Source organism: Ruminiclostridium papyrosolvens C7 (assembly GCF_000421965.1).
GTDB lineage: Bacteria > Bacillota > Clostridia > Acetivibrionales > DSM-1351 > Ruminiclostridium > Ruminiclostridium papyrosolvens_A.
Genome location: NZ_ATAY01000020.1, coordinates 57,672 through 115,342 on the forward strand (window position 1 = coordinate 57,672; position 57,671 = coordinate 115,342).

The 57,671-nt window shown below is 36.5% G+C and carries 53 protein-coding genes, 1 tRNA gene and 4 riboswitches (2 of these 58 cut by a window edge); of the genes, 48 read left to right on the forward strand and 6 right to left on the reverse strand.

Annotated features, from left to right (window positions below; translation table 11 throughout):
• The 12 genes from L323_RS25285 to L323_RS25345 form a co-directional block, all read left to right on the forward strand.
• Positions 1-398, forward strand: the 3' portion of a protein-coding gene (locus tag L323_RS25285; protein ID WP_020814431.1) for a FliA/WhiG family RNA polymerase sigma factor. The gene continues 367 nt to the left of window position 1, outside the view; the window shows 398 of its 765 coding nt (coding positions 368-765); the start codon falls outside the window, past its left edge; the stop codon is at positions 396-398.
• Positions 399-408: 10 nt separating this feature from the next.
• A complete protein-coding gene (locus L323_RS25290; protein WP_020814432.1) occupies positions 409-1,800 on the forward strand; it encodes a DUF342 domain-containing protein in 1,392 nt (463 codons plus the stop codon).
• A gap of 91 nt (positions 1,801-1,891) precedes the next feature.
• A complete protein-coding gene (locus tag L323_RS25295; RefSeq protein ID WP_020814433.1) occupies positions 1,892-2,176 on the forward strand; it encodes a hypothetical protein in 285 nt (94 codons plus the stop codon).
• A gap of 31 nt (positions 2,177-2,207) precedes the next feature.
• Entirely contained in the window at positions 2,208-2,840 is a 633-nt protein-coding gene (locus tag L323_RS25300) for a DUF6115 domain-containing protein (protein ID WP_020814434.1), read from the forward strand.
• A gap of 45 nt (positions 2,841-2,885) precedes the next feature.
• Positions 2,886-3,416: an ABC transporter substrate-binding protein gene (locus L323_RS25305; protein WP_020814435.1), complete on the forward strand. Its 531-nt coding sequence runs from the start codon at positions 2,886-2,888 to the stop codon at positions 3,414-3,416.
• A gap of 89 nt (positions 3,417-3,505) precedes the next feature.
• Positions 3,506-3,592 (forward strand) — tRNA-Leu (locus L323_RS25310).
• Positions 3,593-4,022: 430 nt separating this feature from the next.
• Entirely contained in the window at positions 4,023-4,715 is a 693-nt protein-coding gene (locus tag L323_RS25320) for a DUF3885 domain-containing protein (protein WP_020814437.1), read from the forward strand.
• 247 nt (positions 4,716-4,962) lie between these two features.
• A complete protein-coding gene (locus tag L323_RS25325) occupies positions 4,963-5,874 on the forward strand; it encodes a dockerin type I domain-containing protein (protein WP_020814438.1) in 912 nt (303 codons plus the stop codon).
• Between the two features lie 170 nt (positions 5,875-6,044).
• Complete coding sequence (locus tag L323_RS25330; protein WP_020814439.1) at positions 6,045-6,881, forward strand: helix-turn-helix domain-containing protein; 837 nt, start codon at positions 6,045-6,047, stop codon at positions 6,879-6,881.
• 125 nt (positions 6,882-7,006) lie between these two features.
• Entirely contained in the window at positions 7,007-7,393 is a 387-nt protein-coding gene (locus L323_RS25335; protein ID WP_020814440.1) for a VOC family protein, read from the forward strand.
• A 51-nt stretch (positions 7,394-7,444) separates the two neighbouring features.
• Entirely contained in the window at positions 7,445-8,395 is a 951-nt protein-coding gene (locus tag L323_RS25340) for a hypothetical protein (RefSeq protein ID WP_020814441.1), read from the forward strand.
• Between the two features lie 226 nt (positions 8,396-8,621).
• Positions 8,622-10,007: a S41 family peptidase gene (locus L323_RS25345; protein WP_020814442.1), complete on the forward strand. Its 1,386-nt coding sequence runs from the start codon at positions 8,622-8,624 to the stop codon at positions 10,005-10,007.
• Here L323_RS25345 and L323_RS25350 read toward each other — a convergent pair.
• Positions 9,964-10,584, reverse strand: coding sequence for an SOS response-associated peptidase (locus tag L323_RS25350; protein WP_020814443.1), 621 nt, complete (start codon positions 10,582-10,584; stop codon positions 9,964-9,966). The two genes, L323_RS25345 and L323_RS25350, sit on opposite strands and share 44 nt — an antisense overlap.
• A 185-nt stretch (positions 10,585-10,769) precedes the next feature.
• On the opposite strand from L323_RS25350, the gene L323_RS25355 reads away from it, so the two are divergent.
• The gene (locus L323_RS25355; protein ID WP_020814444.1) at positions 10,770-12,386 is read left to right on the forward strand and encodes a right-handed parallel beta-helix repeat-containing protein; all 1,617 of its coding nucleotides are present in this window, start codon (positions 10,770-10,772) and stop codon (positions 12,384-12,386) included.
• Positions 12,387-12,389: 3 nt separating this feature from the next.
• Here L323_RS25355 and L323_RS25360 read toward each other — a convergent pair whose 3' ends face one another.
• Both L323_RS25360 and L323_RS25365 read right to left on the reverse strand, forming a co-directional pair.
• Positions 12,390-12,623, reverse strand: a complete 234-nt coding sequence (locus tag L323_RS25360) for a hypothetical protein (protein WP_020814445.1) — start codon at positions 12,621-12,623, stop codon at positions 12,390-12,392.
• Between the two features lie 9 nt (positions 12,624-12,632).
• Complete coding sequence (locus L323_RS25365; RefSeq protein ID WP_020814446.1) at positions 12,633-13,874, reverse strand: DNA polymerase Y family protein; 1,242 nt, start codon at positions 13,872-13,874, stop codon at positions 12,633-12,635.
• A 249-nt stretch (positions 13,875-14,123) separates the two neighbouring features.
• Positions 14,124-14,249: riboswitch (FMN riboswitch) on the forward strand.
• Between the two features lie 82 nt (positions 14,250-14,331).
• Here L323_RS25365 and ribD point away from each other — a divergent pair.
• The 5 genes from ribD (at position 14,332) to L323_RS25390 (ending at position 19,262) form a co-directional block, all read left to right on the forward strand.
• A complete protein-coding gene (gene ribD / locus L323_RS25370) occupies positions 14,332-15,435 on the forward strand; it encodes a bifunctional diaminohydroxyphosphoribosylaminopyrimidine deaminase/5-amino-6-(5-phosphoribosylamino)uracil reductase RibD (RefSeq protein WP_020814447.1) in 1,104 nt (367 codons plus the stop codon).
• A gap of 20 nt (positions 15,436-15,455) precedes the next feature.
• Entirely contained in the window at positions 15,456-16,112 is a 657-nt protein-coding gene (locus L323_RS25375) for a riboflavin synthase (protein ID WP_020814448.1), read from the forward strand.
• A gap of 26 nt (positions 16,113-16,138) precedes the next feature.
• Complete coding sequence (locus L323_RS25380) at positions 16,139-17,410, forward strand: bifunctional 3,4-dihydroxy-2-butanone-4-phosphate synthase/GTP cyclohydrolase II (protein WP_020814449.1); 1,272 nt, start codon at positions 16,139-16,141, stop codon at positions 17,408-17,410.
• The gene (gene ribH, locus L323_RS25385) at positions 17,391-17,858 is read left to right on the forward strand and encodes a 6,7-dimethyl-8-ribityllumazine synthase (RefSeq protein ID WP_020814450.1); all 468 of its coding nucleotides are present in this window, start codon (positions 17,391-17,393) and stop codon (positions 17,856-17,858) included. Before L323_RS25380 ends, ribH begins: the two co-directional genes overlap by 20 nt.
• 83 nt (positions 17,859-17,941) lie before the next feature.
• A riboswitch (M-box (ykoK) riboswitch) is annotated at positions 17,942-18,110 on the forward strand.
• Between the two features lie 222 nt (positions 18,111-18,332).
• Positions 18,333-19,262: a magnesium transporter CorA family protein gene (locus tag L323_RS25390; protein WP_020814451.1), complete on the forward strand. Its 930-nt coding sequence runs from the start codon at positions 18,333-18,335 to the stop codon at positions 19,260-19,262.
• A gap of 38 nt (positions 19,263-19,300) precedes the next feature.
• Here L323_RS25390 and L323_RS25395 read toward each other — a convergent pair whose 3' ends face one another.
• The gene (locus L323_RS25395; protein WP_020814452.1) at positions 19,301-19,525 is read right to left on the reverse strand and encodes a hypothetical protein; all 225 of its coding nucleotides are present in this window, start codon (positions 19,523-19,525) and stop codon (positions 19,301-19,303) included.
• 315 nt (positions 19,526-19,840) lie between these two features.
• Between L323_RS25395 and L323_RS41885 the strand changes: the two genes are divergently transcribed.
• The 21 genes from L323_RS41885 (at position 19,841) to L323_RS25500 (ending at position 43,134) form a co-directional block, all read left to right on the forward strand.
• Complete coding sequence (locus tag L323_RS41885; RefSeq protein ID WP_278244944.1) at positions 19,841-20,350, forward strand: NAD(P)/FAD-dependent oxidoreductase; 510 nt, start codon at positions 19,841-19,843, stop codon at positions 20,348-20,350.
• Positions 20,268-21,308 (forward strand): NAD(P)/FAD-dependent oxidoreductase, encoded by a 1,041-nt coding sequence (locus L323_RS41890; protein WP_278244945.1) that lies wholly within the window; start codon positions 20,268-20,270, stop codon positions 21,306-21,308. Before L323_RS41885 ends, L323_RS41890 begins: the two co-directional genes overlap by 83 nt.
• 19 nt (positions 21,309-21,327) lie before the next feature.
• A complete protein-coding gene (locus L323_RS25405; protein ID WP_020814453.1) occupies positions 21,328-22,566 on the forward strand; it encodes an NAD(P)/FAD-dependent oxidoreductase in 1,239 nt (412 codons plus the stop codon).
• Positions 22,559-22,939, forward strand: a complete 381-nt coding sequence (locus L323_RS25410) for a DUF1667 domain-containing protein (RefSeq protein ID WP_020814454.1) — start codon at positions 22,559-22,561, stop codon at positions 22,937-22,939. The genes L323_RS25405 and L323_RS25410 overlap by 8 nt, the downstream gene beginning before the upstream one ends.
• A gap of 13 nt (positions 22,940-22,952) precedes the next feature.
• Complete coding sequence (locus L323_RS25415; RefSeq protein WP_020814455.1) at positions 22,953-23,138, forward strand: hypothetical protein; 186 nt, start codon at positions 22,953-22,955, stop codon at positions 23,136-23,138.
• Positions 23,139-23,255: 117 nt separating this feature from the next.
• Positions 23,256-23,477, forward strand: coding sequence for a FeoA family protein (locus L323_RS25420; RefSeq protein ID WP_020814456.1), 222 nt, complete (start codon positions 23,256-23,258; stop codon positions 23,475-23,477).
• Between the two features lie 35 nt (positions 23,478-23,512).
• A complete protein-coding gene (gene feoB, locus L323_RS25425) occupies positions 23,513-25,336 on the forward strand; it encodes a ferrous iron transport protein B (RefSeq protein WP_020814457.1) in 1,824 nt (607 codons plus the stop codon).
• Between the two features lie 189 nt (positions 25,337-25,525).
• A complete protein-coding gene (locus tag L323_RS25430; protein ID WP_020814459.1) occupies positions 25,526-25,966 on the forward strand; it encodes a Fur family transcriptional regulator in 441 nt (146 codons plus the stop codon).
• 150 nt (positions 25,967-26,116) lie between these two features.
• On the forward strand, positions 26,117-27,706 hold the full coding sequence (locus L323_RS25435; RefSeq protein ID WP_020814460.1) for an alpha/beta hydrolase family protein: 1,590 nt from the start codon (positions 26,117-26,119) through the stop codon (positions 27,704-27,706).
• Positions 27,707-27,771: 65 nt separating this feature from the next.
• Positions 27,772-28,749: a tocopherol cyclase family protein gene (locus tag L323_RS25440; RefSeq protein WP_020814461.1), complete on the forward strand. Its 978-nt coding sequence runs from the start codon at positions 27,772-27,774 to the stop codon at positions 28,747-28,749.
• A 39-nt stretch (positions 28,750-28,788) separates the two neighbouring features.
• A riboswitch (TPP riboswitch) is annotated at positions 28,789-28,887 on the forward strand.
• 72 nt (positions 28,888-28,959) lie between these two features.
• Positions 28,960-29,059, forward strand: a riboswitch (TPP riboswitch).
• A 105-nt stretch (positions 29,060-29,164) separates the two neighbouring features.
• Positions 29,165-29,977, forward strand: coding sequence for a bifunctional hydroxymethylpyrimidine kinase/phosphomethylpyrimidine kinase (thiD, locus tag L323_RS25450; protein WP_020814463.1), 813 nt, complete (start codon positions 29,165-29,167; stop codon positions 29,975-29,977).
• On the forward strand, positions 29,974-31,284 hold the full coding sequence (thiC, locus tag L323_RS25455) for a phosphomethylpyrimidine synthase ThiC (protein ID WP_020814464.1): 1,311 nt from the start codon (positions 29,974-29,976) through the stop codon (positions 31,282-31,284). Before thiD ends, thiC begins: the two co-directional genes overlap by 4 nt.
• A 15-nt stretch (positions 31,285-31,299) precedes the next feature.
• Positions 31,300-32,121, forward strand: coding sequence for a hydroxyethylthiazole kinase (gene thiM, locus L323_RS25460; RefSeq protein ID WP_020814465.1), 822 nt, complete (start codon positions 31,300-31,302; stop codon positions 32,119-32,121).
• A complete protein-coding gene (gene thiE / locus L323_RS25465; protein WP_020814466.1) occupies positions 32,111-32,749 on the forward strand; it encodes a thiamine phosphate synthase in 639 nt (212 codons plus the stop codon). Before thiM ends, thiE begins: the two co-directional genes overlap by 11 nt.
• A gap of 188 nt (positions 32,750-32,937) precedes the next feature.
• Positions 32,938-34,275 carry a glycosyltransferase family 2 protein gene (locus L323_RS25470; protein WP_020814467.1) on the forward strand — a complete coding sequence of 446 codons (1,338 nt, stop codon included), beginning with the start codon at positions 32,938-32,940 and terminating at the stop codon, positions 34,273-34,275.
• Between the two features lie 231 nt (positions 34,276-34,506).
• Entirely contained in the window at positions 34,507-35,643 is a 1,137-nt protein-coding gene (gene chvE / locus L323_RS25475) for a multiple monosaccharide ABC transporter substrate-binding protein (protein ID WP_020814469.1), read from the forward strand.
• Between the two features lie 145 nt (positions 35,644-35,788).
• The gene (mmsA, locus tag L323_RS25480) at positions 35,789-37,324 is read left to right on the forward strand and encodes a multiple monosaccharide ABC transporter ATP-binding protein (RefSeq protein ID WP_031341799.1); all 1,536 of its coding nucleotides are present in this window, start codon (positions 35,789-35,791) and stop codon (positions 37,322-37,324) included.
• Positions 37,324-38,496, forward strand: coding sequence for a multiple monosaccharide ABC transporter permease (gene mmsB, locus L323_RS25485; protein ID WP_020814471.1), 1,173 nt, complete (start codon positions 37,324-37,326; stop codon positions 38,494-38,496). Before mmsA ends, mmsB begins: the two co-directional genes overlap by 1 nt.
• A 156-nt stretch (positions 38,497-38,652) precedes the next feature.
• Positions 38,653-39,714, forward strand: coding sequence for a substrate-binding domain-containing protein (locus L323_RS25490; protein ID WP_020814472.1), 1,062 nt, complete (start codon positions 38,653-38,655; stop codon positions 39,712-39,714).
• 2 nt (positions 39,715-39,716) lie between these two features.
• Positions 39,717-41,492 (forward strand): sensor histidine kinase, encoded by a 1,776-nt coding sequence (locus tag L323_RS25495; RefSeq protein ID WP_242835241.1) that lies wholly within the window; start codon positions 39,717-39,719, stop codon positions 41,490-41,492.
• A 4-nt stretch (positions 41,493-41,496) separates the two neighbouring features.
• Positions 41,497-43,134, forward strand: coding sequence for a response regulator (locus L323_RS25500; RefSeq protein ID WP_020814474.1), 1,638 nt, complete (start codon positions 41,497-41,499; stop codon positions 43,132-43,134).
• A gap of 86 nt (positions 43,135-43,220) precedes the next feature.
• On the opposite strand, the gene L323_RS25505 is transcribed toward L323_RS25500, so the two are convergent.
• Complete coding sequence (locus tag L323_RS25505) at positions 43,221-44,585, reverse strand: MATE family efflux transporter (protein ID WP_020814475.1); 1,365 nt, start codon at positions 44,583-44,585, stop codon at positions 43,221-43,223.
• A gap of 104 nt (positions 44,586-44,689) precedes the next feature.
• On the opposite strand from L323_RS25505, the gene hemW reads away from it, so the two are divergent.
• The gene (gene hemW / locus L323_RS25510) at positions 44,690-45,832 is read left to right on the forward strand and encodes a radical SAM family heme chaperone HemW (protein ID WP_020814476.1); all 1,143 of its coding nucleotides are present in this window, start codon (positions 44,690-44,692) and stop codon (positions 45,830-45,832) included.
• Between the two features lie 48 nt (positions 45,833-45,880).
• Here hemW and rpsT read toward each other — a convergent pair whose 3' ends face one another.
• On the reverse strand, positions 45,881-46,138 hold the full coding sequence (gene rpsT, locus L323_RS25515; RefSeq protein ID WP_004617529.1) for a 30S ribosomal protein S20: 258 nt from the start codon (positions 46,136-46,138) through the stop codon (positions 45,881-45,883).
• Between the two features lie 253 nt (positions 46,139-46,391).
• On the opposite strand from rpsT, the gene gpr reads away from it, so the two are divergent.
• From gpr to L323_RS25560, 8 genes are all read left to right on the forward strand, one after another.
• Positions 46,392-47,399, forward strand: a complete 1,008-nt coding sequence (gene gpr, locus L323_RS25520; RefSeq protein ID WP_020814477.1) for a GPR endopeptidase — start codon at positions 46,392-46,394, stop codon at positions 47,397-47,399.
• An 88-nt stretch (positions 47,400-47,487) separates the two neighbouring features.
• Entirely contained in the window at positions 47,488-48,192 is a 705-nt protein-coding gene (locus L323_RS25525) for a M50 family metallopeptidase (RefSeq protein ID WP_020814478.1), read from the forward strand.
• Positions 48,193-48,261: 69 nt separating this feature from the next.
• On the forward strand, positions 48,262-50,235 hold the full coding sequence (ligA, locus tag L323_RS25530) for an NAD-dependent DNA ligase LigA (RefSeq protein WP_020814479.1): 1,974 nt from the start codon (positions 48,262-48,264) through the stop codon (positions 50,233-50,235).
• A 362-nt stretch (positions 50,236-50,597) separates the two neighbouring features.
• Complete coding sequence (locus tag L323_RS25535) at positions 50,598-52,121, forward strand: WG repeat-containing protein (RefSeq protein ID WP_020814481.1); 1,524 nt, start codon at positions 50,598-50,600, stop codon at positions 52,119-52,121.
• A 263-nt stretch (positions 52,122-52,384) separates the two neighbouring features.
• A complete protein-coding gene (locus tag L323_RS40545) occupies positions 52,385-54,727 on the forward strand; it encodes a hypothetical protein (protein WP_431602527.1) in 2,343 nt (780 codons plus the stop codon).
• Between the two features lie 89 nt (positions 54,728-54,816).
• The gene (locus tag L323_RS25550; RefSeq protein ID WP_242835250.1) at positions 54,817-56,157 is read left to right on the forward strand and encodes a patatin-like phospholipase family protein; all 1,341 of its coding nucleotides are present in this window, start codon (positions 54,817-54,819) and stop codon (positions 56,155-56,157) included.
• Positions 56,158-56,427: 270 nt separating this feature from the next.
• Positions 56,428-56,973 carry a GNAT family N-acetyltransferase gene (locus tag L323_RS25555; RefSeq protein ID WP_020814484.1) on the forward strand — a complete coding sequence of 182 codons (546 nt, stop codon included), beginning with the start codon at positions 56,428-56,430 and terminating at the stop codon, positions 56,971-56,973.
• A gap of 515 nt (positions 56,974-57,488) precedes the next feature.
• Positions 57,489-57,671 carry the start of a DEAD/DEAH box helicase gene (locus L323_RS25560; RefSeq protein WP_020814485.1) on the forward strand. It continues 1,263 nt past the right edge of the window, so the window shows 183 of its 1,446 coding nt (coding positions 1-183); the start codon lies at positions 57,489-57,491; the stop codon falls past the right edge of the window.

Genomic DNA, 57,671 nt, shown 5'->3' on the forward strand with positions numbered 1-57,671 from the left:
CTGCATCCGATAAGGAAGTGGCTGAGAAAATGGGTTTGGGTATGGACGATTTTTATAAATTATTAAACGACGTAAATGTGTCCTCAATGATGTCTCTTGATGAGTTCATGGAACAAAATTACGAGAGAGGGCTTGAAATATTCAGTGAAAGTACTGAGGACAAACCGGAGGCTTCTCTGGAATTTAATGAAATGAAGCAACTTCTTGCAGATTCTATAGATAAGTTGCCTGAGAAAGAAAAAGCAGTAATTACATTCTATTATTTTGAAGAACTGACTTTAAAGGAAATAAGTGCTATAATGAATGTAACCGAATCAAGAATTTCTCAGTTGCATACAAAGGCACTACTTAGAATGAAGGGAAAGCTGTTTAGGCATAGGATAATGCTTGAATCGTAAAGGAGAAAATATGGTAGAACAAAAAGATTTGAAAATTTTGGTAACAGTTTCACCAGACGAGCTAAAAGCTTTTGTAACACTTTACAACACCGGAGACAATTTAGCAATTAAAAAAGATGAGATTATCGGTGCTCTTGACAGTCAGAGAGTAGTTTTTGGAATCAAGGAAGATATAATAGAATTTCTTGTTGAAAGCCCTATGTATAACGAAGCGTTTTGTGTAGCAGAAGGCATTGCACCCCAAAACGGTAAAAATGGGATGGTTACATATCATTTTAACACTGATGTTAACAAAACTCCAACTCTAATGGAGGATGGCAGGATAAATTACAGAGAGTTAAATCTGATTCAGTCGGTCCAGGAGGGTCAGGTACTTTGCTCATTGGTTCCTCCTGTAAAAGGAGTGGAAGGAAAAACCGTTAAAGGGAGAGTTATTGCTGCTGTAAACGGTAAACCTGCGGTACTCCCAAGAGGTAAGAATGTTACGATATCTGAGGATGGACAAAATCTTGTTGCAACTACTGCAGGAGAGGTTGAATATCTGGATGCTACGAAAGTAAGTGTATATACAAACCATGAAGTTCCTGCTGATGTAGATAATTCAACAGGAAATGTAAGTTTCGTAGGGAGCGTTATTATTAAGGGAAATGTTTTATCAGGTTTCTCAGTAGAAGCTGGTGGAAATGTTGAAGTATTTGGGGTAGTTGAAGGTGCAACAATTAAAGCCGGTGGGAATATTATATTACGACGGGGAATGCAGGGTATGGGTAAAGGCACACTCATTGCCGGCGGTGATATAGTAGCAAGATACATAGAATACAGCAGCATAGAAGCAAATAATAATATTCAGGCAGAAGCCGTAATGCACAGTAATGTAAAATGCGGAAACAAGCTTGAGCTAACCGGAAACAAGGGACTTCTGGTGGGAGGTACCTGTAAAGTCGGCAACATTGTAGTTGCTAAGGTTATCGGATCACATATGGCTACAATTACAGACATTGAAGTAGGTTCGGATCCTTCTGTAAGAGAAAGATACAAAAATGCAAGAGAAGAAATGATTTCAATGGAAAGTGATATAAAAAAGGCAGATCAGGCAATCACAATATTACGCAAGATGGAAAGTGCGGGTGCATTGACTCCGGATAAGCAGGAGATTTTAACAAAGAGTGTTCGGACAAAAGTTTATCTATCAACAAAGATTCAGGAAGTAAAGCATGAAGTTGCAGCTTTGGATGAGAAGTTGCAACAGGAAGGCAATGGCAAGATTCGTGCACTAAGTTATATTTATCCCGGAGTAAAGGTTTCCATCGGAACATGTATGATGTATGTAAAGGAACCTCTTCAATACTGTACCTTGTACAGAGACGGAGCAGATGTACGTGTTGGACCTATTGACAAGTAATAAGAGATCGGCTAATGCTCTTTCCATATGCTTATTACAAGTATTTCTAAGGATTGTTTATTAAATAAATCCGGCATGGGGGGCGGTTTTTTTGTCAATAAAACCTATAGATTTTCAGATGGTAATTCCAAAAACATCGGAAGTATCAAAGATGTATAACGATGACGTTAATAAAAATCAGGCAATTCAGCAGCAGCAGCAAACAGCCAGTCAGATGAAAATAGACAATAATCTGAAACAGGTTGTTAATAGAGAAAATGTACAAAACGGTCGTGTTAAAGAAAAACAGGAAAAAGACAATTCAAGGCAGAATGAAAAGAAAAAGAAACGGCAGAATAAGGATGATGACAGACCCACAATAGACATCAGGGTCTGATAAAAACAAAGGATAAGTTCTAGAGGTGGATATGGGAGCATTTTACGTTACTATAATATTCTTGGGAGTTATTTTGGTAGCAGTATCCCTCTTCCTGATTATAATGGATAGGGCTAACGGTAAAGACTTTTTTAAAGAATTTGATCGCAAAAAAGACGAGATGTTCGGTTTAATTCAGGATTCAGAAGAAATGATACATGAACTTAACAGAATGTCTGATTACGTTGTAACAGTAATTTCTGAAAAAAATCAGGAATTTTTCAAAAAAGTTAAAGATATGGATAACCAAGATAAAGTTGAAGAAAAACCTGTTAACAAAAATCAACAACAGACACAAATAGAGGCACCGGTTATTTCAGTTCCGGAGATTTCAACTGAAGTGGATAAGATTAATCAGCAAATAAATCAGGATATTCAAAAGCTTACAAATATACAGAGTTACAAGAATATGCAAAGCGGCAAAAAGCAGCAAAACGAGCCAACCAATGAAACAATCGAAGCCAGCGAAGACGATGAGAAGCCTTCAAAATTAGTACTTAACAGCAGAAGAAAGCAAGTACTGCAATTAATCGAACAGGGCTTGAGCAATGACGAAATTGCAGAGAAAATGAAAATGGGAAAAGGTGAAATCGGACTTATACGTGGTTTAAGCAGCAGTAAATAGTGCAAATCTACAATTTAGAAGTGATATTCGCATAGGAGTATACAGATGAGAAAAGTGCACGAGAAAAGTATTTTGTTGGGAATCGGTATCGGAATGATTATAACCGCAATAGCCGGGATGATTTATTCCGGGGGGACACAAAAGGAACTAACCAAGGATGAGATAATCAGCCGTGCCAAGAGTTATGGTTTGATAGAACCGGTCAAATTATTAAACGAAGATAATTCGGAAGCATCAGACAGTACAGTTGCTCATACAACAAGTGAAAAGTCACCGGGAGCAAGTACAGTTTCTCAGGCTTCAACAGAGGTTGCGGATAAAACAAGCAACGCAAACAAAGAGAAAACAAGTACTGATACTAACGAACGAAATATTGTAATTAAAATAGAAGACGGTCATATTTCAAACGAGGTAATGAAACAACTTCTTAACAAAGGAATTATAACAAGTGAAAAAGATTTTACCAATGTTATTCATTCTTACAAGGCTTCCAGAAAGATTATTTCGGGAACATATAAGTTTAAGAAAAATGAGGATTTAGACTACCTCGTAAAGAAAATATGTGGTATTAAATAGCTTGTTAAAAATTATTAGTTTTTTGTAATTTTAGTATTGCGTTATCTTATTTTCTGTGTTAATATATACAAGCAGCAGATGTTATGTATGCCGAAGTGGTGAAACTGGCAGACGCACTGGACTCAAAATCCAGCGGTAGCGATACCGTACCGGTTCGATTCCGGTCTTCGGCACCAAATAGAAAACCTTGTAACTTAAACAGTTACAGGGTTTTTATTTTTATATTTTTGACCTCTGGACTTATCTGGTGACAGCAAATGTAATGTTCAGAGAGATAAATTATGCCGCTATTGGAAAGCTGAGTACCAAAAATATTCTTATATGTTAATTTGGTGATTTATAAGTACCTTGTTTATTTAACAAAGTTCAGTTTAAATGAATGAAGGAAGGTGTTTAATATGGGATATTTATCCATATTAGAAGTAAAGAATCAAACAATTGAGCTTTACAAAAAATTACATCAGAGTCACGATTTACACAGTTTCATTTGCTTTGGTTCAACCTATGAAGATTGCATGCCATACGTAGATATTGACAATAAAGGTTACCATATAAAATGTTATGAGAGAGGAAAACTAATACAGGATAATGTAACAAGCAGCATTGATGAACTTCTCTGCTAATGGTAGAGAATGTTTTAAACATAAAATTATAGCTTATGTAGGTAAAGCTAAAGACGGGAATGATTATATGGATAAATTATTGAAAGATTTTTTAAATAAAAATTACCCAGATATCAACCATGATATACATGTAAGATTTGAACTCGGAGACCCTTTCCCGAACGGGTCAGATGAAAGAATTAGACAAGTAATATATAGGGCTACATCAATATTCGAAAATATTTTTTCTGAGGAAGATTATATCTACTTGGTTATTAAAGATTGGGAGAATGAAGACCCAATGTTTGGTAATACTACACCCCAGTATCTTTATACCGTATTCAATACTGCTGGTGCGGATACGGACGTTGTAGAAGTAGAGGATGAAGATGTGGATGGGGAAAAGATTTATCAAACACATAAAGAGTATTCTATTAAAATTAAAGTAGAAAACATCGACTATAAAAATATATTAACTGGGATTGGAAATTATGAACAAGGGCGTGAACCTTCAATTGGCCAAAGTATTTACTTTATCAGTGTAGAAAAGAATGTAATATTTTATATGTACGATGATAGGGGATGTTTAGTATCGTCTAATTCGCCTGCTAACATTAAATTTTTATATAATAAGTTTAACGATTGGCTAGTTGAGTATTATAGAAAATACTTTGATAGTATATTTGAAAAGAAATAAGGTTATTTATCCTGTACGATTGGACTCAAAACCCAACAGTAGCAATACCGCTTACAATTTGTATCTTTTTACAATATTTTCTTTATATAATCATCAATATGTAATATAATGTAATATGAAATGAAATTCACCGAATGCATTCAATGAAATTATATCAACAGATTGTCTCTCCGCTATAAACTCATAACAAAAATTTTAGAATTAAAGTGAATTCATATATAAAATTAATCTTTTGGAGGTAAGAAACATGAAAAAACTACTCTTATTTTCTATCATCCTGGCTGTTATTCTGGCAAGCTTTGCACCCTCAACTATTTTTGCAGCTACCACTCAAATCAATGGCAGTGACGTTATGGTTATTGGCGATTCGTATTTCGCGTTGTCTGGTGAAATTGTCAGAGCCTTAGAAAATGAAGCTAGAAATGCTGGTGTTTTAGGTGCAAATGATAGATTTAGAAACAATCCAGTATCTGGAGCTACGTTAGCGAATAATGGCATTCCTTCTCAGTACAAAAATGGTATTAGTTCTGGTAAAGTTAAGTATGTAATAATGGATGGTGGTGGGAACGATTGTCTACAAGGTTATTCTGCTCCACCATATACTGCAAGCACACCTTTTATTAAAAATGCAACAGATGCAGTTACTAATCTATTGAAACAAATGAAAGCTGATGGCGTTGTTAAAGTATTTTATTTGTTCTATCCTGATCCAAACGGAGATTTAAATGGTTTAAAGGCAAAATTGGATGCATTAAGACCGATAATGCAATCTACAGTGGCTAATGCAACAGAAAAGCCAGAAACATATTTCTTTGATATAAGACCAACATGGAGTGGGAATTTATCACAGTATACATTACCTGATGGTATACATCCTACTACAGCTGGAAGCGTAGCAACAGCAAAAGCTATGTGGTCAGAAATGCAAAAAGTTAACTTTTTCGGTACTAGTACTCCTACAATAAAATATGGAGATTATAACAATGATGGAAGTATTGATGCCTTAGATTTCTCCTCTTTTAAGATGTATTTGATGAGTCCTGTACGTACATACACTGAAGTTTTTGATCTTAATGTTGATAACACTGTAGATGCAATCGATTTTGCTATCATGAAGCAGTACCTTTTGGGTATCGTAAAAAATTTACCTTACAATTGAAATTCTGTTTACCAGAAAACCAAGGGTTTCAGCGAATAGCTGAAACCCTTGGTTTTTGTCCTTGTTGACTTTTGGTATTATCCAAGTAATAATATGATTAACATCTTGGAGAAATTTACTTAACTTAAAACTAATAACTTATCTATAAAAAGACATATAAGGATTAGTAAATGTTTAAATTAAATAATATTTATCAACCAATTACTGCCCAGCCGTTTTTAAATGACGAAGCTTATACTGAAATTCAACCATGTGAAGCACTCAAACCCTACATATGCTGTTTTTGGGGTACCCGGAAGCCTTATTCGAGTTTTACTTCAACTCAAATAAAAGATAAGCTTGTAATACCTGACACATGCATGGATATAATATTTAACATTAATACGGATAAAAACGAGCTTGATGGCTTTTTTGCAGGTGTAAGTGATACTACATTTATAGATAAGACAAATGTTAAATCTTCAATGTCTTGCTTTGCCATTAGATTCTATTGCTGGGCTGTACTATTATTTTCCGATGAATCCATGAAAAATGTTCTTAATTCATTCGTTGGAGTTGAAGATTACTTTAAAAACTTTAAGCGTGACTTGTATGATATACTGATTAGCAATCAGTTATTTCTTGATAGAGTAGATAAGGTTCAACAATATCTCATTAAAAAGATGAACCATGACAGACAGAACGATAATATAATGAATTCTGTTTATAAAATTTTAAAGTCTAAAGGTACAGCCAATATTTCTGAACTTTCCGGTTTTACGGCAGTGAGCCAAAGACAGCTTGAAAGGTTGTTTTTAGAGTACGTCGGGGTTTCGCCCAAAAAACTCTCAGGTCTTGTTCGCTACCAGTATCTTTGGCAGGATATTTTATATAATACAAATTTAAATATTCACGATAGTGTTTGCAAATATGGATATACAGACCAATCGCATTTACTTAATGATTTCAAAAAATATCACACTTTATCTACTGCAGATGCAAGAATATTTGCTTATAAAACTAGATGATGTCGGATTTTTACAATACAATAAAAATTGAAAATGGTATTATATAAAAAACTTGATACTTGATTATATTTGGAAAGTAGTTGAGCATCAGATAAAAAGTGTTAAATAACTGAGGAGGGTTACATATGTTTAGAACAATACTTCAAATTTATGTCAAGGGAAGTGATGAGGCTTTCGAGTTATATAAGAGGGCGTTTGACGCAAATATAGGTTTTCAGGATGTAGACGAAAATGGTACGGTCATCCATAGGGAACTGGACGTCTGTGGACAAGCCATTGCAGTTGGTGAGGCTCATGACACCACCCGTGCCGGCGGAGATAAAAGGATTACGGGCAATACTATGCAATTTTGCATTCAATTTGGAGCAGGTCAAGAGAGCAGGGTACGTAAGGCGTATGAAACTCTGCTTGATGGTAGTGAAATTATTACTCCTTTTGGTGAATTGTTTTTTAGCCCATGTGGCGTGGAATTAATAGATAAATACGGCGTATGGTGGTGCCTATTTATATAATGCCCGATTTTCAATAAAGATTCTAATATTTTAATATTTAAAGGTGATATTTTGAAGAAACTTACATTAAAAGACTACAAAGAGATTAAATCATGGATGTATCGTAATGCAAGACCGATGGAGCTGGCAATTTGGCAGTATTACTTTGAAAATGGCAGTAAGGATGCAGTGCTTTCTGCTTTAGAGGTTTATCAGAATGACGATGGTGGGTTTGGTCATGCCCTTGAAGCAGATAGTTGGAATCCCAATTCATCGCCATATACAACATTAAAGGCAATAAATATTTTAAAAGAAATTGGTTTTAATGATAAGTATCATCCCATAATACAGGGAATATTTAAGTTTCTGGAAAGTAATTCTTATTGTTCTGAAAACGGATGGTATTTCAATATTCCGTCTAATGATAACTATGCTCATGCACCTTGGTGGACATACAATATGGAAGCCAACGCTTTTGAAGGGATTGGATTAACCGCAGAAATTGTTAGTTTCATATTTCTGAATGCTGATAAAGACTCTGAAATATTCAATAAGGCTCTAATGATTTCTGACCGTATAATCGATAAACTCAGCACAGCGGACAATCATGGAGAAATGGGAATAGGCGGTTATTGTGTGTTACTTGACACTTTGGAAAAAACAGGGTTGGCGTTACAATTTGACCATAAATTACTTACAGAAAAAGTAAAAAAACTTGTGTATAATTCTATAGAAAGAGATACATCTAAATGGATTTATTATTTTCGTAGACCTTCCGATTATATAGATTCTCCTGAAAGTATCTTTTATAAGGATAATCAGTATATTGTAGCAAAAGAGCTTGATTACCTAATTGATACAAGGCCTCGGGATAGTGTTTGGAATATTACATGGAGTTGGTTTGAAAACAATGAGAGATTTGCAAAGGAATTCGCTATAAGTGAAAATTGGTGGAAAGCCAGAGTTGCCATTGATAAAATTATTTTTTTAAAAAACTTTTGCAGGCTGGATGAAAGTATATGAAGCTTTTTGTAAATCCAGTTTTCTATGATAAAATCAAAAATCATAGAAAACTGGATTTTTCTATTTAAACACACTGAACAGAAGAAATGTCCATACTTGCGGAGTATGACCAAAGCCATACTATCTAGAATAAATAATATTTATTGTAACATTATTACAAATAAATGTATAATTATAATAACTTTAGAGCAGGGAATTTTGATTAAATTGTAGGGGTTGAATTATCTTGAAAAGAATATTATTGATTATTACTTTAATTGCAGCTATATCAATTACCATTACCGGATGCAAAGTAGATTCTAAATTAACAAATCAATTATCACAGAAAGAAAAACTAGCAGATTTTGAATACATGTATAATATACTTGAAGAAAATTATCCTTTTTTCGAAGTTAATAAACGAATTAATGGTGTAGACTGGTTAGCAAAGAGAGATACATATGTAAATATGGTGAAGTCAACAAAAAATGATGAGGAATTTTTTAATACAATGTCAAAAATACTTAATGAACTTCATAATGGACATACACACATGTTTACCCAAAACGCTTATTCTTATTGGAAAAATTTTGTTTTAGATTGGAAAAGCGGTAATGAACCTTGGTTAAAAGAATTAAATAATGATAAAGTTTTATTACGCTATAACCAAAAAGATAGTAAACAATCAGCTTCAAAAACATCAGAGATATTTCAGGGAAACAACGTAGCCAGAGGTAAATTCGGTGTTTTGGGTTTTTTACCACTTAAAAATACTGATACAAAAATAATTAAAAAAGGGAAAGTTGCATACCTGGCTGTTAGGGGATTTGATTATTATAACATCGAGAAAGATAAAAAAATAATAAAGCCTTTTCTCAATAGCATTAAAGATTACAGCAAATTGATTATTGATATTAGAGGGAATGGTGGAGGGAATGACAGATATTGGACGGAAAACATTGTTCAGCCTCTTATTAGCAATCCACTAAGTAATAAAATATATTGGGTTTTTAGGGGTGCAACCTTTGAGGAGTCATTTATTAGTAACATGGTCGGGAATGGCTATGAAGGGCTAGACCTAGTCAGTGAAATTGACAAGGAAGGTTTGACTAATACACCACCTGAGTTGAAAAAAAATTTTAAGTATTTTAAAAAGATTGTAACTACAATTCATCCGGTTAATTCTATAAATTTTAAGGGCAAAATATATTTGCTTGTTGATAAAAACGTTTTTTCTTCAGCGGAAGGCTTTGCTATATTCTGTAAAAATACCGGTTTTGCTACTATAGTAGGGGAAAAAACAGGCGGTGATGGTATTGTAGGAAGCCCTTTACTTTGTGCATTACCTAATAGCGGGTATGTATTTAGTCTCTCAATGACAATGGGATTAACTGATAATGGAAGTTGTAATGAAGAATTCAAAACTAAGCCTGATGTAGAAATTACACAAAAGTGGTATAACAACCTTTTTCAGGACAAATCTATTAGTTTTATAGAATACTACTTTTGGATTTCAAGCATGGCAAAATTAATTTTAATCGCTTTACTATTTATTGGAATTTTAAGTTTTAAGATTTGGTTTCGTAAAATCACCCATTTTGACTTAACAAAATATCCCCGCCATAAGGTTTAAAAAGCTCTGCAACCTTTAAATAATTACTATTGCAATCAAGCCAGACAAAAGAATCCTCTGGGCTTAAAATTACAGGCATCCTCCCGTGTACATATGACATTTGCTCGTTTGCATCTGTAGTCAGGATAACAAATCTATTATTTACAGCTCCCATGTTATCAATAAACCTATTGTACAGTCCGGCCATGTATATTACATTACTTGTTGCTGAGCGAATAAAATACTTTTCTTTTTTGCCGTCAGCTTTTTTCCATTCATAAAAACCGCTTGCCGGGATAATACATCTTCCTGATTGCAGAAGCTTTCTGAAGGTGGGTTTTTCATGAACGGTTTCACTTCGGGCATTTATAATAACCCCGCTGTACTGTTTGAAATTGGGGAACCCCCACTTAAACAAATCAGATGTGTTTTTACCATCAGAAGAAATATCAGTTATAACCGGAACGGTATCGGTGGGGAAAATCTCACCTGTTTTCATTGCTGTAGCTTTTTCCTTAAGCTTTTCATTAATATCATTAACTATATTTCTGAGTTCCTGATTCTCTTCTTCTGTAAAAATAGCGTATCTTCCACACATAAATATTTGCTCCTCAAAGTTACTTGGTGGTCTACATTATCTACTATATATTTTACTCCATCTTCCCAAACAAAAAAACAGGTAGCAGTTCACATTAGAAGAAAATATGCATTTATTTGGTAAAAAGAAGGAATATTGCACAATAATGTAAAATATAACTATAACAAATAAAAAGAGGTAAAAAAATGAAAAGATTGAATAAACTATTTTTTTTAATACTAATAGTTCTAACGGTAACAGGGTTAATTCCTGTAGATAGTAAAAAAAATATTGTATATGCAGAAACATATAATTCGGCAGATACCTCAGCAGAAGCAGATACTATTCATGTTAGTGGAATTATTTCTGAAGATACTACATGGACTAACAACTATACTTATGTAGTTGATGGAACTATAATTGTTCAACAGGGTGTAATACTTCAGATTAATCAAGGAGTAATTGTGAAGTTTAATAAGGGAACAGAAATTGTTGTAAATGGTACACTGAGAGCTTCAGGGACTGAATTGGATAAAGTTGTATTTACAAGCAATAATGATATGGCATATGGAGGAAACGGAGTAACCGGATACTATGATTACTGGCTTGGAATAACTGTAGCTGGTACAGGAGAATTCAATGGCGATAATATAAAGATAAGATACGCAGGAGCGGATTACTCTCGTTATGGTCCACATTGCTCAATTAATGTTGAAGGAAAGCTTAACCTGACAAATTCAGAAGTAAGTAATTCTAAAAATTATGGTATATACCTGAATACTAGTGTTGATGCAGCAATAAAAAACAATAGCATAATCGGTAATCAAGCAATTGGAATATATATTAACAACACAAGTGCAGATGCCACAAATACGATGGACATTGAGAATAATACCATATCTGGCAATAGTGGATGTGGAGTTTATTTATCTCAGGCTGGGACGGGAAATGCTTTGATAGAAGGAAATATGATAGCGGGCAATGGAGGATCCGGCATCTATATAGATATATTTGGGACAGGAAACTTAAGTGTACGAAATAACAATCTATTAAATAATACAGATAGCGGAATATTAGTTTATCTGGGAGGATTAAGTTCATCAATATTCACAAGGATAGCGGACAATACCTATGAAGGAAATACCATAAAAGGAGCATCATGTAATGGAGTAGGTATTGGCGGGAGCGTAATAGTGGATATAACACTAACTAGCGCTGTGTACTATTTAGCTGATTTTGTACTGGTGCCAAACGATAAAACATTGACGGTACAGCCGGGAACAATAATAAAAAGCAGTTCAAAAGGAAGTAGTATCAACGTATACGGGAAACTCAATGCGATTGGAACGGAAGGCAGTCCGATTGTATTTACAAGCCATAAGGATGCGACATATGGAGGAAGCGGGGTAACCGGATACTATGATTGTTGGTCTGGAGTAATCGTATATAGCACAGGAGAATTCAATGGCGATAACATAAAGATAAGGTACGCAGGATCGGATTACTCTCGCTATAGTCCACATTGCGCAATTAATGTTGAAGGAAAGCTTAACCTGACAAATTCAGAAATAAGTAATTCATGCGCATACAGTATTTTTTTCAATACAGACATTCAACCCGTATTATTTAACAACACTTTTGTAGCGAATGCCAGTGGAATGTATAATAATAAGGCATCAATAATGACCATTATTGCCCAAAATAACTACTGGAATTCGAACTCTGGGCCTTCGGCCTATGACAATATAAAAGGTGAATGGGTTGGCGAAGGCGATATGGTCAATGAGGGAATTAATTATTTTCCGTGGATGACGGGGCTATAAGAGCTACTTGCCCTCTACAAACCAACGTCCTTCCTCAAAAAAAATAAATACTTCTTTTCCCATAACCTTACAACGGTAGCGGATACCTTGGCCTCCTACCTTTAAGCTTGCTGCTTTTTTATGGTCGTATACTTTGTCTATTATATATTTTGACCCATCTTCCCAAACAAAGGAAACGGGTATCAGCTCACCATTGGGAGAAAAAGTTGCATTTAATTGTACAAAAACCTTCTTCATAATATCACCTTACCTAAAAAATGAAACAGGATGAATAATATTGTCTTCAATGGGGTTTGCATTAAGAGCACTATCTTTAAGCAAAATTGCCCTTTGAACAGAGTAATGGCCAAACCTTTTACGAATGGCATCAATACTGAATTCCAGAGTTTCCAATTGTGGACGTTTATTATAATCTTCAAAAAAGGAAAGCTGGGTATGAGTGTCTGCCGTAACCAAATCAGTTGAACGTATACCAAGAGAACGTATAGGTTTATGCCACCCCCAATTTGCATTAAAAATATCCATAGCTTTACGTGAAATTTCACCGGATATATAGCTGGGAACCGGTAGCTTTGCTTGCCGCTCAATTGATGCAAGCTCGTTATCACGAATAGAAATCTGTATTGTAGAACCCTTTAAATTATGTTTTCTAAGCCTTTCCGCAACACTTTCGGCCAATACAGTAAAAGTAAGCTTGACATCATCTGTGTTTACAAGATCTCTTGCGGTTGTCATGCTATTTCCTATGCCTTTTATAGTTTCTTGGTAATCTGTTGCAATTACTTCAGAATAGTCCATGCCATTAGCAAAATTCCAAAGAGTTTCTCCCCATTTTCCAAGGTACCTTTTAATGAAAGAGAGAGGCGTTCCTGCAAGGTCTCCGATAGTCATTATACCGACTTGGTTAAGTTTTCTACGGGTTGACCTGCCTACATAAAGCAATTCGCCAACGTTTAAATTCCAAACCATTTCCTTAAAATTATTTTCAGTAATAACAGTAGTAGCATCAGGCTTTTTTAAATCAGACCCAAGCTTTGCAAATATTCTATTAAAGCTAACTCCTACTGAAGCAGTAACACCAAGCTCTGTTTTAATAAGTTCACGTATTTCATTTGCAATCTTTTCTCCATCTCCAAACAGCTTGGTGCTTTCAGAAACGTCAATCCAGCACTCATCTATGCCGAAACTCTCAACAAGGCTGGAATACCTCGAATAAATTTCTCTGGCTTCTTTTGAAAATCTCAGGTATAAAGCATAATTGGGATTAACAACAACGAGGTTGGGACACTTTTGTTTTGCTTGCCAGATAGCCTCGCCTGTTTTTATTCCAAACTTTTTCGCAATATAATTTTTAGCCAGAACAATTCCGTGACGCAAATCCTGGCTTCCGCAAACTGCTAAAGGATAATCCCTAAACTGTGGATTATACAGACATTCAACAGAAGCGTAAAAATTATTCAGGTCACAGTGTAAAATTACTCTATTCATAAAGTCACTCCAGTCAGAACATTTGTTCGTATAATCATTATAAATCCGAACAAATGTTCTTGTAAAGAGGTAAAATTGTGTAGTATAATAATTTACCTAAAACAAAGCATTATAAATACTTCTTTAACTCATTTTTATTTTATGTAGACTAATATTTGTGTTCTATGTTTTGGTAATGAATATTATACCTTGACTAAAACATCCAATACTGTTATAGTTTACTTTAATAAAATATGTTAATAATAATAATGACACTTCAGGGATAGGTGAAAATCCTTACCGGCGGTAGATAGCACAAGCTATAAGCCCGCGAGCGAAAGCAGATCCGGTCAAACTCCGGAGCCGACAGTACAGTCTGGATGAAAGATAGTGTATTTAATTTTGCTATTTTGTCCCCGGGGGTTGTCTACCTCTGGGGATTTTTGCATTCTAAGGAAATAAAAGCAAGGAGAACAAAATGAACATACATGAGTTTTATATGAAAAGGGCATTGGAAATTGCAAAAGGGGGGTGGGGGAGAACAAACCCGAATCCATTGGTTGGAGCTGTTATAGTAAAGGATGGCGAAATAATCTCGGAAGGTTTCCATGAAGCTTTAGGGTGTGCTCATGCCGAGGTTTGTGCTTTTAAAAATGCTACCACTGATATTTCAGGGGCTACTATTTATGTAAATCTTGAGCCGTGCTCACATTACGGAAGGACTCCTCCGTGTGCAAAAGCAATTGTGGAGTCCGGAATAAAGGAAGTAGTTGTCTCAATGGTGGACCCAAACCCCAAGGTAGCAGGAAAGGGCATACAAATACTAAAAGATGCCAATATTAATGTGATAGTGGGAGTCCTTGAGGAAGAGGCAAGAAGACTAAATGAAATATTTATACACTATATAACTAAAAGGCTTCCCTTTATAATTATGAAAACCGCAATGACATTAGACGGTAAAATTGCATCGGTTACAGGGGACTCCAAATGGATAAGTGGTGAATCCTCAAGAGAGTATGTCCATAAAATACGTAATAGGGTATCGTCAATCATGGTAGGCGTAAACACAATAATAAATGATAATCCCTCATTGACTGCAAGGCCGTCCTCTGGAGATGGCATTGACCCTGTCCGTATCGTAGTTGACAGTGGCGGAAGGATTCCGATGGACAGCAGGGTTATTGAGTGTGATTCAAAGGAAGGACTTATACTTGCAACTACAGATAAAATCAATAAAGACAAGGAAACTCAGCTTTTATCCCGTGGGGTAAAGATAATAAAAACAGCACAAAAAAATGGAAAAGTAAATCTCAGGGAGCTTATGGAGGAATTGTACAGGCTTGAAATTGACAGTGTCCTTTTGGAAGGAGGAGGTACCCTTAACTTTTCAGCACTCGAGACAGGCATAGTAAACAAGGTTATGACCTTTATTTCACCAAAAATAATAGGCGGATGTTCGGCTGTAACGTCTGTAGGGGGGGATGGAATAGAAAAAATGAAGGATGCCATAGCTCTTTCGGATATCAGAGTTGAAAGGTTTGACAGAGATGTACTTATTGAGGGATATATTGCAGACAAATAGCGATTTGGGAGGTGACAGGCGTGTTTACGGGAATTGTTGAAGAAATGGGAAGTGTGAAAAAGATTATATACGGCAGCAGCTCGATTAAGCTTTCCATAGAATGTAAAACTGTAATTGAAGGCACTGTTAAAGGGGACAGCATAGCTGTAAACGGCATATGCCTTACAGTTACTGAATTAGGAGAAAACTGGTTCACGGCTGATGTAATGCCGGAAACCATGAGGAAAACAGGACTTGAAAAGTTGAAGCCCAGCGGAAAGGTAAATCTGGAGAGGGCATTAAGACTTGCTGACAGACTGGGAGGCCATATAGTCAGCGGTCATATTGATGGAACGGGGACTATTACCGGATTAAAGAAAGAGGATAATGCAGTTCTTATTACAATTACTGCACCTGAACAGATTATGAAATATATTGTTCAAAAAGGTTCGGTGGCTCTGGACGGTACAAGTCTTACCATAGCGGAGCTTACTTCAAATACCTTCATGGTTTCCCTTATACCGTTGACACGAGGATTCACCATACTTGGATCTAAAAGTATTGGCGACAGAGTAAATATAGAATGTGACATTATAGGGAAATACGTAGAAAAGATGTTAAAAGGCGAAATCCTAGAGTCAGAACCTTCCAAAAGTGATTTATCGGCTGAATTTCTTAGAGAGCACGGGTTTGTGTAATATAAAATAAAAAAGGAGTGAGTTTCTTGAATTTTAGTTCAATAGAAGAAGCAATAGAGGATATCCGTCAAGGTAAAATTGTTGTAGTGGTAGACGATGAAGACAGGGAAAACGAGGGTGACCTCCTTATGGCTGCGGAAAAGGCTACCCCTGAAAGTATAAATTTCATGGCTACCTATGGTAAAGGTATGATATGTGTTCCGCTGACATCAGACAGAGCAGAAGAACTGGAGCTTTTCCCCATGGTAAGTCACAATGAAGAACGTCTCGGTACGGCATTTACGATAACTGTGGACCACAAGGATTCCACAACAGGTATTTCGGCCTTTGAAAGAGCACATACAATAGTTGAACTTACAAATAAGAATGCACGTCCGGGAGACTTCAAAAAGCCGGGGCATGTATTTCCGCTTACGGCAAGAGACGGAGGAGTTCTCAAACGAGCCGGACATACCGAAGCTGCGGTTGATCTGGCCCGAATGGCTGGACTGCATCCGGCGGGAGTAATATGTGAAATAATGAATGATGACGGAAGGATGGCAAGGGTTCCTCAATTACTGGAATTCTCCCGAAAGCACGGTTTAAAGATAATAACTGTAGCAGGACTAATTGAGTATCGCAGAAAAAATGAAAAGTTGATTAAAAGAGCTGCCGAAGCAAAAATGCCCACTGCCTATGGAGAATTTAAAATAATCGGTTATGAGAATACTACTAATGGAGAACACCATGTAGCACTTGTTAAGGGGGATGTGGCAGGCTCAACAGACCCCGTTCTGGTCAGAGTACATTCGGAATGTCTTACAGGCGATGCTTTTCATTCCAAAAGGTGCGACTGCGGGGAACAGCTGGAGGCCGCATTGAGTAGAATCAACCATGAAGGAAAAGGTGTTTTGCTTTATATGCGTCAAGAGGGCAGGGGCATCGGTCTGATAAATAAAATACGTGCATACGAGCTTCAGGACCAGGGAATGGATACTGTTGAAGCAAATATAAAACTGGGCTTTCCGGCAGATTTAAGAGAGTACGGCATAGGTGCCCAAATCCTGTACGATTTAGGAATAAAAAAAATAAAACTTCTGACCAACAACCCCAAAAAACTGGTTGGGCTGAATGGTTATGGTTTGGAGGTAGTTGGACGGGAGCCTATACAAATAAAAGAAAATGATAAAAACGAATTTTACCTTAGAACTAAAAAAGAAAAAATGGGCCATTTATTTGAAGGCTTAAACAATAATACAAGTCATAAAAATACAACAGCGCATCAGGAGGAAAATAAAAATGTCGATAAAAACAAATGAAGGTAATCTTATTGCAAGTGGTTTAAAGTTTGGGATTGTTGTAGGGCGATTTAATGAGTTTATAAGCAGCAAGCTTTTGGCAGGGGCTATAGACGGATTGGTAAGGCATGGGGCTAACGAATCGGATATTACTGTTTCATGGGTTCCGGGTGCTTTTGAAATACCCATAGCCGCACAAAAAATGGCAAATTCAAGTAAGTATTCTGCGGTAATTTGCGTAGGTGCAGTAATCAGAGGCTCTACACCGCACTTTGACTATGTGGCGGGTGAGGTGTCAAAAGGGATAGCCCGAATATCACTTGATACAGGTGTACCGGTTATTTTCGGGGTGCTTACTACCGATACAATTGAGCAGGCCATTGAACGCGCAGGTACAAAAGCAGGGAACAAAGGATATGATGCAGCGGTAACGGCAATAGAAATGGCAAACCTGCTTAACCAACTGTAGAAATTCGAGAAAAAATTCTAAAAAATTTAATTATCCATAGATATTGAAAAAAGAACAATAGAGGTATATAATTACTTTGTTAATTAAATATTCGTTAGGTGAGGTTCCTATACAGATATATGCTGCTGCCCGGAAACATCGAGAGATGCCAATGGGTCAACAGGTACTACCGAAATAAGGTTTTACTTAATGTAGCTGGAGAGAAGTGGTCCAAAGCTGTATAGTGCTAAAACTCAACGAGTGAAGGTTATTTCTATGACATAAACCCGTCACTCGTTTTGCGACGGTTTTTTTATTTCTTTTAATTTCTTTAGGAGGTGAACGGTATGGATTGCGACCCTGATAGTAATTATCACATACGTAATTCAATAAGTTATGTGGGCTTGTTTGCTGTGCCGTTTACTTTGTCGACAAAGTAATGTATGCAAGCAAATAATCCCTTAATGTAAGACTATATAGAGAAGAGGGATATCTATGATTGAAATTTATAAAACAGTAAATAATGAAATAGCGCATGCAGATACATTTGAGGACGGAGTATGGGTGAATCTCATTAATCCTACCGAGGAAGAAATTGTAAAGGTACACAATACACTGGGTGTGGAAATGGACTTTTTGAAGGCTGCATTGGATGAAGAGGAAAGAGCCCGTATTGAAAGTGACAATGGACAGACTCTTATAATCGTTGACGTACCCATTGTAGAAAAAGAGGGTAAGCTCAATGTATATACAACCATACCTCTTGCAATTATACTTATAAAGCACATAATTATTACGGTATGTCTGAAAGAAGACACAATACTTAATGATTTTGCAAACAACAGAGTTAAATCCTTTTTAACTCAATTTAAGACAAGGTTTGTGCTCCAGATTCTATACAGAAATGCAACAAGGTACTTACAATACCTCAAGCATATAGACAAAACAAGCAGCAGAGTGGAACAGGAAGTTTACAAGTCCATGAAGAACAAGGAAGTAATTCAGATGCTAAAACTTGAAAAGAGTCTTGTATACTTTTCAACAGCATTAAAATCAAATGAAGTTGTTCTGGAAAAATTAATGAAATTTGAGTATATAAAAAATTATCCGGATGACCAAGAACTTCTTGAGGATGTTATTATAGAAAATAAGCAGGCCATAGAGATGGCTAATATATACAGCAGTATTCTGTCGGGAACGATGGATGCTTTTGCTTCCGTTATTTCAAACAACCTCAATATAGTAATGAAGTTTTTGACATCAGTAACGATTGTTATGGCTATACCTACAATGATTTCCAGCTTCTTTGGTATGAATGTTGATTTGCCGTTAAGAGGAGGACATTCATTCTGGTTTATAGTAATTATTGCGGTGGTAATGTGCATGGTTACGGGTTACACACTTTACAAGAAAAAATTATTTTAAATACAAAAAGGGATGCCTCAATAAGAGACATCCTTTATTTATCTTTCACACATATTTCCTGCACCGTCATAAAAACTATCATCGCAATTCCTTAAGAGGCCCTGACTATCATAAAAGTTTTCATCAGCTTTTCTTAATATACTGAAATAGTCAAAATAATCTTCACCCGGGTCGCGTAGTATTCCTTCTTTATCGAAGAAACTGTCTCCGGGATTTCTTAAAATTCCCCGGCCGTCATAATATTTTTCCTTACGGGAATACAAAACTCATCACTCTTTCTTTTAATAATCAAAAAAATTATATCATATTGCTTGAAAATAGCCAAAGTCGGTTATCCTTGAAACTGACATATTTATGTTCATGTACAAGGGAGTTGTTATGAAAAAATGGCAAGTTTGTATTATAGCTTCAAATTCCTTGCTTATATTAGTTATATGTAAAGAATTTGATAATGTACATTTTTTCTCAGAAATAATCCTCACATAAAGTGTAAACATTTTTTTAGGAATGGAATTGTGCTATAATTCAAATATATTTTTGTAAGAAAATAGGTATTGATGTCTCTTGGAGGGTAATAAATGGAAATAAATACTCAAAATCAATTTGATATTGTAATAGTTGGGGCAGGTGCAGTAGGTTGCGCAATAGCAAGAGAGCTTTCCAGATACCAATTAAAAGTTGCGGTTTTTGAAAAGGAAAGCGATGTGGCAGCCGGAACCAGCGGCAGAAACAGTGCCGTAGTACACGCAGGCTTTAACAATAAGCCCGGCAGCCTTATGGCAAAGTTTTGCGTGGAAGGAAATGAGGGTTTTGAAAGCCTGTGCAGAGAGCTGGATGTCCCATATAAAAAAACAGGAAAGCTGATAGTTGCTTTTGATGAAAGCGACTTTGCGGGAATAGACAAGTTAATTGAAAACGGCAAAAAGAATGGCGTAAAAGGCCTTGAATTTATAAGTGAGGGAGTTGTTAAAAAACTTAGAACCCCATGTTGGGGGAATTGGAGCAATGCTGTCCCCCAATACGGCAATAACAAACCCCTTTTTGTATACGGTGGCTCTTGCCGAAAATGCTGTACAAAATGGAGTTAAGTTCTTTCTGGAAACCGAGGTAAAGGGCATTTCAAAAAGAAATGATCTCTTCCGTATAAAGGCAGGAGAATCTTATTACTACAGCAGATACGTCATTAACAGTGCAGGACTCTATTCAGACAGGATAGCTTCAATGGCGGGAGAAACAGGCTACAAGATATATCCCTGCCGCGGAGAATACTTTATATTGGACAAACGTACAAGCCAATATCTGAATATGCCTGTTTACCCTGTTCCAAGGTCCGGAATAGGAGGACTTGGCGTTCACCTGACACCTACAATGGAAGGAAATATACTTATCGGCCCAAGTGCAGAGTATATTAAAACAAAAAATGACTACAGTGCTACAAAGACTGTAATGGACAAGCTTTTTAAAGAGGCAAAGGAACTTCTTCCTCCCCTGAGCATGAAACATATTATACGAAGCTATACCGGTATACGGTCGAAAATTGTAGGGCCTAAAACAGGGGGCTTCGGAGATTTTATTATAGAAGAATCGAAAGTAGTACCAGGCCTTATAAACCTTATAGGTATTGAATCTCCGGGACTTACATCATCAGCTCCAATCAGCCGTATGGTAAGGGACATTATTTCAAATAAAGAGGATTTGACACCTAAAAAGGACTTTATCCCAGAAAGAAAGGGAATTGTTCAGTTCAGGGAATTACCGGTGGAGCAAAAACAGGCATTGATAAAAGAATGTCCTGAGTATGGAGAGATAGTCTGCAGATGCGAGGGGATAACCAAAAAGGAAATACTCGACGCAGTCAATAATCCACTTGGAGTTACAACTCTTGCAGGAATAAAATACAGGGCAAGAGCAATGATGGGAAGATGTCAGGGAGGTTACTGTCTTACCAGAATTGTGGATATACTGAAAAATGAAAAAGGGTTAAATCCTGAAGAAATAACTCTACGAGGTAAAAATTCAATACTGTTTACCGGACAGGTAAAGTAAAAAAGTATAGGTGAGGCGTATGATAATAAATAAAGATTTAGTTATAGTTGGTGCAGGCCCGGCAGGTCTGGCTGCGGCTATAGAGGCTAAAAAGAACGGAATAGAAGATATTCTGGTGGTTGAAAGAGAACCTGTCGCAGGGGGGATACTAAACCAATGTATTCATGATGGGTTTGGTATTGTAAAGTTCAATGAAGCCCTGACCGGCCCGGAATATGCAAGAAAATATATAGACGAGGCTGAAAAGCTTCAGATAGATATAGTAACAAATACTATGGTTCAGGATATTAGCAGCAACCGAGAGGTTACAACCATAAGCCCAAACGGAATAAAAACCTACAAGGCAGGAGCTGTGATACTGGCAATGGGGTGCAGGGAGAGGACAAGGGGAGCAATATGTATACCGGGAACCCGTCCTGCAGGTGTCTTTACAGCAGGGGTAGCTCAGAATCTGGTTAATATCAGGAATATAATGGTAGGTAAAAAAGTAGTGATACTTGGTTCAGGCGATATTGGACTTATAATGGCAAGAAGGTTGACATTGGAAGGTGCTGAGGTTTTGGCCGTTGTAGAAAAACTTCCTTATTCCAGTGGGCTTCAGAGAAATATAACCCAGTGTCTTGAGGATTTTAATATACCGCTTTTGTTAAGTCATACCGTGACAAATATAGAGGGCCATGAGCGGGTTAAAAGTGTAACTGTAGCAAAAGTCAATGAAAAGGGAGCCCCTATACGTGGGACATCCATAAGATTTGACTGTGATACATTAATTTTATCAGTTGGATTGATACCTGAAAACGAGGTTGCTCTGAACGCCGGAATAATTCTGGATAACGTTACAGGCGGTGCGTCTGTGGATGAAAACCTTCAAACTAATATACCGGGAATCTTTGCCTGTGGCAACGTTTTACAGGTACATGATCTGGTTGATTACGTTTCTGCGGAAGGCGAACTTGCTGCTAAAAGTGCGGTTTCCTATATAAGAAATAGCAAGCCAATAGAATCAGAGGTTATGGTTAAAGCCGGCAAGGGTATCAGGTATGTACTCCCCCAGACCATTTCCGCAGACAAGGATATTACCTTTTCAATGAGGGTTAATAATCCTTCAAAAAGAAAAACAATAGTTTTTAAAGACGGGGAAAAACGATTGAAGAAAAAATTCTTTATGGCTTTAAATCCTGCCGAAATGGTAAGGATTGAACTGAAATCCCATGAACTCAAGGATATAAGCGGTCTGGAGGTATGTATAGATGAATAAAAGCCGTGAAATAGTTTGTATAGTTTGTCCGAACGGCTGCAGAATGAATGTTGCCTACGAAGGTAATAACAAAGTAACACTGGTAGAAAATGCTTCATGTAAAAAGGGTGAGGAATATGCTGTAAACGAAATCCAATTCCCAAAAAGAAGTATTACATCAACTGTGGGTGTAATAAACGGCGTTTTGCCTTTGGTAAGTGTCAGAACTGACAAACCCATTCCAAAAGAAAAGATAGCCGCGGCTTTGGATGAAATAAAAAAAATCCGGCTTGAAGCCCCGGTGACATTTCATCAGGTGATTATAAATGACCTTTTAGGAACGGGAGCAAAGCTCATATCAACCAAGGAGGTTGCGGAATTAGAAAAATTGTAAACTGGAGGTTTTAATGGAGCAGGAAAAAGTCAATTGTCTTAAATGTAATTATTACTTTATTACTTATGATGCCAGAATGCCTTACGGTTGTAAACTTTTTGGATTTAAAGGCAGACAAATGCCTTCTGTTTCCGTTCGCCAGTCATCGGGAAACAATTGTCAGGGCTATGTTGTAAAGGACAAACAAAATAAGCCTTGAAAAAAGAGTAAAATTTGTGAAAAAGTTTAGTACAAATTACCTTTATCTTATTGACAATGATTATCATTTTAAGTTAATATATTATTGAGAATAGTTATCAAAAAGGTGGCGGTTAATTTGACATTAGACAAAGTTAGCAGAGGAGATATCATTGAAATTGTAAGTATAGAAGATAAGGATATCCGTGCCCAAGCAATCCGCCTTTGTATATACGAAGGCTCCAAACTGAAGTGTTCCGAAAAACTGCCGGCGGGACCGATAATATTGCAGAACAGACTTCAGGAAGTTGCTATCAGCAGAAAACTTGCAGAACACATAATTATTGAAAAAGTGAGCTGAACTAACCGAATTTATTGGTATGCCTGGGGGATATTATGGAAAACACTATTACTAAAAAAGATTTAAAGCATCTGGTTCTTGTGGGAAACCCGAACGTAGGGAAATCGGTATTTTTCAATTCACTTACAGGAATGTATGTTGATGTATCGAACTTTCCCGGTACTACGGTAGATATAAGCACTGGGCGTTACGGAGATTATATAGTAGAGGATACACCCGGAATATATGGTGTATCCTCATTTAATGATGAGGAAAGAGTTGCCAGGGACGTAATAATTAACGGAGACCTGGTATTGAATGTAATTGATGCGGTTCATATGCAAAGGGATATTTTTTTGACACAGCAGCTTATTGACATGGGCAAAAAAGTAATTGTTGCAGTTAACCTTATTGATGAAGCTACTAAAAAAGGCATTAAGGTAGATACTGAAGCGCTGTCCGGACAATTAGGGGTGGAAGTTGTGGCTACTTCCGCACTCAAAGGTATTGGCATGAATGAAATTAAGCAAAAAATAGCCAATGCCGGAGTCGGCATAAAAACTGAAGGTGTTCAGGAGCTTTTGAATAATTATGATCTGAACGAAATAACCGAAGCCGAAGCTTTGATGCTTTTGGAAGACGATGAGGTTCTTTCGGAAAGAAAGGGTTTGCCGACTGCGGGTAAGCGGGAAGAGATTTATAAAAATAGGCGTCAAAGAGTAGACAGAATTCTGGAAAGCGTTCTTTCTGATTCATATAATGGAACAAGTTTGGGAACTACCATTGGAAGACTACTGTTAAAGCCTATCACAGGCATACCAATGCTGCTTGCAATAATGGCAGGTATGTTCTGGTTCATAGGAGTTTTTGTAGCACAGACAGTTGTTGATTTTACAGAAGGAACAGTAATGGAGGGCTATTATAAACCTTTTATTGAATCAATTTTAGGTTTCATCCCTAAAAACTCATTTATCGGAAGTTTATTGATAGGCGATTACGGATTGTTAACAATGACAGTAATTTATATATTAGGACTGTTGCTGCCTTTGACTATAGGATTTTATATGCTTATGTCAATTCTTGAAGACTCCGGCTTCCTGCCCAGAATTGCAGTACTTTCAGACAAAACCCTTTCAAAGGTTGGCCTTAACGGAAGGGCAATAATACCTCTTATATTGGGATTCGGCTGTATAACCATGGCTACAATGACAACCCGTCTTTTAGGGTCAAGAAGAGAGCGTGTAATTGCTACGTTTTTATTGGGACTGACGATTCCATGCTCAGCACAGTTTGGTGTAATTATAGGATTACTGACACCTTTGGGAATGAAATATATAATAGCTTATACCGCATTATTGATTTTAATATTCGGCATTTCAGGAGTTCTAATGAACAAAATCCTGCCGGGAGAATCTACGCAGTTATTTATAGATTTACCGCAAATAAGGATGCCTCAGTTCAAGAATGTTATGAAAAAGACATTTGTAAAGGCAAAAGCCTTCCTTATTGAGGCTACACCAATATTTGCTCTTGGTGCGGTTTTAATAACGGTATTACAGTACACAGGTCTCCTTGGGACAATCGAAAATGCCATATCACCTTTGACGGTTCAGTGGCTAAAACTGCCTGAACAGGCATCTGTAGTTTTCATAATGGGAATTATCAGAAGAGACTTCGGCGCGGCAGGACTAAGTCACATGGTACTGACAAGTCCGCAAATGCTGGTGGCGCTTATTACTATTACATTGTTCGTACCATGTGTTGCTTCAATTATTATGATATTTAAGGAAAGATCAAAGGCAGAGGCAACCGCAATCTGGCTTGGAAGCTTTGCTATAGCATTTTTGGTAGGAGGAGTTCTGGCTCAGTTGATAGTCTGACAAGGAGGCATGAATTATGTTAGTTGTGTGCGGCCAGTGTAAGTACCAGTTTGAATATAATTCAGAGAAAAAAGAAAGTACAAAATGCCCAAGATGTGGTAAAATATTTATAGAAAAGCGGGGATGTGAAAATTGTAAAGGATGTTCATTGTGGAAAACCTGCAAAAATAGTTGAAGGAGGACTACCTTTTGAATACTGGCGACAGCGGCTTTTTAAAAGAAAAATTAAAGGAATGCGGATATAAATTTACAGGGCAAAGAGCGGCAATCCTTGATACATTGGTTCAGTGTTCAGGACAACATGTAAGTACTGAGGAGCTGTTCAATATGGTTAAAGCTAAGCATCCTGAAATTGGCCTTGCAACAGTGTACAGAACTATGGTTTTGTTGGATAAGCTCAATCTTGTTCATAAACTTGATTTTGATGACGGTTTTAGCAGGTATGAGCTGGTCAAACCCAATGAGGATCACAGACATCATCATCTTATTTGCAGTTCCTGCGGGTGTGTTTCGGAAGTTGAAGAAGACTTGCTGGATAATCTGGAGGAAGAAATTCTTAAAAAGAACGGCTTTCTTGTAAAAGACCACAGAGTACAGTTCTATGGATTATGTAAAAAGTGCAGGGAATAAATTATATAACTATATTTAAAGAAGGCATAGTGGAAAAATAAACAAAAATGTTTATCTGCTGTGCCTTTAATTTTATTCAAATTAATATAGTTTATATTATAAGTCAGTGTATAATTAAGTTTAAATATTTACAATAAATGGAGGAAAATAATGAAAAAAATTACAAGACTAATCAGCTTAATGCTGATAATTATGATTCTGGGCGGAACAGCTGCGTATGCTGCCCAAGGAAACAACCAGTCGGTTTCAGGGGATATATACGTCCCTGTCAAGTTTGCTTGTGAGACCTTGGGTGGACAGGTTTCCTGGGACGCTAAAAAGCAAATTACCACAGTCAAGTTGGGTAGTAATGAGTTGAAACTTTTTATCAACCGTTGTGATATTATATTAAACGGAAAAGCGAAGGTTTTAAAAGAAAAAGTTAAGGTTGAAGCGGGAAGGACAATTTTACCATTAAGTGTCTTGAATTCCGAGCTTGGACTTAAGCTTACATGCGATGACTATATTAAACTTATTTCTATAAAGTTCATAGACATGGTTAAAGCCGGAAAGACTGCAGATAGTTCAATATTACTTAGCAAAAGTTTTTCAAAGTATGTTACTACAGAATTTTTAAATTCTACACTGGCTGCTACATTTTCTGTTGTTGAGCCTGATGTTAAAAACATGACCATATCTAAAAACACTGTACACCAGAATGTTTTTATACCATTCACGGTTCAGCAGGCCAAATACAATTTTATACTAAGATTTGACTATAACGGAAAAATAGATGAATTTAATCAGGCAGCTGATTCGTCACAATTTACATATTCAAAACCTTCTTACGATAATTCTGTAAACTATACGGAAAAGGAGGTAACAATCGGGGGAGGAGAATGGAAGCTTCCCGGTACGCTGACAATGCCAAAGGGAAAAGGTCCGTTTCCGGCAGTTATACTGGTACACGGTTCAGGTCCGAATGACAGGGATGAAACCTTGGGCCCCGTAAAGCCTTTCAGGGATTTGGCCGTGGGTCTTGCAAGTCAGGGAGTAGCAGTTTTGAGATACGAGAAAAGAACTTTGGAGTATGGCTTTAGAATACAGTTATTACCTAAACTGACCATGACTGAGGAATTTGAAGAGGACGCTTTTGCTGCTGCAAAGTATCTCAAAACAATGGATAATATAGATGCTTCAAATATTACCGTATTGGGACACAGTGAGGGTGGATATGATTTGCCGAGGATACTTGACAGCGACAAAACAGGTACATTCAAAGCCGGAATCATAATGAGCGGTTGTTCCAGACCTTTATACGAGCTTCTGCCGGAGCAATATAAATATCTTGCAGGATTGGGTATGGCAACTGAGGAGCAGGCTGAGGCTATAAAGGCACAGGTTGCACTGATACAGGACAAGAGCTTTGATCCGGCAAATCCGCCCAAAGGCTATAGTCTTGGAATGCCATATTACTTCTATGATATGAAAAACTATGATGTTATTGGAACAGCTAAGCAAATTGAAAAACCAATTCTTGTATTGCAAGGTGAAAGAGATTATCAGGTCAGTCCGAAAATGGACTATGAGGGATGGAAAAAAGCTTTTGAAGGTAAATCAAATGCAGAATTCAAGCTTTATCCCAAACTGAATCATATGTATCTGGAGGGAGAAGGACAACCGACTCCTGCTGAATATTATGTTAATGGAAATATTCCTCAGTATGTTATAAATGATATTGCCGGATTTATAAAGAAATAATACTTAGCTTAAGAATTCAAAAAATGGGAACACTTCGTTATATATAACTAACGGAGTGTTTCTTTATGTATTTAATCAACAGAATTTTCAACCCGGAAATATATCAGGGAAGGTATAGGCATAGAGGTTATTTTGAGGGATGGTATTTCAAAATAATTGATAAACATGCTAAAAATATTTATGCGGTTATTCCCGGTGTGTCAAAAACCAAAAGTGACAAGCATGCTTTTATACAGGTAATTGATGCGGTTTCGGGAAAAACACTTTATAAAAGGTTCCCAATCAGCGACTTTTCATATTCTGTAAAAGAATTTGATATTTCAATAAAAGACAATTATTTTAACAGGGATGGTTTTTCCATTAATATACAGGATGAGGACTTCAATTTAAAAGGTAAAATTGGTTATACAGAAGTGGTTCCGTTTCCCAAAACTACATTTAATCCGGGCATTATGGGGCCTTTTTCTTTTATACCCTTTATGGAATGTTACCACGGAATTGTAAACATACATTGCGGAATTGAAGGAGTTTTAAATATTAACGGCAGGGATACGGATTTTTCAGGAGGCTACGGATATCTTGAAAAGGATTGGGGAACCTCTTTTCCAAAGTCATGGATTTGGCTTCAATGCAACCATTTTAAATCAGAAAACACTTGCCTTATGTTTTCAATTGCATCCATACCCTGGCTGACATCAAGCTTTGACGGGCTTATTTCTTTTTTGAAGCTTGGAGACAGATTTTTCAGGTTTGCCACTTATACCGGAGCTAAAATAAAAAAGTTATCTTATGAAAATAACGTTCTTGAAATTGTTGTGGAAGATTCCAAGAATACACTTTCACTAAAAGCTTCCGTATCAAGAGGGGGAGTTCTAAAAGCGCCGAAAAACGGCATGATGGACATAGATATAACTGAAAGCATAACTTCTCAGGTAGAAGTTGTTTTAAAGGATAGAACGGGGAATATAATTTTTTCAGATACCGGAAATAATACCGGATTGGAGCTGGCAGGGGACTTCAGACAATTTGAAACGAAAAATTAGTTCTTTACCCATTTACTATATTATGATAAAATTCAATAGTAACAGTTGCGGGGGAACCAATTTTGGTTGAGAAGGTAAAACCTGACCCTTGGAACCTGTCGGTTAACACCGGTGTAGGGAAGCAAAATATTATCAGAAATTTTAGAAGAGATTTTGATAAATGCCGCTCACCTTGCAAAGGTGGGCGTTTTTTGTTTAAAAATTTAATAGTAGGACTTGTGGGGGGACCAATTTTTGGTTGAGAAGGTAAAACCTGACCCTTGGAACCTGTCGGTTAATACCGGTGTAGGGAAGCAAAGATGATTACTTATTGTATAGGTTAAAGGTGCTTTCCTGGTGGAGGGCATCTTTTTTTACTTTGCCAAAGGTCAAGAGGAACAAATACCCCTGTTACATTAAGGAGGTGTAGCATTTAATGAAAAAAGTACTAACAGTTGCAGGGTCTGATTGCAGCGGAGGAGCAGGAGTTCAGGCAGATTTGAAAACCTTTGCTGCTCACGGTGTTTATGGAATGAGTGTTATTGTATCGGTGGTAGCAGAGAATACGTGCAGGGTTATTGATATCCAGGATATAACGCCTGATATGATTAAGAAGCAGATGGATGCGGTTTTTGAAGACATAACACCTGATGCAGTAAAAATAGGTATGCTGTCAGGCAGGGAGTGCATGGAAGCCGTTGCTGAGAAATTGGAACAGTATAAGCCGATAAATGTGGTTATTGACCCTGTAATGATTGCAAAAGGTGGTCATGCCCTGATGAAAGAAGAAGCCCTGGGATTTTTTACAAAAAGATTGATACCTCTGGCGGGTATGCTAACCCCCAATATTCCGGAGACAGAAGCAATAACCGGGATGGAAATAACTACCCCGGAGGATATGAAAAAGGCAGCTGTTAGCATACACCAGATGGGGGCAGGAAGTGTTCTGATAAAAGGTGGACATTTGGATGGCGATGCGGAAGACATACTTTTTGACGGAAGAGAATTTTACATATATTCAACTAGTAGAATCCAGACAAAAAATACCCACGGAACAGGGTGTACATTTTCTTCTGCCATAGCCTCAAATCTTGCCTTGAGATTACCTTTTCCAACAGCGGTCGAAAAAGCAAAAGAATACGTCACAATGGCAATTGAACATTCACTTGAAATCGGAAAGGGGCATGGCCCCACACATCATTTATATGGAGTCTATAAAGACGGATTGGATAATTGGAGGTTGCTATGAATTATAAAACACAGATGGAAGCGGCAAAAAAAGGTATTATTACAAATGAAATGATGATAGTTGCTCAAAAGGAGTCAATAGACGAAAACAAGCTGCGGGAGCTTGTTGGTGAGGGGAAAATAGCCATTCCGGCAAATATAAACCACAGGTCCCTAAGCCCGGAGGGGATAGGCCAGGGACTGAGAACAAAAATCAACGTAAACCTGGGAATATCGGGAGATTGTCCTGACTACACAAAAGAAATGAAAAAGGTTGATATGTCAATTAAATTTGGCGTTGAAGCCATAATGGACCTTAGTAATTACGGAAAGACAAACACCTTTCGCAAAGAGCTTATTAAACGTTCTCCTGCCATGATAGGAACAGTTCCCATGTATGATGCCATAGGCTACCTTGAAAAGGACTTGATGGATATTAAGGCTTCGGATTTTTTTAAGGTTGTTGAGGCTCACGCTATTGAAGGTGTGGACTTTATGACAATTCATGCAGGAATAAATAAACGTGCAGTTGAGTGTTTCAAACGCTCAAAAAGACTTACTAATATTGTTTCAAGAGGAGGTTCCCTTCTTTTTGCATGGATGGAGATGACCGGCAATGAAAATCCTTTTTATGAGTATTATGATGATTTCCTTGAAATTCTCAGGGAATATGATGTCACAATAAGTCTCGGAGATGCACTGAGGCCCGGCAGTATCAACGACAGTTCAGATGCAGGACAGTTAAGTGAACTTATAGAACTGGGCAACCTGACCAAGCGTGCATGGGAAAAAGATGTACAGGTAATGGTTGAAGGGCCGGGCCATATGGCTATGAATGAAATAGCCGCCAATATGACTATTCAGAAGAGACTGTGTCATGGAGCACCATTCTATGTACTGGGGCCTCTGGTAACTGACATTGCACCTGGCTATGACCATATCACTTCGGCAATAGGCGGAGCAATTGCTGCGGCAAACGGTGCAGATTTCTTGTGTTATGTAACTCCTGCGGAGCATTTGAGACTGCCTGACCTTTCGGATGTAAAAGAAGGAATAGTTGCTTCAAAAATTGCTGCTCATGCTGCCGATATTGCAAAGGGGATACCCAATGCACGTGAAATTGATAACAAAATGAGCGATGCCAGATGCAGAATTGACTGGGAAGAAATGTTCTCATATGCTATTGACGAAGATAAGGCAAGAGCATATTTTGAAAGCACACCTCCCACGGACAAACATACCTGCTCAATGTGCGGAAAAATGTGTGCTATGAGGACTACTAATAAGATTTTAGCCGGTGAAAAGGTTGAGTTTGTGACAGAGAAATAGTAAAGGAGACCAGCTATGAGTGAGTATACAAAGCAAATAGCAAGTTTAATTGCTGAAGTCAGAAGTAAAAAGCCACTTATTCACAATATTACAAATTATGTAACCGTAAATGATTGTGCAAATGTAATTCTGGCAATAGGGGCCTCCCCAATTATGGCAGATGATATTAATGAGGCTGCGGATATCACGTCCATTTCTTCCGCACTTGTAATAAATATAGGGACATTAAACAAAAGGACTGTGGAATCAATGATTCTATCAGGTAAAAAAGCAAATGAGAAGGGTATGCCCGTAATATTTGATCCTGTCGGTGCAGGGGCCTCAACCTTCAGAAATGAAGTCACAAGAGCGATTCTGGATAAAGTGAAAATAAGTGTTTTGCGTGGAAATTTGTCTGAGGTATCTTATATAGCAGGGCTTAATGCCACAACAAAAGGTGTTGACGTATCAGATACCGACATTGAATTCAATGACTCTACGGCTGTTGCAAAAAAGGCGGCTGCAAAGCTTGGTTGTATTGTAGCCGTAACGGGAGCCGTTGATGTAATTTCAGACAGCAAAAACGTTGTGACAATCTCCAACGGACATAAAATGTTGTCAAATGTCACGGGAACGGGCTGCATGACTACTGCCTTGGTTGGCGCCTTCTGCGGGGCGGAAAACGATTATTTCAAAGCTGCTGTGGCAGGAGTGACAGTAATGGGAATAGCGGGAGAGATTGCTTATGAAGCCGCAGGACATAAAGGAACGGGAAGCTATCATCTTGCAGTAATTGATTACATCAGTAAGATGGATGAAAATATTTTCGGAGAGAAGGCAAGAATAAATGAAATCTAAAATTGATTATACCCTTTATCTTGTAACCGACCGTGACCTGATGAGTACCAAAACACTGGAAGAAGCAGTGGAGCAGGCAATAATGGGAGGTTGTACTTTGGTTCAGTTACGTGAAAAAACAGCTTCTTCCCGGGATTTTTACCAAACTGCCATTAAAGTTAAAGCAATAACAGACAACTATAAGGTACCGCTTATTATAAATGACAGAGTTGATATCGCTTTGGCGATAGGAGCTGACGGAGTTCACGTGGGCCAGAGTGATTTGCCGGCAGCTGTTGTCCGGAAAATCATAGGTAAAGACAGAATACTCGGTGTATCGGCAGGGTCTGTTGAGAAGGCAATAGAGGCTCAAAGAGACGGGGCTGACTATATCGGAGTAGGTGCCTTGTTTTCAACAAGTACAAAAATAGATGCAAAGTCAGTGTCAAAAGAGACTCTCATGAAAATTATAGAGGAAGTATCAATTCCTGTAATAGGGATAGGCGGAATAAATGCACAGAATGCAGTTCAACTGAGAAATACGGGAATAAACGGGATTGCCGTGGTATCCGCTATTATTGCGCAAAAGGATATAAAATTATCTGCTGAAAAAATGCTTGAAATATTTGGGAAAAAAAGCTTAAAATAAATACCTCAAATCTTAACGTAAAAAGGAAGAATTTGGGGTATTTTTTTGTGCTTTTTTTAATTAAAAATTGCCAGTAGCATAATCAATGTCTTTGTTTGGTAAAACTAAATTAAAGTTAGTTGACTTAATAAATTTATCAATGGTATTATTATATAAACTTAATTCATGACATTCAACGGAGCAAATCAATGAAGCGGATAACGACAACCAGATTAAAGACTAAGAAAAAAATTTATATCCCTGTAAAAAATAAGTTTATAATAAGCATGATTGCAGGATTAATTTGGATGGCTTTCTCCATTTATTTTTCCATACCATGGATTATTGATTTATCACTTTACATAACATTGCCAATTTCTATACTGGTAATTGCAGGTATAGCATATATCCCCGGATATATGAATGCATTCATGGTATCAAGCCTTTTATTGGACAGGCAGCCAGAAGTTAAAAATTCTACGCCCCAAGTACCCGTAACAATACTGATTGCGTGTTATAACGAGGAAAAAAGTATTGAAAATACTGTTAAATATGTAGCATCACAGGATTATGAGGGAGAAATAAGTATAATAGTAATAGATAATAATTCAAAGGACAAAACAACTGAAGCTGCAATAAAAGCAGGAGAAAAAATGGATCTCAATCTGACTGTAATTCATGAGAGTACCCCCGGGAAAAACTTTGCTTTAAATGCTGCACTGGTACATGTAGAGACAGAATATGTGTTAACACTTGATGCAGATACATTGCTGCATAAATCTGCCTTGAGGAATATTGTTGCCCGTATGGAAAGTTCACCTGACGACGTATGCGCTGTTGCAGGAACAGTTCTTGTCAGGAACAGCCGTGGGAATATGCTTGCAAGAATTCAGGAATGGGACTATTTTTTAGGTATTGCGAGCATTAAAAGATTGCAGGGGTTGTTTCAAAGCACATTGGTAGCACAGGGAGCTTTTTCATTGTACAAGACCGAGTTGATTAGGCAAGTGGGTGGATGGCCTGATGCAATAGGAGAGGATATAGTTTTGACCTGGAGTTTTTTAAAAAATAATTGCAGGGTTTATTTCGAGCCGTTGGCAGTAGCATTTACGGATGTTCCTACTTCCCTGAAGCATTTTTTCAGACAAAGGAGCAGGTGGGCAAGAGGAATGGTTGAAGCCCTGAAGTTATTTAAGCCCTGGACACAGCCTATTTATTCTGCAAGATATCTTACAGGCTGTAACCTTTTTATGCCATTTATGGATTTTGTGTATACGTTTTGCTGGCTGCCGGGGTTGGTACTGGCCTTTTTCGGGCATTTTTGGATTGTGGGCCCGGCGACTCTTTTTGTAATACCACTTGCATTGTTTCAGAATTTTGTATTGTACACCTATCAAAAGGGTGTTTTTAAATCATTAAATTTGCGTGTAAGAAAAAATGTTTTTGGATTTGTTTTATATGTCTTATTTTATCAGATGTTAATGAGTCCGATTTCTGTTTGGGGATATATTCAGGAAACACTTAAGCTTCGAAGAGTATGGAAATGAAATATTTTTGTACAATATTTATAGTAAACAAATTAAATTCCCGTCTGTCTTTGTTTATAATTACTAAAAAAATTCTAAAAAAATTAAAGGATTATAAAAAAAATCACATTTATTTAGATTCCTCAAAATATTAATATAACAGTATAAAACTTGACCGACATACTTATTGTTCCCGGAACTTACTTCTAATATACGTCGGAAGGGTAAAATATTTTCAGGAGGAATAAAGACATGAAAAAGGTAATCGCTTTGATTTTGGTAGCTGTCCTCTCAGTAGGTATGCTTGCAGCTTGTGGAACTTCAACTTCAACTGATGCTTCCGCATCTTCATCAGCAGCATCTACGGATTCTGCAAAAGCTACAGATACAGCTGCCAGCGGACAATTAATCGGTGTAGCAATGCCTACTCAGTCATTACAACGTTGGAACCAGGATGGTGCCAACATGAAGAAGGAACTTGAAGGAAAAGGCTACAAGGTTGATCTTCAGTACGCTAACAATGATGTAAACACTCAGATTCAACAGATCGAAAACATGATTGTTAAGGGCAGTAAAGTTGTTGTTATTGCAGCAATTGACGGTTCAGCTCTTTCTGACGTTTTGAAAAAAGCAGCAGATAGTGGAGTAAAAGTAATAGCATATGACAGACTTATAATGAAGACTCCAAACGTAGACTATTATGCAACATTTGATAATTTCAAGGTTGGTGTAATTCAAGGTCAATACATTGAAACGAAATTGGGTCTTAAAGATGGAAAAGGACCATTCAATATCGAACTTTTTGGTGGATCACCTGATGATAATAATGCAAATTACTTCTTCGACGGCGCATATAGTATTTTGAAACCATATATAGACAGCGGTAAGCTTGTTGTAACAAGCGGTCAGAAGGATTTCGCAAAAATCGCAATCCAAGGTTGGGATTCTGCAAAAGCACAAGCAAGAATGGATAATCTGATTACAGCTAATTATGCAGGCGGTAAGAAACTTGATGCAGTTCTTTCACCAAATGACAGTCTTGCAATTGGTATTGTTGCATCTCTTAAAAATGCAGGTTTCGGTAGCAGCGACAAGCCATATCCGATTATTACCGGACAGGACTGTGACAAGCCAAACGTTATGGCAATGATTAACGGACAGCAGTCAATGTCAATATTCAAGGATACAAGAACTCTTGCAACAAAGGTTGTTGAAATGGTAGATAGTGTATTACAAGGAAAAGAAGCTACTGTAAACAACAAAAAGGATTATAACAACGGAAGCAAAGTTGTTCCTTCATTCCTCTGTGATCCTGTATACGCTGACAAAGACAACTACAAGCAAATTCTTGTTGACAGCGGTTATTACAAGGAAGCTGATCTGAAGTAATAAATAATAGGAATATGCAGATAATTTAATTAAGCAACTAATTACATTATGCAAACCGGACATGAATGTGTTCGGTTTGCATATGTCAAGGCTTGATAAGCTTTCATATATGCAAGCCGAATACAAAGTAAAGGGAGATGAGGAAATGGCAGAGTTTATACTTGAAATGAGAAATATTACAAAGCTTTTTCCCGGAGTAAGAGCCCTTGACAACGTTAATTTCAAAGTGCGAAAAGGGGAAGTCCACGCACTTGTTGGAGAGAATGGAGCGGGAAAGTCCACATTAATGAATGTACTAAGTGGAATTTATCCCCATGGCACTTACGCAGGAGATATAATTTTTGACGGACAGGAATGTATTTTTAGTAACATTAAAGATAGTGAAAAGATGGGTATCGTTATTATTCATCAGGAATTGGCATTGGAACCTTATCTTTCCATAGGAGAAAATATATTCTTACGTAATGAAAGGTCAAAGTACGGTTTTATAAACTGGAATACGACACATATTCAGGCAACCGAACTTCTTAAAAAGGTACGTCTAAAGGAAGATCCCCATACACTTATATCTGAAATTGGTGTAGGTAAACAACAGTTAGTTGAAATTGCAAAAGCGCTTTCTAAGGATGTTAAACTGCTTATATTGGATGAGCCGACTGCTGCATTGAATGAAGATGATTCAGAAAATCTTCTAAAACTCATACTTGAGTTAAAAGCGGAAGGAATAAGTTCCATTATAATTTCACATAAGCTTAATGAGGTTTTGAAGGTAGCTGACACTATTACTGTTCTTCGTGATGGAGCAACTATCGAGACTATCCAAAAAGATGAAGATTTAACTGAAGACAGAATAATAAAGGGAATGGTTGGACGTCAGCTGGTTGACAGATTTCCTAAACGAACACCTAAAATCGGTAATATTAATTTTGAAATCAAGAACTGGAATGTTTATGACCCTGCTATTGAAGGCAAAAAGGTTATAAAGAACGTAAACCTAAATGTAAAAAAAGGTGAAATTGTAGGTATTGCCGGGCTGATGGGGTCTGGAAGAACCGAACTGGCAATGAGTGTATTTGGAAAGTCATACGGTAAAAATATCAGCGGAGAGATTGTTAAGGACGGAAAAAAGATCGAACTTCACAATATAAAACAAGCGATTAATAATGGACTGGCTTATGTAACTGAGGATAGGAAGTCAGCAGGTCTTATCCTTATTCAGGATATAAAAAATAATATATCCCTCTCAGGAATTCAAAAACTTAAGAAAAATATGCTAGTGGATGAGAATCAGGAAATTCGAGTTGCTGAAGATTTCCGTAAAAAAATGAACATTAAGTCTCCAAGTATATTACAAAAAACCGGCAATTTATCAGGCGGAAATCAACAAAAGGTTGTATTAAGCAAATGGATATATACTGAACCGGATGTGCTGATTCTGGATGAACCTACAAGAGGTATCGACGTCGGAGCTAAATATGAAATATATACCATAATAAACAGACTGGTAGACGAAGGAAAGTCAGTCATAATCATATCATCAGAGCTTCCTGAAATACTTGGCATGAGCGATAGAGTATATGTCATGAATGAAGGAAGGATTGTAGGAGAACTTGACAAGAGTCAAGCATCACAGGAAAGCATTATGAAATGCATTATGCAGAGTAACAGGGAGGTAGTGTAATGGAAACAATTATAAATATTTTCAGAAAGAACCTAAGGCAGTATGCCATGCTGATTGCCTTGGTTGTAATAATGGCATTTTTTCAGATAGCAACAAAGGGTGTCCTTCTGTTACCCATGAACGTATCAAACTTGATACTTCAAAACAGCTATGTTCTTATCCTTGCAGTTGGTATGACCCTATGTATTTTAACCGGCGGTAACATAGACCTTTCGGTGGGTTCCGTTTGTGCTTTCATTGGCGGAATCATGGGTATCTTTGTAATAAATATGAAAATGAATGTTGGACTTGCCGTTTTACTATGCCTTTTAATTGGTGGTATTATTGGAATCTGGCAGGGTTTCTGGATTGCATATGTAAGAATTCCTGCATTCATAGTTACCTTGGCTGGAATGCTTATTTTCAGGGGTCTTACAATAACCATGCTTAAAGGATTGACTCTTTCACCTTTCCCTGAAAGCTTTACTAATATCAGCGCAGGTTACATTCCTGACCTGTTTAACGGATTTGGCACAAAGCTTAACATTTTGACTCTGTTCATAGGAGTAATTGTTTCAATTATATATATTTATCTGGAAGTTAAGAAGAGAGCAGAAAGAAAGAAATATGATTTTGAAGTTACACCGGGTTATCTGTTTATAATCCAATTAATTCTTGTAGTAGCTGCAATAGGTGTTTTCACTTACTGGTTGGCTGTTTACAAGGGAATTCCAATAATTCTTGCATTAATTGGTATTCTGATACTGGCATATTCAATATTTACTATGAAGACAGTGCCTGGACGTTATCTTTATGCAATGGGCGGAAATGAAAAAGCTGCAAAACTGTCAGGTATAAATACTAACAAGGTTCTTTTCTTCTCATATGTAAATATGGCAGTGTTGGCTGCACTTGCAGGTATAACCTTCACTGCACGTCTTAATGCAGCTTCTCCTCAAGCCGGAGTTAACTTTGAACTTGATGCTATTGCAGCCTGCTTTATAGGTGGAGCATCTGCTTACGGTGGAATAGGAACAGTTGTTGGAGGTGTTATTGGTGCCCTGGTTATGGGTGTTCTCAATAACGGTATGTCAATACTTGGAGTAGGTAGTGACATGCAGATGACAATCAAAGGTCTTGTATTATTGATAGCAGTTGCATTTGATGTACTTTCCAAATCAAAATCAAAATAAAAAGACTTAAGTTTACAAATATTATAATAGGATTTCGTACTGTCAGCATTATTTATTTCCGGCGGTAGAAATCCTATTATTTTTATTGGCAGCTGCTTTAATGATATAATTCAAATGGGGGCAAATACTAATACAATTAAGGAGTTTTAATTGAAAATGGATAAAAAGAGATTTTTCAATAAAATCAAACTCGTTTACTTGGTATTGGCGTTATTTATAGCTTTACCAGGGTGCGGCGGTTCAACCTATGACAAAAAAGGAGAAGAAGCTAAGCCAAGCACATCTTATGAAGAAAATTCTAAGGTTTCTGAAAAAAAGGATATTACAATAGCTATGGTTCCAAAATCTCTTGATAATCCGGTTTTTCTTGATGCACTTGAACAGGGTGAGCGCGTTGGAAGGGAACTTGGGGTTAAAGTAGAATGGCTGGGGCCTATGCAGTCAGATACAAATGTACAGATTGCTATAGTGGAGAGCCTTATCCGACGCAAAGTAGACGGAATTGTTATTAGTTGTATCGATCCCATTAAAATAAAGCCTGTTATTGACAAAGCTGTCGAGGCGGGTATAAAGGTTGCAACATTTGATTCGGATTCTCCAGGCAGTAACAGGCTTTTCTACTGTGGAACCGACAATTATGCTGCGGGTGTAGCATGTGGAAAGGCTCTGATAAAAGAAGTTAAGGCAAAGGGAAAGGACAAGCAGGCACTAGACCTTTTAATAATGACGGCAGATAAAGAAAGCAATAATCTGAACAAGCGACTAAATGGCTTTCTTGAAACAGCTCGTGCGGGAGGTATCCAACTTAATATAACAGGCACACTGTACTGCAATGATGACGTAAATATTGCTGGAGATATGCTTGAAAATCATATTAAGACAGGTGATACTCCAGACGTATTTTTTAGTACGGGGGGTTGGCCCTTTGTTTCACCGCCTGAATCACTTCCAGGTTTTCATGCATGGTGTAAGGACGGAGGAATTTCAATTCTTGTAGATACCTATTACCCGGTACTTGAAGCCGCTGAAAAGGGTTTGGCGGACTCTTTGGTTGGACAGAATTTTAATAAGATGGGCGAGTTGAGTATAAAAAACTTGTATAAAGCAATTAAGGGTGAAAAAATTCCTTCAAGCTTTATAGATACAGGTCTTGAACTGGGTAATAAGAATAACTTCGCTAAACTCCTTCAGGGAAAACAAAGATGGGAGATAAAATAGTTATGAAGGACAACTTTTTTTTCGGTTTGTTCAGAAAGTTCAGTATTTACAGTATAAGATCCAAAATGACCATTTGTTTTCTAGCGCTGGGTCTTATTCCTATTCTTATATTTGGACTTATTTCATACCATCTTTATTTGCAAAACCTCCACAAAAATATATCAAGCTATTCGGAACAGGTTATAGAACGAGTAGACAAAAATCTGGAAACTTATATCAGTGATATCGAAAATATTATGCGGTTAAGAAGCAATTATTACTTTCAACAGTATTCAAAATTGAATGAAGCAGGAGATATAGAAGGAAACAGAAAATATACAGTAAGGATTTGGGAAACCTTTGATATTCTTAAACAAATGAAAACAGATTTAATTGACATAAGATTTGTTTCGTCCTCTGGAAGTACTATTAGTTGCTATGGAAGATATTGGGTAGATATTTCCAAAGAGCCTTTGCATCAAGAATTGATTAATAAAAAAAGTGACGTTGTAGCCATACAGCCACCACACTTAAATATTCTAAACAAAAAGGTTTTTTCTATAGGTCAGGCCGTAAACCGGAATGTAAAAGGAGATACAGGTATAATGGCTATTGACATAGATGTTAATTTCCTGAAAAAAATCTGTAGTGATATAAAGCTTGGGGAAACAGGTTTTGTTTTCTTTGAAAAGGATGGAAAGGTGGTATTTACCCCTCAGAGCTCTGACAAGAATGGATTTTCAAATACTATTACTCAAAATCCTAAGCTAATGGACAGCAAAGATGGAAGCCTTATAGACAGTATAAATAACACTAATTACATCATTACCTATAAGACTTCAGCCATTACTGGGTGGAAAATTATAGGAGTTTCTCCGAAAGCTGAGATGACCAGTGAGGTTACCATGCTGAGAAAGGTGTTTTTCTGGATTATAACCTTAATAATCATTATAATTTTACTCCTTACCATATATCTTACTTCCGTCCTGACAAATCCGATGAGGAAGCTGAGAAGCATCATGAAACAAGCTTCTGAAAATGATCTGTCTATTTATGCGGATATAAGGACCAGAGATGAAATAGGGCAGCTGGCAAGCAGTTTTAATAAAATGATGAATCAGATAAGAGAGCTTATGGATAAGATTAAAGACGATCAACAGAAAATAAGAGTTATGGAAATGAAGGCAATGCAGGAACTTATTAAACCGCATTTTGTTTACAACACTCTTGATTCTATTATCGGACTTCTTGAACAGAATAGGAATGACGATGCTATAGATATAGTTGACTCCCTTGGCAAGTTCTTTAGAACAAGTCTTAGCCACGGAAGGGAAGTCGTTTTTATAAGGGAAGAAATTGACCACATTAGAAGTTATCTGATGATACAGCAATTCAGATTTTCCTATAAATTTGATTATTTGTTTGAGATAGATGATGAGATTTACAATTTTAAAACTGTTAAGTTAATATTACAGCCGCTTGTTGAGAACTCTATATATCATGGTATAAGAAATCTGGATAAAAAAGGTCTCATAGTTATAAACGGCTATATAAAAGATGACCAGATTATATTTGAAATTTCAGATAACGGTGAAGGGATAGGCGAAGAAAAAACTCAGCAACTTAACCGAATAATGGCGGGGGAAGAAGAGGTTGAGGATCAGAACATGTATTTTGGTATTAGAAATGTAAATGAACGCATAAAATTGAATTTTGGAAGTGAGTACGGCTTAAAATACCAAAGCAAGGTATCTGTAGGTACAAAAGTAGTGGTAAATATTCCGCAGATAGGTAGGTGAGGGTATGTTCAGGCTTTTAGTAGTTGAAGATGAAGAAATGATAAGGAATAAAATAATATACAATACAAATTGGAAAGAACACGGATTTGTTGAGGTTTTTCAAGCAAGCAACGGTATGGAGGCCCTTGATATTGTCAGAAAAAATAACATTGACATAGTAATTACTGACATACAAATGCCTGAAATGAACGGCATTGAGCTTATCAGAGAGATAAAAAGTCTTAATCGGGGTATCAAGTGTATAATTATTACTGCGTATGCAGAGTTTGAGTATGCAAAGGAGTCGGTAAAGCTCAATGTCAATGATTATATCCTTAAACCCTTTAAATCCAAGGATCTTTTAGAAATTGTAAAAAAAATTTTAGAGGAAATTATAAGGGAGAGGAACGAGCGCGTAGAAGTTGAAAACCTGAGAAGGCAGTTAAGAGAAAATAAGAAAGCCTTACGTGAAAAACTTTTCAATGATTTATTAAGCAACAGCTATATTGGTGATATAGAGAATGACTTGAATTACCTTGAGCTTTCAAAATTAAAGGATCGGGATTATTTTATTGCGGTAATAAATATTAATAACTTTATCGAGCTTATCCTAGAAGAGGATGAGGAGCAGAAGTATATAGTAAACCTGTCCTTTTATAACCTTGTTACCAAGTTTCTTTCATCCTTAGGAACAGACTCATCCGATACCTATGAAGACAAGCTTGTTTACTCTGTTATAAATTATAAAATAGATCAGCTTGTAATTGCCGTTTATGAGGATATTGACAAATTTATTCCTGCATTTGAAGACTTAATTAAATTAGGAAGACAGGAACTGGGATTTTGCATCACTATTGGTATAGGGAATAAATATAAAAATCTTACAGATGTGCATATTTCTTACAGGGAAGCATGTTCGGCGGCTTTACTTGACCGTGTTTACGGAAGAGAAATTGTTTATATTTTTAATGATCTCAATTTTGGTAATAAGGTTTACAGTAAACAACTTCACATTCTTGGAGATACAAAGCTGTATGATGACCTTAAAATAGGTGCGTTTCCTGAAATAAAAAATGATATTGTTGACATTATTACACAGATTAAGAGTTCCAAACTTGAGTTGGATGCCATAAATACCATTATTTATAATATAGTGCTTTTATCCTGCAAGACAATAAATGAGTTGGGCTATGATATTTTTGAAATAATGGGCGAGGATTTCAACCTTCATTTTGATGTAAAGGAAATAAATAATCTGGTACAACTTGAAGAATGGCTGCTTAGCTTCTTTCTAAAAGTTAATGAATATATTAATCAAAAAAGAAGCAACAGAAATGAAAAGCTTCTTTCAAAAGTAAAGGATTATGTGGATAGAAATTATAGTGAAAACATAACTCTCACAAGTATTTCAAAGGATTTTGGGATAAGTTCCGGCTACCTTAGTGTACTATTCAACGATCATATCGGACAGAATTTTATAGATTATCTTACCAACCTGAGAATTCAAAGTGCAAAAAATCTGCTTAAAAGTACAGACCTTAAAATTTATGAAATTGCAGACAGGGTTGGTTACCGTGATGCATATTATTTTAGTACGGCTTTCAAGAAAATTGTGGGAATAAATCCTACCGACTATAGAGAAAAGCTGAACATACTTGAATAGAAATACCTGAAAAAAGAAAAGCACAATATCCTTCACATATATGTTGTAGATACTGTGCTTTTTCGACAATTTATTATTATTTTTGGCTAATCCCTTGTCACATTTCTAAGCCAATTAAGGCTTTTGTATCTCCATAAAACCAGAGGAACTTTAATAATTTCATCGCTCATCAATATTATGTATACAATTGGTACACTCCATTTAAAAACGAAAGCTGCCAATGCACCAAATAGGATTAAGCCGCCCCACATGGTGGATACGTCAAGGAACAGGCCAAACTTTGTGTCTCCTCCGCCACGGAAAACACCAACTATAAGGGTAGTATTGTAGGCTTGTGCCACCACGAAATAGGACATGACGAACATCATAACAGATAAATGTCCCCGTGTTATAGGAGTAAGGTTAAGTGTTGACATAAGAAAAGGCCTTGCAATGAGTATAAGAACCCCTCCTGCTATACCTGCAAGTATACTTAACTTTATAAAACGGTTTGCATAATTTTTTGCACCTTCATAATTATTTTCTCCGATTGCCTTACCGACAGTTATGGCTGTTGCATTTGCTAGACCAAATGCTATGACTGTGGCAAGCTGTCTGGCAATCTGAGCTACGGAATTTGCCGAGACTACCGAACTCCCCAGATGTCCTATTACAATTGCGTTGGTAGCGACACCTGCACCCCACATAAGCTCATTTAATGTAACTGGTATTGAATAAGTCAAGAAATCCTTAAATAATAATTTATCGTGTACAAATAAATCTGATGGCTTGAATTTAATCAGCTTATTAACCTTTAAGTGATAGATGATTACAATTAACAATTCAACTCCCCGTGCAGCCAGAGTTGCGATTGCTGCACCAACTATTCCCATTTTAGGTAAACCAAAAAGACCGAAAATAAGAGATGATGCAATAATTAAGTTTACAATAAGTGAAGCGAGGTATACAACTGTTGATATAATTACACGTTCCACACTTCTCATAATGTTCAGATAAATCATGGTAATTGACATAAAAATGTATGATAATGCTATAATTTTAAGGTATTTAACGCCTTCTGCAATAACCGGGGCTTCATTTGTAAAAATTGTCATTACTTGTGCAGGAAATATTAATACGATTGCAGTAAAAAATAATGCTACCAAAAGAGAAAATCTCATACAGATTCCCATGATTTTTTCAATACTTTTGGTATCGCCTTTACCCCAGTATTGAGCTGTAAGTACTGCCGAACCTGATGTCAGCCCAAAATATATAAGCGTCATTATAAACTGAACCTGACCTGCCAGAGAAGCGGCAGAAAGTACAGTTTCGCTTACTTTTCCAAGCATAAGAACATCTATTGAGGTTATTCCTACATTTATGAGGTTTTGGATAGCCATAGGAAGAACCAGAGCGAAGGCCATTTTGTAGAAGGATTTAGTATCCTTGGTTATGATGTTGTTTTCCATTTTGAATACTCCGTATTTTGAATCATTTTATAACTAGTATACAATATCATAATGTGATACCATAAGTAAAGTTAATAAAACCTTACTTTTGGGAGATGAAAGCTTTGCTTTATAGGGATAATGCAGGTTTATATATCCATGTGCCCTTTTGCAGTTCGAAATGTAATTACTGTGATTTTAACTCCTATGCAGGAAAGATTAATCTCGCTGAGAATTACTTTAAATCCATGAAAAAAGAAATCGAGCTATATAAAGAATACATGAAAGATTATCTAATCCATACGATATTTATAGGTGGAGGAACACCTTCGGCTGTTGATGATGGATTTATTTCTGATATATTGGAAAAATGCAGGACTGAGTTTAAAATATCTGACAACTGCGAAATAAGTATAGAAAGTAACCCCGGTACTTTAAGCATAGACAAGCTAAAGTCTTATAAAAATTCAGGTATAAATAGAATCAGTATGGGACTACAGGCATATCAGGACAAGCTTCTTAAATACCTTGGAAGATGCCATAGCCACAAGGATTTTTCCGAAAGTGTAAAAAATGCAAGAGATGCCGGTTTTGAAAATATTAATGCGGATGTTATTTTTGGAATTCCCGGACAGACCCTTTATGACTGGAAAGAAACCCTTGCTTATTTAATTTCTCTGGGTATCAACCATATTTCAGCTTACAGTCTTAAAATTGAAGAGGGTACCAAATTTGGCAGTATGGAGGAAGAAGGCATTCTTGTTCCGGTAGAAGACGAACTTGACAGGGAAATGTATCATAATGCAGTTAATTACCTAAGTGAACAGGGATTAAAGCAGTATGAAATATCCAATTTTGCAAAAGAGGGGTATGAATGTAAGCACAATCTGACATATTGGAAGTGTGTGGACTACCTTGGCTTGGGCGCAGGGGCACATTCCTGTTTGAAAGACATAAGATTTTCAAACGAAGTTTCCATAGAGGGATATATAGATTATCTGAAACATGAGGAAAAACCTGTATATGAGAAATTTCCACTTGAATTAACTGATAAAATGTCGGAGTACATGTTTCTGGGATTACGGTTAACAAAAGGGGTAACAGGAAAGGAATTCTTCCAGCGTTTTAATCAGAACTTATTTACAAAGTATACTGATTCTTTTGAAAAGCTTGAGAATAAAGGACTTATTGAAATAGCAGGTGATTCCGTTAAATTAACAAGACTTGGTTTTGATTTGGCTAATCAGGTGTTTGTAGAATTTGTATAAAATGCAAAAATAAAAACTCAGGGTTAAACCTGAGTTTTTGTTTTTTAATTATTTTGCTGCATTTAAGGCTTTTGCTAATCTGGATTTCTTTCTCGCAGCGGTGTTTTTATGCATTAAGTTCTTTGCTGCGGCTTTATCTAAAGCCTTTGTAGCTGCTTTGTAAGCGTCTGTTTTATTTTCACCAGTAGCGATAGCTTCTTTACATTTTTTAACAGTAGTCTTGAGTGCTGACTTCCTGATAGTGTTCTTCAAAGTCTTAGTCTCAATTACTTTAACTCTCTTTATAGCAGATTTAATGTTTGGCACAGTATTCACCTCCTGCGAGCCGGTTTAGCATAATAAGTGAGCAAAAATTACAAAAATATGTTAATCGGTTTTACAAACCGCTTCTTGCCCATAACAGATGATATTTTACCATGAAAGGTTTCAAATTGCAAGTACAAACTGGATAAATTTGATTAGTACACTATATTAATATTTAAAATTTAATACTAAAAATGCGACATTTTGAAATAATATTAATGAATTTTAAAAGTTTTATAACGAAAGGACATTATTTATGATTAATTTATCCAACAGGTATACAGACCTTGCCATTGAGGCACATGAAATATTTATGAACAGCAGTGAAGCAAAGCAGCAGGCCCAAGAAGGCAAAACACCTCCGGGAGTGGTTATTGAAAACGCCGGAGACGAGGATGTAAAGATTACAAGAGTACGTATTACTTCACGTACAGGGGAAGCTTCCATCGGAAAACCTATGGGAAACTATATAACTCTTGAGATTCCCGAACTAAAGGATAATAACGAGGATGTAAATAAAAAGACTATTGATGCTATGGCAAGAGAATTAAGAGATATGCTGAAGCTGAAAGAAGGCTCTACTACCCTTGTTATTGGGTTGGGAAACTGGAACGTTACTCCTGATGCATTGGGGCCAAAGGTTGTTTCTAATCTGATGGTAACAAGGCATCTGCTTCAATATGTACCTGAACATGTTGATGAGGGGGTTAGTCCTGTTTGTGCAATTGCTCCGGGGGTATTGGGAATAACCGGGATTGAGACTGGTGAAATTGTAAGAGGTGTCGTTGACAGGCTTAAACCGGATGCCTTAATTGCAATAGATGCTCTTGCTGCAAGAAGTATGGAAAGGGTTAGCACTACCATTCAGATTGCAGATACAGGTATTGCACCGGGAGGAGGAGTTGGAAACAAGAGAATGGAGCTAAGTGAGCAGACTTTGGGGATGCCTGTGGTTGCTATAGGTGTGCCGACTGTAGTTGATGCGGCTACTTTGACAAATGATGCAATGGATCTTGTTATTGACAGCCTTATGAATGAATCACCAAAGGATTCCGGGTTTTACAACACCTTGAAAGATATTGACCGTGACCAGAAGTATGAGCTTATCAAGGAGGCCTTAAATCCCTATGTAGGGCACCTTATTGTTACTCCTAAGGAAATAGATGATATTATCAGCCGTGTTTCAAAGGTAGTGGCAAACGGGCTCAATATGGCTCTACATCAGGGAATTACACTTGATGATGTAGGTAGATACATTAACTGATATATATGAATATCTTCCCTTTTGCTGCCTCACAGGTTATAATTTAATCTGGGTGTTTAACATTGACATTTCCCATTAGGAGGTAATTTTGAAGCAGACAGGAAGATTTTTGATAATATTCGGTTCACTTATGATATTATGGAATACATTTTTGATTAAGCCAATAAAATTGTTTACTGTTTTTCTCCATGAGTTGGGGCATGCATTTATGGCTATTGCCACCGGCAGCGGAATAACCGAGCTTAAAATATATTTTAATGAAAGCGGACATGTCATGTCACTTCCCAAAAGCTGGTGGTCAGCCTTTCTTATCGCCAATGGAGGTTATTTGGGAAGTGTTCTTTTTGCTATTCTGATACTGGTTCTTAAAAATACCCGTTTCAGAAAATACATAATAGGTGTTATAGCCATTATATTTCTTGCATTTACATTCAGGTATTCCGGTATTGCGTCATTTACAATGCTTTACTCGGTAATATTTGCTGTTTTTGCACTCATACTTTATATGATTCAGAATGACACCCTTAACCAATGGGTAATTGAGATAATTGGTATTGGAAGTGTTACATATGCAATATATGACACCCTGGTAGATACCGTGATAATGCAGCTTAATTATCAGTTTGGCTTTTTCAGAATGGGCAGTATGCCGGTAACTGATGCTGTTTCCTTATCCAGACTTACTCATATTCCGTCTATAGTTTGGGGTATGATTTGGGTAGGTATATCCATTTTTGCGGTGTATTCTGTTTTTCTAAAAAGTAAAAGCAAGCCTTCACGAAAAAAATATTGATTATATAAATAGGCTGATTTTTAAATGTTAACATAAATAATAATTATACATGACTATTCGGAGGGAAATATGGCAGATAAAATTAGTTTAATGAAAGATAAGATTGAGATACTTAACAGAGCTGCGAAAGCATACTATCAGGAAAATACTGAAATTATGCCCAATATAGAATACGACAAGCTTTATGACGAATTATTGGAACTTGAAAAAGAAACAGGTGTTGTTCTATCCAACAGTCCGTCTATTCATGTAGGATATGAACTACTGAGCAATCTGCCAAAAGAACGTCATGAAAAGCCTATGCTGTCTCTTGATAAAACGAAAGATGTAGGTACTTTAAAGGAATGGATAGGCAGCCAAAAGGGTATTCTTTCATGGAAACTTGACGGGCTTACTATTGTGTTGACTTATCAGGACGGGCATTTGGTAAAGGCGGTTACAAGAGGCAGTGGTGAAGTGGGAGAGGTTATAACTAATAATGCAAAGGTATTCATGAACCTGCCGGTTACCATAGCATATAAGGATACGTTAATTTTACGTGGAGAGGCGATTATCCGCTATTCAGACTTCATTAAAATAAATAATGAAATAGCAGATGTTGATGCAAAATATAAGAATCCGAGGAACCTGTGCAGCGGGTCTGTAAGACAGTTGAACAACAAGGTTACATCTGAAAGAAATGTGTATTTCTTTGCATTTTCATTGGTAAAAGCTGATAATGTTGAGCTTGATAATTCCAGAGCTTCTCAAATGAACTGGTTGAAAAATCAGGGCTTTGATATAGTGGAATTTAAAGAGGTAACAAGTACTGATATAGAAGAAACGGTTCAATGGTTTTCACAGAATATCGAAGAAAACGATTTGCCGTCAGACGGGCTGGTGCTTACGTTTGATAACATTGCCTACGGGGAGTCATTAGGTTCTACAGCAAAATTTCCGAGAGATTCAATTGCTTTTAAATGGAGGGACGAAATCAAAGAAACTACCCTTCTGGACATTGAGTGGAGTGCTTCAAGAACCGGGTTGATAAACCCCATTGCCATTTTTGAACCGGTTGAGCTGGAAGGAACCACCGTAAGCAGGGCCAGCATCCATAATCTAAGCATTATGGAGGGTCTGGAGCTTGGAATTGGTGATACCATAGGTGTATATAAGGCAAATATGATTATACCCCAGATTTCTGAAAATCTCACCAGAAGTGGTATGGCTCCAATACCTGAAGAGTGTCCTGTTTGTAAGGGCAAAACCGAAATTAAGCAGGAAAGTGGTGTAAAGACATTATACTGTGTTAATAATGAGTGTCTTGCAAAGCAGATAAAGTCATTTACCCATTTCGTCAGCAGAGATGCTATGAATATAGAAGGTTTATCCGAAGCTACTTTGGAGAAATTAATTGCAAAAGGCTTAATTAAAGAGTTAGCCGACTTATTTCATATAGAAAATTATAAGAATGAAATAATTGAGATGGAGGGCCTGGGTGAAAAATCCTTTAATAAATTGGTTGCGTCAATAAATAAGGCTAGGAAAACTACTGCCGTAAGGCTTTTGTACAGCCTTGGAATTCCCAATGTAGGTCTGTCTAATGCCAAGCTTATATGCAAATATTTTAAATACGATTGGAATAAAATTGAGAATGCTGACTTTACCGAATTGATTCAGATAGGCGGAATCGGTGATATTATGGCGGAATCATTTATTAGATTTTTTGCCGATGAAAAGAAGAAGGTTATAGTTCATGATGTTCTAAAAGAACTTGAACTTGAAGAGGTTCAGCTATCTCAATCGGAACAGATTTTTGAAAATATGAACTTTGTTATTACAGGTTCTGTGGAGAAGTTTAAAAACAGGGATGAATTAAAGGATGTCATTGAGGAAAAAGGCGGAAAAGTAACCGGATCAGTTACTTCTAAAACCAACTACCTGATAAATAATGATAATTTGTCTAATTCATCAAAAAACAAAAAAGCAAAAGAACTTAACATAAGTATTATAACCGAAGCACAGTTCGTTGACTGGCTAAATAACGGGATAAAGCCTGAGTAGAAGATTAAATAATTCAATAAAGCTAGTGATTGGCAGGTACAAATATGTACCTGCTTTTTTGTGTTAAAAATACTTATGGGGAAAATGTCGAATATACAGATGCTATTTTTTTTACTAGTGTGCCTGCGGGAATAATTTTAATGATTTTGAATCTCAATTCATGGAGCAGTAAGTAATACTATATGGAGATTACCTGTGTTTCGCACAAAAATTAAAGGAGTATCAAAGATAGTAAGGATATCCATCAAAACTAAAAAGCATGAAATTACTGATGTACTATGGTAATATCTAACTAATTGTTATTAAATCCAATATGTTCTAATATATGTATATTACATTCATTTTTTGAAAAGAGGTAATTTATGAAGAGAGCATGTCTTATATTTTTAACTGCAATTTTGTCATTATTACTATGCACAAATGTTGGTGCAGTTTCTTTGGATTCAAAAATAACAATTATACAAGCTAAGTATGACAATTTAAAGGCATTATCAAGTTCAGATTATGATATAAATGACAATAAACTGCCACTTTTAAAATTTCAAAAAGGTGATAAATATGGAGTTGTCAATAAAGATGGGGTTATTATAGCAGATGCAATTTATGATGATATATGGGATTACTTTCATGGATTTATTATTGTTATAAAAGACGATAAAGTTGGTTTTATAGATGAGAACGGTAAGAAAATTACTGACATCAAATATGATATGTATGGTGTCGGAAACTTTTTTGAAGGACTTGCAAGGGTGGAGTTTAATGGAAAATGGGGCTTCATTGACACTGCGGGAAAAGAAGTCATTCCGTTAAAATATGATGATGTGTTTAATTTTGTTGATAGTGTTGCACCTGTATGTGTAAAAGGGAAATGGGGACTTATTGATAAGACAGGTAAGGAGATACTTGCCCCAAAATATGCACAGATTGGCTATGAAGCAGAAGGTATAGGTACTCTCGTCAGCTTTCGGGGTGGGATTGCTCAGGTAAAGGATTTTAACAATAAATGGGGGTATATTGATGAAACCGGAAAGGAGGTTGTTAAGCCTCAGTTTGATGAAGCATATGATTATAGAGACGGATTTGCTCCATTTGTAAAGAATAAAAAAGTGGGGCTTGCAAATAAGGATGGGATAGTACTTAACCCTATTTATGACTATATTTATGACTTTGGAAAAAATGATATCACTTTCTTTTCTCAAGGTAAAAAATTGGGGCTAATAAATAAAAATATGACTGTATTGGCTAAGCAGCAATTTGACGCTGCTGGTACTATATCAGAAGATGGATATATGAAAGTAAAAAAAGGCAATAAATACGGTTTTATTAATAAAAACGGTAAAGAGATAATTAAACCACAGTATGATGGAGCAGGGTCGTTTTGCTACGGTTTGGCTCCGGTTGTTATAAAAGGGAAAATAGGCTATATAAATATAAAAAATAAGCTGGTTATTCCGGCACAATTTGAAATAATGAAAGATGCAAACGGTATTGAGAATTTTGAGTTTGGAACTGCAGTTGTATTAAAAGGCGGTAAGTACGGGATTATAGATAAAAATGGAAAGTACTTAACGAATCTAAAATACGATTCAATTGAACATAGTTACGAAAATCAGTTGTATATAGTAAAGGAAAAAGGAAAGTTTGGCATACTTGATAAAAAAGGTACAGTTATTCTAAAACCAAACTTCACAAGAATTGAAGTTGTAAAAAATGTAATTTGCGCTGAAGCCAATGGTTTATCAGAACTATTTGGATTAGACGGGAAAGCAATTACACAGCAAAGTTATAGGAATATGACTCCCTGCCATTCAGACTCTAGAGAGTTTGAGATTTTTACCTTTGATAAGAATGGCAAGAAGGGTGCGCTAATATACAGACTGGATTAATATTTCAAGTAACGTGAGAAGTTTGGGGTAAAATACCCCTTACTTACTCTACTTAAGGGCAAAGAATATTAATATTACCTCTGGCTTGTTGCCATTTAAAGGAACTAATTACATTAGCACATAATTATTCAAAAAAATAAAAAATATTCCAAAATATTCATTAGGTCCATTGACACGGTATAAGGCTGATTGTATAATTATGTCAATTGAACTCTATTTTTGTTTTTTTAAAACCTTAAATTAAAATTTTTATTTAGGGGGCGATGTATTTGGAAAGTGAAATTTTCCGATTTGTAGGCATCAGGCCTGCACAAAAAGTAATAAATTATAAGGACGGTTTGAAATACCTAAATTATACTCTTAACATTGATGACAACCTGACACATTCTGTAGCAAGTTATAGAAACAGATATCTCGCAGCAAGGAAAATCCGCTCATACACCACTAAAATCCCACCTTCTTTTTATGATATTATGCATTATATATATAGTCTGGCATCTAATATACAGAAAAATGAGGATATTGAAAAACTCATACAGGATATAGATGCTATTCTTATGAAAAAAGGGTATGCAAGCTCATTGGAGCTTTATTCATTGGTTAAGAAGGAAAATAAAGAAACAAACGAAAGTATATACAGTATACTTTGGAAGCAGCTGCTTTTGTTTGCCTATTGGACATATGACGATCCTCAGGCTCATGAAAATGTAATTACCTCCCTAAGAGTAATAAACCTTATAGATTATTTAACAAACAATGATATCAAAACAAAGAATATTGAAGATATACATACAATTTTAAATGCATCAGTTGTTATTCCAAAGAATTTTTTCAAGAATAAAACCTCTTCAAATCCTTCCCTGAGTGAACATTTCAAAGTACTGGGCGTAGGCGACCTTAAAGTTGTCAAGCAGACATATAAAGGGGCTAAAATGGGAGATATAGCCTATATTGAAAATGTGCTAAAGGGAGAGCTTAGAGAGAGGGTTCACCGGCGGCTTGATAGGACAGAAGATATCTCATTTCTAGAAACCGAAACAACAAAAGAGGATGAAAAGGATCTGCAAAACAGTGAAAGGTTCAGTCTTCAAAGAGAATCCCAAAGCATAATTTCCTCAAATAACGATTTTAGTGCAGGCCTAAGTGTATCTGCTTCTTACGGACAATTTGTCAAACTCACTGCAAACACAAATATATCACACTCCGGTTCACAATCAGAAACAAACAGAATAGCTTCGGACTACTCCAGAGAAATAGTGTCACGCGCAGTCTCCAAAATATCGGAAAGAGTTAAAGAGTCCCGTACAAGTACATCAATAAGCGAGATAGAAGAAAAAAACAACCATTCTTTCGATAACAAAACAGGTGCTGATAATGTGGTTGGGATATATAGATGGGTGGACAAGGTTTACGAAGCAAAAATATTCAATTTTGGCAAGAGAATGCTTTATGAATTTATCATTCCTGAGCCGGCTGCTTTTTACAACTTTATAAATAAGAAATCAAAGACTGAAATGAAAAACGGTGTAAAAATGCCCGATGCACTGAATATAACACATAGAGATATAACTGAGGACAATTTCAATAACTTTATACATCAATATAATGTAAGGGGAGTTACACCGCCACCTGTTAAGCTTGTATCAATTGGAGAATCCTATGATATACCTGCAGAACATCCTGCTATAGTAACTAATGTGACCAAAAAACTTAAAGTGCCGGATGGATACAAAGCTGTGCGCGCATATGCCGGAGGAGGTGGTGTGGGCAATAACAGCGATTTTCAGGTAGTGATAGGAAAAGTATGGAGAGATAAACCCCAGCTATTCGAAATAATGAACCTTGACGGTTATATAGGTGATATACCTGTAGCCGTAATGATGAGAGATTATGCCGGAGTTGCAATAAATATCGTAGTCGAGTGTGAGAGAACCCCCGAACTTTATGAAAGCTGGCAGATTAAAACATACACAGCCATAGTGGAGGCTTATGAAGCTCAGATGGCAGAATATCGCAAACAGCTCTCTGAATTGGAATATACCCAACCAGTTTATAGTAATCCGGCAACAAATAGAGAAATTGAAAAGAAAGAATTGAAAAAGTGGTGTATTCACTTACTGAGGGGAGAGGAATTCAAATTTAGTGCGTTCAACGAAACCGATTCAGAAATTAATATAAAACTAAACAGTGTTCAGAAAATTGGTGAAAATGTGCAATTCTTTGAGCAAGCTTTTGAGTGGGAACAAATGTCGTATGTGTTCTATCCATATTTCTGGGGAAGGAATGAAGGATGGGATGATGCAATTAAAGACACTGAAGGCTCCGACCAACAATTTACGAAGTTCCTGCATGCAGGTGCAGCAAAGGTGATTGTCCCTGTACGCCCAAATTATGAGGATGCACTGGCTTTCTTTACCAACACTGGCAAGCTTTGGAACGGAGGAACTGTGCCTCTTATTGATGATGATCTTTATGTATCGATTATTGATGAAATAAAATCACAGACCAATGATACGGCAGAAGGCGTATTTACCGGTGAACAGTGGGAAGTTACAATCCCAACCTCATTAGTTATTCTTCAGAAGAGTGATGAACTTGAAACTTAGGAATTCAGTGAATTTTGTTAAAGCAAGTCACTTATTGTTTAGATAATAAACAACAGCCTTATAATAGGGGGATACTTAAGTTGAAGATAATGAAGGAAGATATAGAATATCTGGCTTTAGAAGGCGGAGGCGGCTGTGGCAATGCTTTTATCGGAGCAATCAAGGCTCTAGAGGATATGAAAGTAATTCAGCATGAGAACTTCTGTCTCAAAAATATAAAAGGAGTAGCCGGTGCTTCCGCCGGCTCTATAACATCGCTTTTTCTGGCATGCGGATATAATTCCAGAGAGATAACAGACATTTTAAAGCTGGAGAACTTTAATAAATTCTTTGATGGACCTGATATAAATAAGCAGCCGTTTTTAATAAACAATAATAAAATGAGCAGCAAAAGGTTCCTTGAAAGACAAAAAAAACGTTTAGAGGGTCTTAGTGATATACACCTGAAGATATTACAGGAGCTTGGAATAAAATTCACAACGGTAAGATTTTTTGAGCTGGGAGAGTTTCAGGGAATAATAGGAAAATTTTTAAACCCATTGATAGACAGCGTCATTACATATTTCGGCAAAAACAATCTGCCCGACGAAGTACTCCTTAGAATCAAAAAAGGGAAAAGAGATTTAATTTACTGTCTTCATACCGATTTTGGAGTATTTACAGGAAATGAAATAAGAAACTTTTTTGACAAATGGATAACTATGGCAAGGGTGAGAATTGAGAACCCTGATATGTTTAAAAATGCCAGTATATCTGACTTATCCCGTATTTATACTGAGAGTAAGTCATCTATTGAATTTAATATACGGTATATGAACACTTCTATCGGTGATTTGGGTAAGTTGACTAAAATAAAGCTTGCATTTACAGGTACTAATATGCTGGATATGAAAAGTTACATCTTCTCCAGCTTTGATGATATGACAAACAAAATGGCCGCTGCAGATATTGTCCGTATTTCAATGAGTATTCCATTTGCATATAAACCTATAATAATTGAAACCGAAGACCTGCAAGAAATCTTTGGAAGTTCAGACTGGAAAAACCATAGGGCACTGGTAGGGATCTGGGTAGATGGAGGACTAACTAACAATATTCCCATAAATGCCTTCAAACAGTTTTCAAACAGCTCATCAAGGCAAAATACTTTTGGCCTCAGGCTAAACATTGATGAACAAACACCGATATTAAACATTTTGGATTTTATAAAACAATATATGAGCCTGCTTGGAGGCACCGGAGAGGCTCAAATGTCAGCAGCACAATCTTTTTATGATAACTGTATTCAGCTGGATGCAAGTCCACTCAAACTTTTTAGCTTCACACCTGATCCTAAAGATTTTGACAAGGTCAACGCCAAATCTTACGTGGATGTGGTAAAGTATTTTGAGTGCCAGAACGTGTGTAACCCTGTCTGTGAGTTTTATTAAGTCATGAATCAGGAAGAAGCACGGGGGGCGGTGCGAAACAATTGAAAATGCTTCTGTCTCAAAAAATGTTTTGTAAACACAGAATAGTATATTGATGGAATGAAATGTATTAAAAATGTGTCATTGAGGTAGTACTTGATTCTTTATACAAAATGCTATTTCGTGAGATTCATATTTGTATAACTAGTATACGTGGTACATTTTGTTTGCTAGGAAAATAAAAAAGATGCATAATAGCAAAGATGAATTCTTAAAAAGGAATAATAATAAATGGACAAATTTTATTTTATAGAAACAAATAGATTGTTAATTAGAATACTTGAAATGAAAGATAAAAATGATTTTTTCCAATATCGTTCCATGCCTGAGATTTATCAATACCAAACATGGAGACCAAAGGATATTGACGAAATTGAAGAATTTATAAATAAAAATATTTCGGTATGCCCTAACACAAGAAATACATGGTTGCAACTGGCGGTGTGTTTAAAGGAAGGGAAACTGATTGGAGATATTGGAATTCATTTTATAGATGATGATTATCAAATTGAAATTGGCTATACACTTTCTCCTGAATATCAAGGTAGTGGGTATGCCGTGGAAGCAGTCAAAGCCGTAATTAATTATGCCTTTACTGTATTTAAGAAACATAGAATTTCGGCATCAGTTGACCCTGATAATTTAAAATCAATAAAGCTTCTTAAAAAAGTCGGATTTAGAAAAGAAGCTCACTTTATTAAAAGTTTTAGGATGGGGAACCAATGGTATGATGACTGCGTATATGCAATATTAGCAGAAGAGTGGAAATCCCTCTAAAGAATAAGGATAATGGGAAACGAGGTAAGATATAAAACGGTTGACGAGATGTTAAAACTATAAGCATTACTGTAATCATTACTGTAATCATATAGGTTGAAGGCAGAAACTTTTCATATGAATGCTATAAAGACCCCGAAAATGCTAGGAAATTAAGATAATATTAAGAATAAAAAACTACTGAATCAAATCAGTAGTTTTATTTTGTTGCGGACGATGGAATTGATCCATTTGGTCTGCACCCTTCATAGAGATGTTACTTTATAGTTAGGTTTCTTTTATGATATGCCTTTTCCTAATATATGATATAATTGTACATTGTGATTATGGATAAGAATAAAATAGACCTTAAGTATGAAAAATAAATAATATTAAGAATTATTAAGAAATCCGGGTAGATTTAAAGAAAAGAAGAATATAGTTTTGAAAAATACTAGTGCCCCCTAAGATTTCTCCTAAAATTGTTAAGGTAAAGAAGCCAAAAGAGAAATTGTGATAAAGGAGATATGAAAAAAATGAACCCAGCTTTTAGTAATTATAAATTGAGTAGTGAAATATTAAAAGCAATAAGCATGTTAAATTTTAAAAGTCCTACCAAGGTTCAGGAAAAGGTTATACCAGCTGTTTTAGAGCAAAAGGACATTATAGTAAAATCCCAGACAGGAAGTGGAAAGACAGCTGCATTTGCCGTTCCCATT

Bases quoted from the DNA above. Each gene is read 5' to 3' on its own strand.
- L323_RS25290 (WP_020814432.1), top strand. From the start codon at position 409: ATGGTAGAACAAAAAGATTTGAAAATTTTGGTAACAGTTTCACCAGAC.
- L323_RS25300 (WP_020814434.1), top strand. From the start codon at position 2,208: ATGGGAGCATTTTACGTTACTATAATATTCTTGGGAGTTATTTTGGTA.
- L323_RS25305 (WP_020814435.1), top strand. From the start codon at position 2,886: ATGAGAAAAGTGCACGAGAAAAGTATTTTGTTGGGAATCGGTATCGGA.
- L323_RS25320 (WP_020814437.1), top strand. From the start codon at position 4,023: ATGAACTTCTCTGCTAATGGTAGAGAATGTTTTAAACATAAAATTATA.
- L323_RS25325 (WP_020814438.1), top strand. From the start codon at position 4,963: ATGAAAAAACTACTCTTATTTTCTATCATCCTGGCTGTTATTCTGGCA.
- L323_RS25330 (WP_020814439.1), top strand. From the start codon at position 6,045: ATGTTTAAATTAAATAATATTTATCAACCAATTACTGCCCAGCCGTTT.
- L323_RS25335 (WP_020814440.1), top strand. From the start codon at position 7,007: ATGTTTAGAACAATACTTCAAATTTATGTCAAGGGAAGTGATGAGGCT.
- L323_RS25350 (WP_020814443.1), bottom strand. From the start codon at position 10,584: ATGTGTGGAAGATACGCTATTTTTACAGAAGAAGAGAATCAGGAACTC.
- L323_RS25355 (WP_020814444.1), top strand. From the start codon at position 10,770: ATGAAAAGATTGAATAAACTATTTTTTTTAATACTAATAGTTCTAACG.
- L323_RS25360 (WP_020814445.1), bottom strand. From the start codon at position 12,623: ATGAAGAAGGTTTTTGTACAATTAAATGCAACTTTTTCTCCCAATGGT.
- L323_RS25365 (WP_020814446.1), bottom strand. From the start codon at position 13,874: ATGAATAGAGTAATTTTACACTGTGACCTGAATAATTTTTACGCTTCT.
- ribD (WP_020814447.1), top strand. From the start codon at position 14,332: ATGAACATACATGAGTTTTATATGAAAAGGGCATTGGAAATTGCAAAA.
- ribH (WP_020814450.1), top strand. From the start codon at position 17,391: ATGTCGATAAAAACAAATGAAGGTAATCTTATTGCAAGTGGTTTAAAG.
- L323_RS25390 (WP_020814451.1), top strand. From the start codon at position 18,333: ATGATTGAAATTTATAAAACAGTAAATAATGAAATAGCGCATGCAGAT.
- L323_RS41885 (WP_278244944.1), top strand. From the start codon at position 19,841: ATGGAAATAAATACTCAAAATCAATTTGATATTGTAATAGTTGGGGCA.
- L323_RS41890 (WP_278244945.1), top strand. From the start codon at position 20,268: ATGCTGTCCCCCAATACGGCAATAACAAACCCCTTTTTGTATACGGTG.
- L323_RS25405 (WP_020814453.1), top strand. From the start codon at position 21,328: ATGATAATAAATAAAGATTTAGTTATAGTTGGTGCAGGCCCGGCAGGT.
- L323_RS25410 (WP_020814454.1), top strand. From the start codon at position 22,559: ATGAATAAAAGCCGTGAAATAGTTTGTATAGTTTGTCCGAACGGCTGC.
- L323_RS25415 (WP_020814455.1), top strand. From the start codon at position 22,953: ATGGAGCAGGAAAAAGTCAATTGTCTTAAATGTAATTATTACTTTATT.
- feoB (WP_020814457.1), top strand. From the start codon at position 23,513: ATGGAAAACACTATTACTAAAAAAGATTTAAAGCATCTGGTTCTTGTG.
- L323_RS25435 (WP_020814460.1), top strand. From the start codon at position 26,117: ATGAAAAAAATTACAAGACTAATCAGCTTAATGCTGATAATTATGATT.
- L323_RS25440 (WP_020814461.1), top strand. From the start codon at position 27,772: ATGTATTTAATCAACAGAATTTTCAACCCGGAAATATATCAGGGAAGG.
- thiD (WP_020814463.1), top strand. From the start codon at position 29,165: ATGAAAAAAGTACTAACAGTTGCAGGGTCTGATTGCAGCGGAGGAGCA.
- thiC (WP_020814464.1), top strand. From the start codon at position 29,974: ATGAATTATAAAACACAGATGGAAGCGGCAAAAAAAGGTATTATTACA.
- thiM (WP_020814465.1), top strand. From the start codon at position 31,300: ATGAGTGAGTATACAAAGCAAATAGCAAGTTTAATTGCTGAAGTCAGA.
- thiE (WP_020814466.1), top strand. From the start codon at position 32,111: ATGAAATCTAAAATTGATTATACCCTTTATCTTGTAACCGACCGTGAC.
- L323_RS25470 (WP_020814467.1), top strand. From the start codon at position 32,938: ATGAAGCGGATAACGACAACCAGATTAAAGACTAAGAAAAAAATTTAT.
- chvE (WP_020814469.1), top strand. From the start codon at position 34,507: ATGAAAAAGGTAATCGCTTTGATTTTGGTAGCTGTCCTCTCAGTAGGT.
- mmsA (WP_031341799.1), top strand. From the start codon at position 35,789: ATGGCAGAGTTTATACTTGAAATGAGAAATATTACAAAGCTTTTTCCC.
- mmsB (WP_020814471.1), top strand. From the start codon at position 37,324: ATGGAAACAATTATAAATATTTTCAGAAAGAACCTAAGGCAGTATGCC.
- L323_RS25490 (WP_020814472.1), top strand. From the start codon at position 38,653: ATGGATAAAAAGAGATTTTTCAATAAAATCAAACTCGTTTACTTGGTA.
- L323_RS25495 (WP_242835241.1), top strand. From the start codon at position 39,717: ATGAAGGACAACTTTTTTTTCGGTTTGTTCAGAAAGTTCAGTATTTAC.
- L323_RS25500 (WP_020814474.1), top strand. From the start codon at position 41,497: ATGTTCAGGCTTTTAGTAGTTGAAGATGAAGAAATGATAAGGAATAAA.
- L323_RS25505 (WP_020814475.1), bottom strand. From the start codon at position 44,585: ATGGAAAACAACATCATAACCAAGGATACTAAATCCTTCTACAAAATG.
- gpr (WP_020814477.1), top strand. From the start codon at position 46,392: ATGATTAATTTATCCAACAGGTATACAGACCTTGCCATTGAGGCACAT.
- ligA (WP_020814479.1), top strand. From the start codon at position 48,262: ATGGCAGATAAAATTAGTTTAATGAAAGATAAGATTGAGATACTTAAC.
- L323_RS25535 (WP_020814481.1), top strand. From the start codon at position 50,598: ATGAAGAGAGCATGTCTTATATTTTTAACTGCAATTTTGTCATTATTA.
- L323_RS40545 (WP_431602527.1), top strand. From the start codon at position 52,385: ATGTATTTGGAAAGTGAAATTTTCCGATTTGTAGGCATCAGGCCTGCA.
- L323_RS25550 (WP_242835250.1), top strand. From the start codon at position 54,817: ATGAAGGAAGATATAGAATATCTGGCTTTAGAAGGCGGAGGCGGCTGT.
- L323_RS25555 (WP_020814484.1), top strand. From the start codon at position 56,428: ATGGACAAATTTTATTTTATAGAAACAAATAGATTGTTAATTAGAATA.